The 50160-nt window shown below is 64.4% G+C and carries 43 protein-coding genes and 2 pseudogenes (1 of these 45 running past the window's edge); 27 read left to right on the top strand and 18 right to left on the bottom strand.

The genetic code is table 11. The features are described from left to right. The 5 genes from AC6CH3_RS12975 to AC6CH3_RS12955 form a co-directional block, all read left to right on the top strand. Nucleotides 1–424: FCD domain-containing protein (locus AC6CH3_RS12975; protein WP_498132826.1), on the top strand; the 424-nt coding region annotated here is incomplete at its 5' end. A gap of 353 nt (nucleotides 425–777) precedes the next feature. Next, a complete protein-coding gene (locus tag AC6CH3_RS12970) occupies nucleotides 778–1581 on the top strand; it encodes an amino acid ABC transporter permease (protein WP_498132825.1) in 804 nt (267 codons plus the stop codon). Continuing rightward, nucleotides 1578–2252, top strand: coding sequence for a GntR family transcriptional regulator (locus AC6CH3_RS12965; RefSeq protein WP_498132824.1), 675 nt, complete (start codon nucleotides 1578–1580; stop codon nucleotides 2250–2252). Before AC6CH3_RS12970 ends, AC6CH3_RS12965 begins: the two co-directional genes overlap by 4 nt. Nucleotides 2253–2383: 131 nt before the next feature. Beyond that, on the top strand, nucleotides 2384–3592 hold the full coding sequence (locus AC6CH3_RS12960) for an aminotransferase-like domain-containing protein (protein WP_498132830.1): 1209 nt from the start codon (nucleotides 2384–2386) through the stop codon (nucleotides 3590–3592). Nucleotides 3593–3717: 125 nt separating this feature from the next. Next, on the top strand, nucleotides 3718–5058 hold the full coding sequence (locus tag AC6CH3_RS12955) for an MFS transporter (protein ID WP_498132823.1): 1341 nt from the start codon (nucleotides 3718–3720) through the stop codon (nucleotides 5056–5058). A 348-nt stretch (nucleotides 5059–5406) separates the two neighbouring features. On the opposite strand, the gene AC6CH3_RS12950 is transcribed toward AC6CH3_RS12955, so the two are convergent. Beyond that, the gene (locus tag AC6CH3_RS12950) at nucleotides 5407–6810 is read right to left on the bottom strand and encodes a GntP family permease (RefSeq protein WP_498132822.1); all 1404 of its coding nucleotides are present in this window, start codon (nucleotides 6808–6810) and stop codon (nucleotides 5407–5409) included. Nucleotides 6811–6861: 51 nt separating this feature from the next. Continuing rightward, nucleotides 6862–7419 carry a gluconokinase gene (locus AC6CH3_RS12945; RefSeq protein WP_498132821.1) on the bottom strand — a complete coding sequence of 186 codons (558 nt, stop codon included), beginning with the start codon at nucleotides 7417–7419 and terminating at the stop codon, nucleotides 6862–6864. A gap of 194 nt (nucleotides 7420–7613) precedes the next feature. Here AC6CH3_RS12945 and AC6CH3_RS12940 point away from each other — a divergent pair, with 194 nt between their 5' ends. Continuing rightward, a complete protein-coding gene (locus AC6CH3_RS12940) occupies nucleotides 7614–8345 on the top strand; it encodes a FadR/GntR family transcriptional regulator (protein ID WP_498132820.1) in 732 nt (243 codons plus the stop codon). 15 nt (nucleotides 8346–8360) lie between these two features. Here AC6CH3_RS12940 and AC6CH3_RS12935 read toward each other — a convergent pair whose 3' ends face one another. After that, nucleotides 8361–9452: a DUF6528 family protein gene (locus AC6CH3_RS12935; protein WP_498132819.1), complete on the bottom strand. Its 1092-nt coding sequence runs from the start codon at nucleotides 9450–9452 to the stop codon at nucleotides 8361–8363. Nucleotides 9453–9974: 522 nt separating this feature from the next. Further along, nucleotides 9975–10283 (bottom strand): hypothetical protein, encoded by a 309-nt coding sequence (locus tag AC6CH3_RS12930; protein WP_498132818.1) that lies wholly within the window; start codon nucleotides 10281–10283, stop codon nucleotides 9975–9977. Between the two features lie 255 nt (nucleotides 10284–10538). On the opposite strand from AC6CH3_RS12930, the gene AC6CH3_RS12925 reads away from it, so the two are divergent. Further along, nucleotides 10539–10802 (top strand): DUF3040 domain-containing protein, encoded by a 264-nt coding sequence (locus AC6CH3_RS12925; RefSeq protein WP_498132817.1) that lies wholly within the window; start codon nucleotides 10539–10541, stop codon nucleotides 10800–10802. Between the two features lie 45 nt (nucleotides 10803–10847). Next, nucleotides 10848–11114, top strand: coding sequence for a YegP family protein (locus AC6CH3_RS12920; RefSeq protein WP_498132816.1), 267 nt, complete (start codon nucleotides 10848–10850; stop codon nucleotides 11112–11114). Between the two features lie 90 nt (nucleotides 11115–11204). Here AC6CH3_RS12920 and AC6CH3_RS12915 read toward each other — a convergent pair whose 3' ends face one another. Beyond that, complete coding sequence (locus AC6CH3_RS12915) at nucleotides 11205–11909, bottom strand: SOS response-associated peptidase (RefSeq protein ID WP_498132815.1); 705 nt, start codon at nucleotides 11907–11909, stop codon at nucleotides 11205–11207. A gap of 53 nt (nucleotides 11910–11962) precedes the next feature. After that, nucleotides 11963–13117 carry an MFS transporter gene (locus AC6CH3_RS12910; RefSeq protein WP_498132814.1) on the bottom strand — a complete coding sequence of 385 codons (1155 nt, stop codon included), beginning with the start codon at nucleotides 13115–13117 and terminating at the stop codon, nucleotides 11963–11965. Between the two features lie 358 nt (nucleotides 13118–13475). Here AC6CH3_RS12910 and AC6CH3_RS12905 point away from each other — a divergent pair, with 358 nt between their 5' ends. Genes AC6CH3_RS12905 through AC6CH3_RS12890 form a run of 4 tightly spaced genes read left to right on the top strand, consistent with a single transcriptional unit; the run spans nucleotide 13476 to nucleotide 18490 of the window. Then, on the top strand, nucleotides 13476–14234 hold the full coding sequence (locus AC6CH3_RS12905) for a LamB/YcsF family protein (RefSeq protein WP_498132813.1): 759 nt from the start codon (nucleotides 13476–13478) through the stop codon (nucleotides 14232–14234). After that, complete coding sequence (locus AC6CH3_RS12900; RefSeq protein WP_498132812.1) at nucleotides 14231–15949, top strand: 5-oxoprolinase subunit B/C family protein; 1719 nt, start codon at nucleotides 14231–14233, stop codon at nucleotides 15947–15949. Before AC6CH3_RS12905 ends, AC6CH3_RS12900 begins: the two co-directional genes overlap by 4 nt. After that, nucleotides 15946–17682, top strand: a complete 1737-nt coding sequence (locus AC6CH3_RS12895; RefSeq protein ID WP_498132811.1) for an acetyl/propionyl/methylcrotonyl-CoA carboxylase subunit alpha — start codon at nucleotides 15946–15948, stop codon at nucleotides 17680–17682. The genes AC6CH3_RS12900 and AC6CH3_RS12895 overlap by 4 nt, the downstream gene beginning before the upstream one ends. 49 nt (nucleotides 17683–17731) lie before the next feature. Further along, nucleotides 17732–18490 carry a GntR family transcriptional regulator gene (locus AC6CH3_RS12890; protein WP_498132810.1) on the top strand — a complete coding sequence of 253 codons (759 nt, stop codon included), beginning with the start codon at nucleotides 17732–17734 and terminating at the stop codon, nucleotides 18488–18490. Between the two features lie 60 nt (nucleotides 18491–18550). On the opposite strand, the gene AC6CH3_RS12885 is transcribed toward AC6CH3_RS12890, so the two are convergent. The 4 genes and pseudogenes from AC6CH3_RS12885 to AC6CH3_RS12870 form a co-directional block, all read right to left on the bottom strand. Then, entirely contained in the window at nucleotides 18551–19369 is an 819-nt protein-coding gene (locus AC6CH3_RS12885; RefSeq protein WP_498132829.1) for a putative hydro-lyase, read from the bottom strand. A gap of 15 nt (nucleotides 19370–19384) precedes the next feature. Beyond that, nucleotides 19385–20605, bottom strand: a complete 1221-nt coding sequence (locus tag AC6CH3_RS12880; protein ID WP_498132809.1) for an NRAMP family divalent metal transporter — start codon at nucleotides 20603–20605, stop codon at nucleotides 19385–19387. A gap of 1008 nt (nucleotides 20606–21613) precedes the next feature. After that, a pseudogene (locus AC6CH3_RS12875) lies at nucleotides 21614–21700 on the bottom strand (IS3 family transposase); the annotation flags it as partial. A gap of 127 nt (nucleotides 21701–21827) precedes the next feature. Continuing rightward, nucleotides 21828–22031: a cold-shock protein gene (locus tag AC6CH3_RS12870; RefSeq protein WP_024365339.1), complete on the bottom strand. Its 204-nt coding sequence runs from the start codon at nucleotides 22029–22031 to the stop codon at nucleotides 21828–21830. Between the two features lie 268 nt (nucleotides 22032–22299). On the opposite strand from AC6CH3_RS12870, the gene AC6CH3_RS12865 reads away from it, so the two are divergent. From AC6CH3_RS12865 to AC6CH3_RS12835, 7 genes are all read left to right on the top strand, one after another. Next, nucleotides 22300–22686, top strand: a complete 387-nt coding sequence (locus AC6CH3_RS12865; RefSeq protein ID WP_498132828.1) for a TfoX/Sxy family protein — start codon at nucleotides 22300–22302, stop codon at nucleotides 22684–22686. Nucleotides 22687–22788: 102 nt separating this feature from the next. Next, nucleotides 22789–23316 carry a hypothetical protein gene (locus AC6CH3_RS12860; RefSeq protein WP_498132808.1) on the top strand — a complete coding sequence of 176 codons (528 nt, stop codon included), beginning with the start codon at nucleotides 22789–22791 and terminating at the stop codon, nucleotides 23314–23316. A 31-nt stretch (nucleotides 23317–23347) separates the two neighbouring features. Further along, on the top strand, nucleotides 23348–25192 hold the full coding sequence (locus AC6CH3_RS12855; RefSeq protein WP_498132807.1) for a glycoside hydrolase family 15 protein: 1845 nt from the start codon (nucleotides 23348–23350) through the stop codon (nucleotides 25190–25192). Between the two features lie 94 nt (nucleotides 25193–25286). Further along, nucleotides 25287–26729, top strand: a complete 1443-nt coding sequence (locus AC6CH3_RS12850) for a DUF3375 domain-containing protein (protein WP_498132806.1) — start codon at nucleotides 25287–25289, stop codon at nucleotides 26727–26729. Continuing rightward, nucleotides 26726–27400 (top strand): DUF4194 domain-containing protein, encoded by a 675-nt coding sequence (locus AC6CH3_RS12845; RefSeq protein ID WP_498132805.1) that lies wholly within the window; start codon nucleotides 26726–26728, stop codon nucleotides 27398–27400. Before AC6CH3_RS12850 ends, AC6CH3_RS12845 begins: the two co-directional genes overlap by 4 nt. After that, the gene (locus AC6CH3_RS12840) at nucleotides 27397–30801 is read left to right on the top strand and encodes an ATP-binding protein (RefSeq protein WP_498132804.1); all 3405 of its coding nucleotides are present in this window, start codon (nucleotides 27397–27399) and stop codon (nucleotides 30799–30801) included. The genes AC6CH3_RS12845 and AC6CH3_RS12840 overlap by 4 nt, the downstream gene beginning before the upstream one ends. Next, the gene (locus tag AC6CH3_RS12835; protein WP_498132803.1) at nucleotides 30794–32122 is read left to right on the top strand and encodes a Wadjet anti-phage system protein JetD domain-containing protein; all 1329 of its coding nucleotides are present in this window, start codon (nucleotides 30794–30796) and stop codon (nucleotides 32120–32122) included. The genes AC6CH3_RS12840 and AC6CH3_RS12835 overlap by 8 nt, the downstream gene beginning before the upstream one ends. Nucleotides 32123–32204: 82 nt before the next feature. On the opposite strand, the gene AC6CH3_RS12830 is transcribed toward AC6CH3_RS12835, so the two are convergent. From AC6CH3_RS12830 to AC6CH3_RS12815, 4 genes are all read right to left on the bottom strand, one after another. After that, on the bottom strand, nucleotides 32205–39644 hold the full coding sequence (locus tag AC6CH3_RS12830) for a phytase (protein WP_498132802.1): 7440 nt from the start codon (nucleotides 39642–39644) through the stop codon (nucleotides 32205–32207). 302 nt (nucleotides 39645–39946) lie between these two features. After that, nucleotides 39947–40102: a hypothetical protein gene (locus AC6CH3_RS12825; protein ID WP_498132801.1), complete on the bottom strand. Its 156-nt coding sequence runs from the start codon at nucleotides 40100–40102 to the stop codon at nucleotides 39947–39949. After that, nucleotides 40099–40224: a hypothetical protein gene (locus AC6CH3_RS12820; RefSeq protein ID WP_498132800.1), complete on the bottom strand. Its 126-nt coding sequence runs from the start codon at nucleotides 40222–40224 to the stop codon at nucleotides 40099–40101. The genes AC6CH3_RS12825 and AC6CH3_RS12820 overlap by 4 nt, the downstream gene beginning before the upstream one ends. Nucleotides 40225–40382: 158 nt before the next feature. Next, complete coding sequence (locus AC6CH3_RS12815; protein WP_498132799.1) at nucleotides 40383–40919, bottom strand: hypothetical protein; 537 nt, start codon at nucleotides 40917–40919, stop codon at nucleotides 40383–40385. Between the two features lie 222 nt (nucleotides 40920–41141). Between AC6CH3_RS12815 and AC6CH3_RS12810 the strand changes: the two genes are divergently transcribed. The 6 genes and pseudogenes from AC6CH3_RS12810 (at nucleotide 41142) to AC6CH3_RS12785 (ending at nucleotide 45474) form a co-directional block, all read left to right on the top strand. Beyond that, nucleotides 41142–41516 carry a PH domain-containing protein gene (locus AC6CH3_RS12810; protein ID WP_498132798.1) on the top strand — a complete coding sequence of 125 codons (375 nt, stop codon included), beginning with the start codon at nucleotides 41142–41144 and terminating at the stop codon, nucleotides 41514–41516. A 40-nt stretch (nucleotides 41517–41556) separates the two neighbouring features. Then, nucleotides 41557–41709 (top strand): annotated as a pseudogene (locus AC6CH3_RS12805) (DUF4236 domain-containing protein); the annotation flags it as partial. 165 nt (nucleotides 41710–41874) lie between these two features. After that, nucleotides 41875–42579 carry a tetratricopeptide repeat protein gene (locus AC6CH3_RS12800; RefSeq protein ID WP_498132831.1) on the top strand — a complete coding sequence of 235 codons (705 nt, stop codon included), beginning with the start codon at nucleotides 41875–41877 and terminating at the stop codon, nucleotides 42577–42579. Nucleotides 42580–43121: 542 nt separating this feature from the next. Next, a complete protein-coding gene (locus tag AC6CH3_RS12795; protein ID WP_498132797.1) occupies nucleotides 43122–43580 on the top strand; it encodes a hypothetical protein in 459 nt (152 codons plus the stop codon). Between the two features lie 451 nt (nucleotides 43581–44031). Continuing rightward, nucleotides 44032–44814: a GntR family transcriptional regulator gene (locus tag AC6CH3_RS12790; RefSeq protein ID WP_498132796.1), complete on the top strand. Its 783-nt coding sequence runs from the start codon at nucleotides 44032–44034 to the stop codon at nucleotides 44812–44814. A gap of 252 nt (nucleotides 44815–45066) precedes the next feature. After that, on the top strand, nucleotides 45067–45474 hold the full coding sequence (locus AC6CH3_RS12785) for an ester cyclase (RefSeq protein WP_498132795.1): 408 nt from the start codon (nucleotides 45067–45069) through the stop codon (nucleotides 45472–45474). 134 nt (nucleotides 45475–45608) lie between these two features. Here the strand turns inward: AC6CH3_RS12785 and AC6CH3_RS12780 are convergent, their stop codons facing one another. After that, nucleotides 45609–46643 (bottom strand): Gfo/Idh/MocA family protein, encoded by a 1035-nt coding sequence (locus AC6CH3_RS12780; RefSeq protein ID WP_498132794.1) that lies wholly within the window; start codon nucleotides 46641–46643, stop codon nucleotides 45609–45611. A 35-nt stretch (nucleotides 46644–46678) separates the two neighbouring features. Between AC6CH3_RS12780 and AC6CH3_RS12775 the strand changes: the two genes are divergently transcribed. Then, nucleotides 46679–47299, top strand: coding sequence for a GNAT family N-acetyltransferase (locus tag AC6CH3_RS12775; RefSeq protein ID WP_498132793.1), 621 nt, complete (start codon nucleotides 46679–46681; stop codon nucleotides 47297–47299). 89 nt (nucleotides 47300–47388) lie between these two features. Next, nucleotides 47389–47814 (top strand): YybH family protein, encoded by a 426-nt coding sequence (locus AC6CH3_RS12770; protein ID WP_498132792.1) that lies wholly within the window; start codon nucleotides 47389–47391, stop codon nucleotides 47812–47814. A gap of 179 nt (nucleotides 47815–47993) precedes the next feature. On the opposite strand, the gene AC6CH3_RS12765 is transcribed toward AC6CH3_RS12770, so the two are convergent. The 3 genes from AC6CH3_RS12765 to AC6CH3_RS12755 all read right to left on the bottom strand — a co-directional run. After that, a complete protein-coding gene (locus tag AC6CH3_RS12765; RefSeq protein WP_498132791.1) occupies nucleotides 47994–48578 on the bottom strand; it encodes a hypothetical protein in 585 nt (194 codons plus the stop codon). A 91-nt stretch (nucleotides 48579–48669) separates the two neighbouring features. Next, complete coding sequence (locus AC6CH3_RS12760) at nucleotides 48670–49929, bottom strand: S8 family serine peptidase (RefSeq protein WP_498132790.1); 1260 nt, start codon at nucleotides 49927–49929, stop codon at nucleotides 48670–48672. Between the two features lie 122 nt (nucleotides 49930–50051). Beyond that, nucleotides 50052–50160 carry the end of a nucleoside hydrolase gene (locus AC6CH3_RS12755; RefSeq protein WP_498132789.1) on the bottom strand. Its footprint extends 908 nt past the window's final position, so 109 of the gene's 1017 nt are visible here — the last part of the coding sequence; its start codon lies beyond the right edge, outside the window — the gene reads right to left on this strand; the stop codon is at nucleotides 50052–50054.

Below are 50160 nucleotides of genomic sequence, written 5' to 3'. Positions count from 1 at the left end.
AGTCCGCGAGTCCGTGGAGCTGGCCGCGTCCAACACGTTGATGGATGCCGGACAGGAGCAGATCCAAGACACCTGCCAGGTGCTGAAGGAAGTCATCAGGGACATGGCAAAGCAGGTTGCCGCGTCAAACTGGCAGGAGATTGCACGGCTGGACATGCAATTCCACACCTCCTTCGTCGCAGGAACAGGAAATACCCGGCTGATCCGGATTTACGAGACGCTGGCGGCCGAATCAAGGATGTGCATCCTCAACCTGGAAGTCTCCTACCCCCGCCTGGACGTGCTGGTCCAGGAACACCAGAACCTATTGGACCTGCTCGAAGCAGGCAACAGGACGGGGCTGCAGCAGGCCGTCAAACGGCACCTGCAAAAGGCCGTTGAAGATCTCACGGCAACGAGGGAAGACCGGGAGATCATCGCCTAGCTACGGTGTTCGAGCAGTATCCATAGTGAAGAGGTGGCCAGGTCCTACGGACCTGGCCACCTCTTCCGTTTCTCCCCAGTGCCCCGTCTGGGTCCTGGTCCCATGTGATAAGCCCGTCGTCGATGAAAGCATGGAAAAAATTCCTGTGAATTGTCGATGATCTGCGATCCCGGCGGGTGCATTATTTACATAGGAACGTTAGGGCCAAGCTCAACTAGAGGGACGCCGTGAAGAAACTAATCCATCCAGAAGGGGAATCCGCCGTAAGAGGGATTGACTCCTCGCTCAAGCCAAGGCTCCGGCGGCGGAGCACTTTTGAATACGTCGCGTGGATCGCGTGTGGGCTCTTGGCCTTGGGCATTCTGATCTCAGTATCGACCAACCCGAACTTCAGGTGGGGTGTTGTCGCCCAGTACTTCACGCATGAATCGATCCTCCGTGGCCTGATGCTCACCATCTTCCTCACGCTTGCCAGCATGGCCCTGGGAACGCTCCTGGGCCTGGCCCTGGCAATCATGCGGTCCTCGAGCATCAAACCGGTTGCAGCCACAGCCAACGTCTACATCACCCTGTTCCGCGGCACCCCCGTCCTGGTACAGCTCATCTTCTGGTTCAATATCGCCGCGCTGTACCCGGACCTGTTCATCGGCATCCCGTTCACGGACATCGGCACCGCGATCGACATTAATGCCCTGATGGCACCCATCACCGCGGCCCTGGTTGGCCTGACGCTGAACGAGGCCGCGTACATGGCCGAGATCATCCGCGGCGGGTTCTCCTCGGTCGGCAAGGGCCAGATCGAGGCCGCCGACTCCCTGGGCATGAGCGGTGCGATGAAGATGCGCAAGGTCATCATCCCGCAGGCGATGCCCTCAATCATCCCGGCGACCGGCAACCAGGTCATCGGCATGTTCAAGGAAACCTCCCTGGTCAGCGTGCTAGGCGTCGCCGAGCTGCTCCAAAGCGCCCAGCTCATCTACGCCCGCACCTACGAGACCATCCCGCTGCTGATCGTTGCCAGCCTCTGGTACCTGGTGATGACCCTGCTGCTGAGCTACCCGCAGTCCAAGCTCGAGCAAAAATACTCCCGCGCAACCTCCCGGCTCCCCCGGAAAGCAAAACTTGTGCTGACAGAAGCGGAAGGTACGGCCCGATGAGCACCGTGGAAGGACTGTTTGTCCTGGAGGGAAGGCCCACGGCGCAGCTGATCGCCGATCAGCTGCGGGAACAGATTGTCCAGGGGACCTTCCGTCCGGGACAGCAGATCAATGAATCTGCCGTGGCCAGCCAGCTGCGCACATCCAGGGGCCCGCTCCGGGAAGCATTGCAGCGCCTGTGCCAGGAGGGGCTCCTGGTCAGCCACCGCAACCGTGGCGTCTTCGTCACGGAGCTCTCGACGGATGACGTCAAGGAGATCTACGCCGTCCGCGAGGCCTTGGAATCAGCCGCCGCAAACATATTGATGGACGCCGGGCCGGAGAAGATCACTGCCACCTGCGACGTGCTGAAGGGAATCATCAAGGACATGGCAAAGCCAGTTGCCGACGCAGACTGGCAGGCACTTGCACGATTGGACATGCAATTCCACATCTCCTTCGTGGCGGGCACTGGCAATACCCGCCTGATCCGGATTTACCAGACACTCGCAGCCGAATCCAGAATGTGCATCCTCAACCTGGAAGTCTCCTACCCCCGGGTGGACGTGCTGGTCCAGGAACACCAGATCCTCCTGGATCTACTGGAAGCAAAAGACAGAAAGGGACTCCAGGACGCCATCAAACGGCATCTCGGAACGGCCGTTGAGGATCTCACCGCGCCTACAGCCTGACAAAGCGAGGCGCGCTTGCGTCCTAGCAATTGTCAACAATCGACGATAAGCTCTAGAGGAAATCTTCCATAGATACAGGACGTTGCTCCTCCGGCGCTGAGTCCTGCCGAGAGAGAGAACGCATCGTGTCAATTGCGCCCACCAGTCCCGTAAGCCTCCCGTGGGCAGCCCGCACCAAGGGGCTGGTCGGTTCGATCATCGATTCGAGTACGTCCCTGCTGCAGCGGCAGACACACGATATCGTCAGCTTTGCGATGGGGAGCCCGGCTGCCGAAGCGGTTCCCTCCGATGCTTTCAGCGAAATCTATGGTTCCGTTCTGGCCGACGTCGGGGCCGGAGCTTTCGCATACGGGGCCACCGAGGGCGAAAATGCACTCCGCGATGCCCTCCTTGCATACCTGGAAACCACGCCCGAACGCACGACTCCCGAACGGCTGCTCATCACGAGCGGCGGAATGCAGGGGTTGGACCTCGCGGGCAAGCTGTTTGTTGACCCCGGCGACCTTGTGATTGTCGAGGCACCGACCTACACCAACGGCAGCGCCACGCTTCTGGCTTATGGTGCGGACATCGTTGAGGCACCCATTGACGACGATGGCCTGATTGTTGAGGCATTGCCGGAGCTGGTGCAAAAAGCCGGGCGCCTGCCCAAGGCCATCTACGTTATTCCGAACTTTCAGAACCCTACCGGGACGGCAATGTCCCTGGAGCGCCGGCTGCTTCTGCTGACCCTGGCCAGGGAATGGGGCAGCATCATCATCGATGACGACCCCTATGGCATGTTGCGTTTCGACGGCGAGCACATCCCGGGATTCCGCGAACTGGGCTGCGGGGATCCGCTCGTCTTCTCCGTCCGCACCTTTTCCAAGATCCTCGCCCCCGGGTTGCGTGTCGGCTGGGTGGACGCCGATCCCGCCGTCGTCGCGAAACTCATTGATGCAAAACAGACGATGGACACCTGCACGAACGTGCCCAATCAGCTCCTGTCGGCAGAGTTCCTTCGCCGCGGCGACCTTGAGCCGCATCTGGAGCGGCTCCGCAGCGAATATTGCAGGCGGATGAGGGCAATGCAGGAGTCCCTGGAGCGCCACTTCGGCGGTCAGGCGACCTGGACGGATCCGCAGGGCGGATTCTTCCTGTGGCTCACCTTCGGTGAACACGTCGACACGTCGAAACTCTTTGAGTTGGGCGTCCAATACGGGGTGGCATTCATCCCCGGGCGCGCGTTTTCTGTGACTGGACAGTTCGGCAACGCCCTGCGGCTGTGCTTTGCCTCGCAAACGCCCGAGCGGACCGAGCAGGGCATCTCGCGACTCGCGGAGGCGCTCAAAGCCCTCTAAGTGCAACCCTAGTTATTACGAATGATTCTTGATAGCATTAGATTGTTGGCTATTCAGCCTGCATGGAAAATGCATCAATCACTGCCCGGCGGACGAGCTGGTGGCAGCAGAATCGGGAGCAACACATGAGTACATCGACGGCGGCACGCAAGTCGCGCGCGGAAGCCACCGGTGCCGGTGATGCCCCGGCCAGGGTGGAAGCTTCACCGCGGCTTCTGCTGGCCAGCCAGCTCATCTTCAACATTGGCTTCTTCTCCGTGATTCCGTTCCTGGCAGTGGCCATGCGGGAAGACTTTGGCATGGGCGCCATGGCAATCGGGATCGTCCTTGGCGCACGCACCTTTGCCCAGCAAGGGCTGTTCCTATTCGGCGGGGCCATCGCCGACGTCTGGGGGGCACGCCGGGCGATGATCACCGGATGCCTGGTGCGGATCGCCGGATACCTGCTCCTGGTCCTGGCCGAAGATTTCCCCCTCTTCCTGCTCGGTGCCATTGTCACCGGGGTTGGTGGCGCCCTGTTCTCGCCTGCATTGGAAAGCCTCCTGGCAGCCGCTGCACAGCGCCGCACCACCCGCCCCAAAACCACCCCGAACAGCACCACAAAAAGCAACCAGGGCTCCACCCTCTTTGCCTTGCTGGTGGTCTTTGGGGAAGTAGGCGCAGTTGTCGGCCCGCTGCTGGGTGCCCTTTTGCTCAATACCGGCTTTGACACTGCCTTGCTGATAGGGGCCGGGGTCTTTGCCCTGATGGCCCTGGTCTTCTTGCGCTTCCTGCCTAAAACGCGCCCCGCCAGCTCCAAGGCTCCCGCCGAAAAGTCCGCACCGTCGTCGGGAATTTGGTCCTGCTTCGGCGAGAAAAAGTTCATCTCGTTTGCAGCCTTCTACAGCGTCAATCTCCTGGCCTACAACCAGCTCTACTTCGGGTTGCCGGTCGAACTCCAGCGCAGCGGCGCCGGCATCGGCGCGCTGGCCACGGTATTCGCCTGTGCATCTGTCCTGACCGTCGTCCTGCAGTGGCCGATGGCAAGGCTCATGCGCCGGGCAGGGGCAAAGGTTGCCCTCCCCTTGGGATTTGCCCTGCAAGCCGCAGGTTTCGGTTCCCTTGCCGTCATGGCCGTGTTGTCTCCGCCGGACGGGTTCCCCATCCTGCCGGCCCTTCTGCTCATCACGGGCCTTTCCCTCGGACACATGTGCGTGACGCCGGTTGCCATGGGACTGGTACTCGAGTATTCCGCCGGGCGTCCTACCGGAGCCTTCTATGGCTTACTCGCCAGCGCGGGAGGGGTCGCCGTCCTCCTGGGCAACACGGCCCTGGCCCCGCTCTACGAACTTGCCTACACACCATCCATGACGGCGGCCGCTCCGTGGGTGCTGTTGACCCTGCTGGCCGGCATCTCGGCGGCAGCCATTAACCGCTTCCTGCCGAAAACAAAGGCCCAGCTCGCACAGAAACTTCACACCGCCTGAGTACTTTGCGATCCCAGTGCCGGCCTAGTCCGTCTCCGGCCCCGTGCAGTACCAGCAGTCGTCTTCGCAGGTCAGCCACACAGTGTCGTTCTTCATTATTGTCCCCTTCCATGGCCGCCACGAGGCTGCCCCGCAAGGAAACGCATCCTCGCGCTTCCGGGGCCCTTGTGCCGGCGTGTGCAGTCTAGGAGGACAACGTAGCATGATCGTAAATTGTTGACAATCCCCAATCTGTAAAGGAGCTGACCAGCCCAGCCGGGACGCTGAAAGAACTCCCTAAAGCAGAGAACGACGGCGGGAGGCTGGCAGATCTGCCAGCCTCCCGCCGTCGTACTCAACTAAAGGGCGCTAACCCGCCAGCCCGGCGAGGCCGAAGATGGCGGCCGCGATGGCGAAGCCCATGGTGCCGATCAGGGTTTCCATGACGGTCCAGGTTTTCAATGTGGTCTTGACGTCCATGCCGAAGAAGCGGCCCACGAGCCAGAAGCCGGAGTCGTTGACGTGCGAGACCACCACGGAGCCGGCGGCCACGGCGATGACCAGGGCGGCGATCTGCATGCCGTTCAGTCCGGCCGTCGCAACGGCAGGAGCGATGAGACCCGCGGCGGTGGTCAGGGCGACGGTGGCGGAACCCTGGGCGATGCGCAGAATCGCGGAGATCAGGAAGCCGGCGAGGATGAGCGGGATGCCCAGATTGCCGAGGACGTCGGCCAGGGCATCGCCGATGCCGGAGGTGCGCAGCACTCCACCGAACATGCCGCCGGCGCCGGTGATGAGGATGACGGAGCAGACCGGGCCCAGGGAGGATTCGAGCAGCTTTTCCAGTGCGCCGTTGGTGGTTCCGCGGCGGGCGCCGAGGACGAACATCGCCACCAGGACGGAGATGAGCAGCGCCACCGGCGTTTCACCGATCGTGCGCAGCACCTGGAACCACTGCTCGTCCCGGGCGGTTTCCGGCAGCACCCCGGAGGCGGCGAAGGTGTTGAGGCCCGTGTTGATGAAGATCAGCACCAGCGGCAGGAGCAGCAGGCCGATGATGGTGCGGAACCGCGGCGGGTGGGCTTCGGCTTCGGCGCTGGCGTGGCCGAGCAGTTCCGGAACCGGGAGCTGCAGGCGCTTGCCGGTCCACAGGCCGTACAGGTAGGCGGTGACGTACCAGGTGGGGATGGCGGTGAGCAGGCCGGCGATGGTCACCAGGCCGACGTTCGCCTCAAAGAAAGCCGACGCCGAGACGGGGCCCGGGTGCGGCGGCAGGAAGATGTGCATCACGGAGAACGCGCCGGCTGCCGGAAGGCCGTAGCGCAGCACTCCCCCGCCGAGGCGGTGGGCCACGGCGAAGACCACGGGGAGCATCACCACGAGGCCGGCGTCGAAGAAGATGGGGAAGCCGAAGATCAGGGACGCCAGGCCCAGGGCAAACGGGGCGCGCTTTTCGCCGAACATGCCGATCAGGTAGTCGGCCAGGACCTTCGCGCCGCCGCTGGTTTCGACGATCCGGCCGAGCATGGCGCCCAGGCCAACGAGGAGAGCCACAGTTCCGAGGGTTGTCCCGAAGCCGTTAATCAGCACCGGTACCACCTGGTTAGCGGGAATGCCGGTGGCGAAGGCAGTGGCGAGGCTGACGACGATCAGTGCCAGCAGCGCGTGCATGCGCAGCCTGATGATCAGGAACAGCAGGACGGCGATTGCGGCCGCCGCGATGAGCAGCAGGGGGCCTGCGCCCAGTGTTTGGGTCCATCCTTCGATGGTCATGGTTCTCCTTTGAAACAGGGTCTTGCTAATTGGGTGGTGAAAGCGTGCGGGTCAGCGGGCGGAGCGCGCCGGGTCCGGGTCCGGGTCGTACGGCAGCTTGAGCGCGGCCACGATGGCCGCGATGAGTTCCTCCGGGGAGCGGGAGATGTCCAGCCGCAGGCTTCCATCCGCCAGTTCCTCTGGGCTCAGCGGCTCCAGGGCGGCGAGCTGGCTGGGCAGGAGGGTGGGCGGCATGAAGTGGCCTTCGCGGCCCTGCATCCGCTCGCTGATGAGGGCGGCCTCGCCGTGCAGGTGGATGAAGAGGACGCGGCCTTCCGCCTCGGACAGCAGCTGGCGGTAGCTGCGCTTGAGGGCCGAGCAGGTGAGCACGGTGCTGTGGCCGGCCTTGGCCTGTTCTGTCATCCAGTTCCGGATCTGAAGCAGCCAGGGCCAGCGGTCCTCGTCCTGCAGGGGAATGCCTTGGCTCATTTTGTCGATGTTGGACTGCGGGTGGAACTCATCCGCCTCGGCGCATGCCCAGCCAAGCTGCTTTGACAGGGCCGCGGCGATGGTGGATTTGCCGGAACCGGCAACGCCCATGACCACGAGATGCGTGGCTGGATACTGCATGTTTACCTCCGAAGAAGACGTCTTTGGCTTGTGGAAGAAGCTCAATCGGCAGCCCACTAGAACTGCGCTGCAGATAAGGTATCACCAATTGAGACCAAAGATACTATCTTTACGTGTCACAGGTCATACCTTTGGCGTCACCTTCCGGTACGCTGTGAGAGCGCGCTGCAGCAGCGCAGAGGGAAGGCAGGAAGATGTCGACGGCGACAGCAGACCACGTGGATCACGCGAACGACGGCGGGTCCCCCGCCATGCATGAACGCGTGCTGGACGCTGTTGGCGTGGCTATCGCCGCCGGTGAACTCCCGCCGGGAAGCCGCCTCACCCTCGAGGGGCTGCAGCAGGAATACGGGATATCGCGCACGGTCGCCCGCGACACGATGAAGGTCCTGGAATCAATGAACCTGGTGTATTCGCGGCGCCGCGTGGGCATCGTGGTGCAGCGCCGGGAGCTGTGGAACGTCTTTGATCCGAAGCTGGTGCGGTGGCGCCTCGCATCGGACCACCGGGAGCGGCAGTACAGCAGCCTGACGGAGTTGCGCATCGCCGTCGAACCCATTGCCGCGGCCGGCGCCGCCCGCCGGGCCAGCGCCGCGGAACGCAGCCAGCTCGTGGCGTTGGCCGCGGACCTGAGGCGGCTGGGCGAAGCCGGCGAACTTCAGGGGTTCCTCGAAGCCGACATCGCCTTCCACCGGCTGCTGCTGCAGAGCTGCGGCAACGAGATGTTCACGGCCCTCGAGGGGATGGTGGCGGAGGTGCTCACCAGCAGGACCCGGCAGGGACTGATGCCCTTCAAGCCCCGCGCGGAAGCCCTTGACGCCCACGAGGAGGTCGCCGCAGCCGTGGCCGGCGGGGATGCCACGGCGGCCGAGACCGCCATGCACCACATCCTGGACGAGGTGCGGAACGCGATGGGCCTGCACTAGCCTCCGGACCCCTGGTCACTCGTAGGCGGGGTTGAAGATCCTGGCCTTGTAGAAGCGCGCGTCGGACCAGCCGCGCTCATCGGTCGGCGTCCCCAGGTCCTTGCCGATGCTGACCTGAGTGCCCATCTCGCCGGTGTCGGGTGAACCGACCACCCAGATGTACTCCTTGGTGGCGGGGTGCCGGGCGATGGACTTGACCCGCCCCTTGGCCCAGATCGGCTTGCCGATCACCTTGCTGTTGCTGTTGACGTCGTAGCGGTAGACGCCCTTGCTATCGGTCAGCAGGAGGTGGCCGGGACTGGTGTAGTCGGGCTGGAGGTCGTGGCCCATCCTGGCGCCGGCGTGGTCGATGACCACTTCGCGCCAGACGTCGAGGTCGGTGTGCCGGCCGGAACCCTTGACCTTGTAGCCCACGAGCTTGCCGTCGCCGAGCACCCACAGCACCCCTTGGGAAACCTCGTTCCTGCGGCGCGGATCCCAGACGATGCCATGGGCGCCAGGGAAGCTCCAGGAGTTGACCTTCTCATAGCTGTCGAAGTCGTTGATCTTGTCCGCGTTCTTCGGGGAGTAGAGCTGGAGGTTCTTCCCGCCCTTCGAACTGGCGGTGAGGATCGAGCCGTTGTGCGGGATCCTCTCGATGGAGTGCGGGTTGTCATCCGGGTAGGCCTGCCAGATCAGGTCGTTGTCCGAGTCGGTGTGCTGGCCGCGCTTGATCTGGACGATTCCGGCGGCACCGCCGGAGGCGCAGACCAGCGCGATCCGCCCCCGCGCCTGGGTCTTACGGATCTTGACGTCGGAGAGGTCCGTCCACCACTTCTTGCCGAGCCATGGTTCCTTGCCTTCGAAGGACCAGATCACGGCATCGTCGTTCCACCGCTGCGCGTTGCGGTCGTAGATCCGCACCGTCTTGGAGTTCTGGTCAACCACTGCCAGGTGGTAGCCGGCAGCGGCGTGGGCGGCGCCTCCGGTCAGGGCCGATGCCGGTCCGAGGACGGCTCCCGCGGCCAGGCCCTTGAGCACTGTGCGCCTGCTCGCCGTGGTCCGGCTTTGGGTCGTCTGCTTGTTCAGGTTTCCGAGCGTGCCGGCACCCAGGTCAAAAATGGCCATAGTTTCCCCCAGCAGGAATGTCGGATCTTCCGACGCCGGATGACGCCGGACACCTTATCCACCTTGGGGAACGGAGTGGGATATGTCCAGTCGATGCAGTAAATGAATGCAGGTTTCTGTTTGACTTGCGTTTTGCCGCTCGTTCAGTGACCGGGAATCAGTCAGGGCCGCGCCGCCCAGGAGCGAGCAGCACGGTAGAGAGGCAACACCCCCGTGGCGCCTCAACCTGCCTTGCGTCCCTTTTCCCCTTCTGGCCTCAAAAGCGAACCCCCAGAAAAACCGAACTGGCTTTAAAAAAAATATCGGCTATAAATGAATCAGGATGTTTTTTCCTTCAGTGCACGATTTGAGAGGAAAGATCTCATGTCTTTTATCAGTAACGATCACACCATTCGAAATTTTCCTGAGGGTGGAGGGTCTCCGAAGGGTTCCCCGGCTGGGTCGCCCGTTATCCGCCCCGACCATTGCGGTGAGGCGATGCAGCTAACCATTCATAAGGCTGCCGCTGCGGAAGATTCCTCGTCACTGGGTTTGGCGGATTGCACGTCCGACCTGCGACTCGTTTGGCAATGCCACTGCGGCTTCAGACTGGACCCACAGCCGGACCCCCGGGAAGAGGTCTGGGCCGCTGCCGCCCGGGTTGAAAGCAGCCGGTGGGAAATGGACCACGCCGTCATCCAGCTGCATAGGGCTCTCCATGCCGCGTCGGCCAAGGGAACGCCGGATGACCTGCTTGCGGAATCTGCCCAGCTCTCGCTCCAGGAAATCCAGATAATCCTTGCCCCCGGCAACCGGTAAAAATACCGCAATGCATAAATTCGGTTCATTCAAGCACCGACAGCCCCTTCGTCGGTTAATGCCTGATCGTTGAGAATTGCTAACTGCAACCTTTTTATTTTTAGATGGAGTCAAAATGCCGAACAAAGTTCCTCATAAGGGAAATGCCAAAAAGCAGGGAAAAGCGATAAAGGAGAAACGGGCAGAAAAGAGAGCCCACGGCGCGACGGAAAGTTTTATGCCGAAGACCAGAAAGACCAAGAATACTGCGAGGCCCTTGTAAGGCCGGTATCGATAGGGAGGTTCCCGATGCCGTTATCCGATAAAGAGCGGAAGGTGCTTGAAGAACTGGAGCTGGACCTGGCCGCAGACGATCCGCGTCTGGCCCGAGAACTCTCGTCGGGCCAGGTCGAGAACAGGTTCAGGGCAAGTAGATTCTTCGCTGCCATCGTGTGCCTGCTCGGGGTTGTGGTGCTGATTGCAGGAATCGAAGCTCAACTGACCGTCATCGGCGTCGGTGGCTTCTTGTTAATGGGAACAGGCACCTACTTTCTCCTGGAGAGCGCACGCTGACCCGATTTAGCCCAACAACCCCTCCTATAATGCGCGCCTGAACGGATGGGCGCCCGATCTAAGGATGATGTAACCGTGTCAGGAACATTCGAACTGGTGGTAACCAGCCGGGGTAACTTTGCCTTCAGACTGCTCTCCCACACCGGGAAAGTACTAGCCGTGTCGGGACCGTACACGGACAAGGACTCGTGCGTTGCAGCCATTCGCGATGCACGAGAATGTGCAGCTATGGCGCTCATTAACGACCGCACCCCCCGGCCGCGGCCGCGTCAGCCCTCCGTGCAATCGCCTACCCGATCATGGGGTGGCTAAGGGGGCACCACGAAGCCCTGTTGAGACTTTTCCGTGGCCCTCCACACCCCTCACCGCGGCTTCATCCTCCACCGCAGGTCTCGAACGCGCTCACTCGGCCGGCTCGATCAGTTCGGGCCCGTTGTTCCGGACGCTGTTCACCCGGGGACTGACAACCCTGGGCGTCAGGGTCGGCTCCGGCAGGGAGTCCAGCAAATGTTGAATGTCGTTCTTGTCGGTCAGATCCGGGTCGAGCCATTCAGCGAAGCGGTCCCTGGGGATGATGACTGGTGACCTGTCGTGGACGTGGCCCAGGGCGTCCTGCGTGGTCGTGGTCAGCACCGTGCAGCTGAGCAGCCAGCGCCCCGGGTCATCCTCGGGTAGAGATGGATCAGCCCACCACTCGTACAGGCCGGCAAAGCCCAGCAGCGGCTCCTTCTCCGAGTACAGGTAGTTGGGGATCTTCTTGCCGTCCTCGGTCTTCTGCCACTCGAAATATCCTTCGGCAGGGACCACTGCACGTCGCTTCACCGCGGCTTTCCGGAACGACGGCTTCTCCAGGATCGACTCGCTGCGGGCGTTGATCAGCTTGTTGCCGATCTTGATGTCCTTCGCCCAGGACGGCACCAGGCCCCAACGGGCAATGAGCAGATGCCGTTCAACGCTCCCTTCGTCCAGCCGTTCGGCCACGATGGGCACATCCTGTGTAGGCGCGACGTTCCAGCTCGGCGGGGGCGGAGAGCCCTCCACCTCCTTGGCATCGAAGTAGCTCAGAAGGTCTCCGGTGGCCTTGGACATCACGTATCTGCCGCACATGAGGCCATTCTGCCTGACGCGGCGCCAGTTGGTAGTGGAACTGCCCGGGGCGGCTACTCGACGTCCTGTGCGGCCCTTGGGTAGGCGCCCATTAGCGAGGCCGATATTACCCAGATCAGACCCACAGCGACCACTGCGGCTGTGCCCCCGAACCCTGTCGCTGAGGCGGCCAAAGCTGCACCGGCTGCAGAGGCGCTGGCGCGGAAACCTGCCGTGACTGTGAAAATCTGGGATTTGAGGTGCGGCGGGCTGAATTCATTGCGGAGGTGGAGCATAGCGGCCACACTGGGGGCCGTGAAGACGCCGGACAGGCCAATGGCTATGGCCGTCCAGATTATTCCGATATCGAGCGCTGCGCTGATCGTCAACAACCCTGTGGCAAGGAATCCTGCCATCATGAGGACGTGCGGCCTGCTGCGCGCAGGTCGCACGGTCTGGTAAAAGGCACCAAGGAGGCTGCCGGCGGCAAAGGACGTCACCAGGGCTGCACCTTCACCGGGCGAGCCGATCCTTTCGATCGAAAGTGCAATGGCCGCGATGGCCAGGCCGCCTTGGCCCAGTTGGGTCAGGGTCGAGGCTGCAGTCACAACCGCTAACGGACGGTGCAGGACGATCCGGCGCAGAGCCGCTTTGGCTGCCCGCCATGGCGTTACTTCCGCACGGGTGTGGGGGTGAAGCCGGACTGTGCGGACAGCCACTGAACCGACTGCCGCACTGACTGCCAGCAGCAGGAGAGCAGCCTTGGCTGGCATGAAGGCCACAATTAAGGCGACGGCGGCGGGGCCAGCTACGGCTGAGATGTTGTATGAGAGGGCATCGTAGGCGAAGGCCCGACGACCGCCAGGTATTGAATTGGCGACGAAGCTTGACAGACCCCCCATGTAAAAGGGGGCGGCTGTTCCGGCAGCAACCAGAAATGCCAAGGCAACAGGGACTGGTATCTCGCCGATAAAGGCGGATACCGCCAAAGCGACGGCGGTGATCACCCCGGAGGCTGCGATCCATGCGCCGGGGCGACGGGTTCTGTCCAGGGCAGCCCCCACCAGCGGTGCCGCGAGAACGCTCGGGCCCAGCGACGCTGCCACCAGCACACCGCCTACGGCGACGTCGTTCATCTGTTGCACAGCCAGAACCGGGAGCGCCACTACCGAACCGGCACTCGCCATTCTTGGTGGTACGGAAGCGGCGAGATAACGCAGCGCACTCATATTCTTACTGCCTTCGAAAGGATGTCGCCGCCCCTAGGGAGAAGGCATTGTTCCGAGCCTAATAAGTGCCGGCCCGGGCAGTCCATTCGCCGCATCCGCCACCACGACATGGAGCAGCAAAATGATGCTTGGCGCCACTTTTGAGGCGGCCGGAATACGGGCGCCGGCAGTTAGGCTGCGTTCGTCGCGGCGAAGATTGGCGAGGGCGGGCCCAAACCTGCCGGGCGCGCGCCCGGCAGAAAAGTGCTTCCCAAAGGGTTTCGCGTCGCGAAACGCCTCAGGCCGGATCTTGATTGTTGAACAATCAGTAGAAATCGGGCATGATGGGTAAACCATCCAATCTGAGACGGGGATCACAATGCCTTTCATCGACTTGAACAGTGACGTGGGAGAATCTTTCGGGAATTGGACCTTCGGCGAGGACGCCGCGATATTGGGCCACGTCTCCAGCGCCAACGTTGCCTGCGGCTTCCACGCGGGCGATCCCAGCACGATTGCCAGGACGTGCCGCGAAGCCGTGACCGCCGGAGTGACAATTGGTGCCCATGTTGGTTATCGGGATCTGGCCGGCTTCGGCCGACGCTTCCTCGACTGTTCGGCCAGTGAACTGGCCGATGACGTCCTCTACCAGCTGGGGGCGCTTCAGGCCATGGCCAGCGCAGCCGGCTCGGAGGTCAAATACGTCAAACCCCACGGAGCCCTATATAACGCGATCGTTCATCATGAGGTGCACGCCAAAGCCGTGGTCGACGCCGTGCACGCGTTTGGTCCCGGGCTGCCATTGCTTCTCTTGCCAGGCTCGGTCGCGCTTGCCGAAGCTGAACGGCGCGGGCTCCGTGCCGTGAGGGAGGCATTCGCGGACCGGGCCTACAACCCGGACGGCACATTGGTTTCACGGCGGGAAGCGGGTGCCTTACTGCACGACATTCACGCCATCACCGAGAATATGGTCCTCCTTGCGACCGAAGGAAAGATTGTTGCCCGCGACGGCTCCGTCCTGAGCATGGACGCGGAGAGCATCTGCGTCCACGGCGATACCGCCGGCGCCGTCGCCATGGCAGGCGCCGTCCGCCAAGGCTTGGAAGATGCAGGCGTCAGTATCAGGACATTCGCATGAGCATCGAAGGCATCCGTCAGGCAGGGCCCCGCGCACTCCTGGTTGAACTGACAGACCTCAATTCCGTGCTGGCGCTGCACGCCCGTCTGATCGCTGAACCCTTGCCGGGGCAGCTTGACGCCGTCGCCGCGGCAGCCACGGTGCTGCTCAAATTCGCTACGGCGACCGAAGCCAGGGCCGCGTGGGCCGCCGTCCCGCAGTTGGACCTCGCTTCGGCCGGCCGCGGCAGGGGCCGAGAGGTAACAATCGAAGTGGTGTACGACGGCGAAGACCTGCCAGAGGTGGGTCGGCTAACGGGCCTGGGTGTCGATGGCGTCGTGGCCGCTCACACCGGCCAGTGCTGGACCGCGGCCTTCGGTGGCTTCGCGCCGGGATTCACCTACCTTGCGGGCGAAGACGGCCGGCTGGCTGTGCCCCGGCGCAGTTCTCCCCGCACCGCGGTCCCAGCCGGTTCCGTTGCCCTGGGAGGCGAATTCTCCGCCGTCTATCCCCGCCAGTCGCCGGGCGGCTGGCAGCTGATCGGGCATACGACGGCCGTTATGTGGGACCTTGGCCGTGTATCCCCGGCGCTGGTACGTCCTGGAGACACCGTGCGGTACGTTGCCGTGCGCCAGGCCATCGACCTTTCCGCTCCCGGGGCGCGCAAAATCCTGGATTGCACACAGGCGGCAGAGTCTGACGTGGCAGCAGAGTCCGAGCGCGGAGGCCTCCTGGTGGAGGCCCCGGGCCTGCAGTCACTCATCCAGGATCTCGGCAGACCCGGACTCGGCGATCTGGGCGTGTCGGCGGCAGGATCTGCTGATCAACAGTCGGCACGGCAAGCCAACCGACTGGTGGGCAACCAGGCAACTTCAGCCGTCTTTGAGAACGTTCTTGGAGGCCTGGCACTGCGCGCCATCGGTGACCAAGTACTCGCCGTCACCGGCGCCCCGGCGCCCCTGACTATTTCTGCTGGCGGGGCTCTGGCGCCCGGAGCAGCTGGCTTTTCATCGCCTACCACCACGCGTCACCCTTCCGTGTGTGCCCCGTTCGCCCTTCTCGACGGCGAGGTGCTGAGTCTGGGGGTGCCGAAGACCGGGCTGCGAAGCTATGTCGCTGTTCGGGGTGGAGTGGACGTTCCACCGGTTCTCGGCAGCCGTTCCACTGACTCGATGTCCGGCGTAGGACCCGCTCCGCTAAACGTCGGCACGCGGCTGCCGGTGGGCCCCGTGCCTCCCTTCCAGCTGGTTGGATCGCCCGAATCCTCGACGCTCCGCCTGGACGGAACCCACGCCCGTCTGCGCGTCACGCTCGGACCACGTGACGATTGGTTCGACAACAGCGCCGTGCAAACGCTCACCGGCCAGGACTGGGTTGTCACCGAACAGTCCAATCGCATCGGCCTGCGGCTGGCGCCCCGCAGCGGCACCGGCAACGGGAAGGTCCTGGAACGCAGCCGCGGCGGCGAGCTGCCAAGCGAAGGCGCCGTGGCCGGTTCGCTCCAGGTCCCGCCCAGCGGAGAACCCGTCCTCTTCCTTGCAGACCATCCGGTTACGGGTGGGTATCCGGTGATTGCCGTCGTCATACCTGAGGACCTCCCCACAGCCGCGCAACTGCCGCCGGGCCACCGCGTGCGCTTTACCGTGGTGGACCCCCAGAGCCTTGAACCCCTCGCAGCCCCCACCAGCCCTGACTCCGGCGATGCCGGCCCCGCCCCCGAAGGAAACCCGTCATGAAAAAAGTCCTGATTGCCAACCGCGGCGAGATCGCGGTGCGGATCGCCCGCGCCTGCTCCGACGCCGGGCTGCAGTCCGTGGCCGTGTACTCCGACCCGGACGCTGACGCCCTGCATGTCCGGGTCGCGGACGAGGCCTACGCACTCGGCGGAACATCCGGCGCCGAGACCTATCTCGACATCGCCAAGCTGCTTGGCGTGGCCCGCCGTGCCGGTGCCGACGCCGTCCACCCCGGATACGGATTCCTCTCCGAGAACGCCGACTTTGCCGAGGCGGTCATCGACGCCGGCCTGACGTGGATCGGCCCCTCCGCCCAGTCCATCCGGGATCTCGGCAACAAGGTGACAGCACGGGACATCGCCGTCCGCGCCGGAGCCCCGCTGGTGCCGGGCAGCGACGGTCCGGTGGCCAACGCCGAGGAAGTGCTGGCGTTCGCCCAGGAATACGGCCTGCCGGTGGCCATCAAGGCCGCTTTCGGCGGAGGCGGCCGGGGACTCAAGGTGGCCCGGAGGCTCGAGGACGTGGAAGACGCGTTCGAGTCGGCCGTGCGCGAATCAACCGTCGCGTTCGGCCGCGGTGAGTGCTTCGTTGAGCGATTCCTCGACCAGCCCAGGCACGTCGAGGCCCAGATTATCGCCGACACCCATGGCAACGTGGTGGTTCTCGGCACCCGCGACTGCTCGCTGCAGCGCCGCAACCAAAAGCTCGTCGAGGAAGCACCGGCCCCGTTCCTCACGCCCGAGCAGCGCTCCCTGATCCACGAGTCGGCCAAAGCCATCTGCCGGGAGGCCGACTACCACGGGGCCGGGACCGTCGAATTCCTCGTGGGCAAGGACGGGATCATCTCCTTCCTGGAGGTCAACACCCGTCTGCAGGTGGAGCACCCCGTGACGGAGGAGACGTCCGGCGTGGACCTGGTCCGCGAGCAGTTCCGGATTGCTTCGGGCGAAGTCCTGACGCTGACCTTGGACCCTGAGCCCAAGGGCCATGCCTTCGAGTTCCGGCTCAACGCCGAGGACCCGGCGCGGGGCTTCCTCCCGGGCCCCGGCACCGTTGAGGTCTTTGAAGCCCCCACCGGCCCGGGTATCCGCGTCGACTCCGGCGTCCGTTCCGGTTCCGTGGTCCCGGGCGAGTACGACTCCCTGCTGGCCAAGCTGATCGTCCACGGCGAGGACAGGCCGCAGGCACTCCGCCGTGCCAGGGCCGCGCTGGACGAGATGCGAATCCAGGGGCTGCCCACCGTCCTGCCGTTCCACCGTGCCGTGGTCCGCCACCCGGCGTTCACAGCGGAGGACGGCCTGGGCGTCCACACCACCTGGATTGAGAACGAGTTTGCCGAACCCCTGGCGGCATCGCCGGAAATCGCGCGCAGCGCACCTGGTGCCGCCCGGAACACCATCACGGTGGAGCTGGACGGCAAGGCCGTCCAGCTGGGCCTTCCGGCCCGCCTTTACGAAGCCCTGATGAGCGGCCGGGGAGGTTCCGCCGGTCACCACTCGACTGACGCAGAAGCAGAGGACGACGCCGACCTCGCCTCGCCGATGTCCGGCTCGCTCGTGAAGTGGCTCGCCGAGACCGGCGACACCGTGCAGGCCGGACAGCCCATCGCCGTGCTCGAGGCGATGAAGATGGAAACCGTCGTGCCCGCCCACCGCAGCGGCACCCTGACGCGGGGCCAGCAGGCGCCGGGAACCGCCGTCGGACGTGGAGAAGTCCTGGCCAGCATCGGGTAGGCCCGGCGAGCATCGGGTAGAAGGGCCAATCTTTAGATAGATTGGAACGATGCCGATGAATGCTGCACTTCAGGGATTCGCCGAGGGCGGCCACGCCACCCACGCCCATACGGGCGCCTGGGTTGCCGGAGTGCTGCGTTCGCGCATCTCCGCCGGGCAACTGCCGCCGGGGACCAAGCTGTCCGAGCAGAAGCTGTCGGAGGCGCTTGGTGTCTCCCGGAACACCCTGCGCGAGGCGTTTACGGTCCTTGCGGGCGAGTCCGTGGTGCAGCGCATTCCGAACCGGGGCGTTTATGTTGCAGCGCCGGGGGCCGAGGACGTCCGGGAAATCTACCGGGTGAGGCGGCTGATCGAGCCCGCCGCCGTCCTGTGGGGTGAGGCCTCTGCCGAGGCGCTGGACAGCTTCGATGCCATCATCGCCAGGGCGCGGGAAGCGAAGGCCGCAAATTCCGTGCAGGGCATGGCGGACGCCAACCAGGAGCTGCACAAGGCCCTGGTGGGCCTCTCCGGGAGTGCTTCACTGCAGGAGCTGATGGAAAAGGTCCTGGCCGAAATGCGCCTGGTGTTCCATGCCATGGCCACCACGCCGGACTTCCACAGCCATTATGTGGAGCGGAACGTCGCTCTGGTGGCGCAGATCCGTGCCGGGAAGCGCGAGGAGGCAGCCGCCGAGCTTCGCCGGTACCTTGACGCTGCCGAGCACGAACTTCTGGTACACATCGGCGCCGTTCCCGCCGAGTCCGCTGAGTCCGCCGAGCCGGCCGTTCCCGCCGAGCCCGAAGCCAGCGCGACGCAGGCCACTTCCTAACAAGCCACAAGCCAGCGCCGCGGGTCTCAGGACCCGCGGCGCTGGCTTGTGGCAGGCAGCTTACGGCACCAGGTACGAGCTGTCCTTGGCATCGCTGATGAGCATGTGCCCCGGTGCATGCCCGATGGCCAGCGCGGGCCGGGACTCCATGACGGCGGCCTGTGGAGTGACGCCGCACGCCCAGAACACGGGGATGTTGCCGGCCGGGATGTCGACGGGGTCGCCGAAGTCGGGCCTGGAAAGGTCCGAAATTCCCAGTTCCGCCGGGTTCCCTATATGCACCGGGGCTCCGTGCACGGCCGGGTAACGGGAGGTGACGCGCACGGCGTCGGCCACCTGTGAGGCCGGGATGGGGCGCATGGAGACCACGAGGGGCCCGGCCATGGCGCCGGCCGGTTCGCAGCGGACCGAGGTCCGGTACATCGGCACGTTCACTCCCTGGTCGATGTGCGCCACTCTGATGCCGTTCTCCTGCAGCGCGGCTTCGAACGTGAAGCTGCAGCCCACGATGAATGTCACCAGGTCATCGCGCCAGTGGCCGATGATGTCGGTTGGTTCGTCCACCTTCACGCCGTTTTCGTACACGGCGTACTTGGGCACATCGGTGCGCACGTCACCGCCGGCGAGCAGGGCGCCGCTGGTTTCACCGGCGTCGAGCACTCCGAGGATGGGGCACGGTTTCGGGTTCCGCTGCGCAAACAGCAGGACGTCGAATGCCTGCGCTTTGGGCACGATGATCAGGTTCGCTTGCGCGTAGCCGGCGCTCCACCCGGAGGTTGGCGTCACCAGCCCGGTGCGGAACAGCGCCCGTGCCTCGGCCGGCGGGAGTGTTGCCGGATTATCGGGAAGAACGACGGCGGCAGGGGAGTTTGCGGGGATGGTCACCTTAGCCTCCTACACCCAGAGCTTGGAGAGGCCGGCGAGCGAGTTCCAGCCGAGGAAGAGAGTCAGCAGCCACGCCAGGACACCGATGATCAGGAGTCCCTTCGGGTACGCATAGCCGTGCAGAAGATCCCGGCGGCGCCAGGCCACCCAGAGCAGGACGGCGAAACCGACCGGAAGGATGAGCCCGTTGAACGCGCCCGCGAAGATCAGCAGCTGCTGCGGCGGCTGGCCGATCAGGAGGTAGGCCACGGCGCAGACGGCGATGAACGCCACGGTGATCAGGTTGCGCTTGCGTTCCGGCGTGGTGGATTTGGTCACGAAGGAGACCGAGGTGAAGGCCGCGCCGATCACGGAGGTGATGGAGGCTGCCCAGAGGATGACGCCGAACATGCGCAGGCCGATTTCGCCGGCGGCAGCTTCAAAGGCGGAGGCGGCCAGGTTGTTGTTGGCGAGGGTCACTCCGCCGGCCACCACGCCCAGGATGGCGAGGAAGAGCAGGATGCGCATGACGCAGGTGACGATGATGCCAAGGATGGAACTGCGGGTGATTTCCTTTACATGGCGGACGCCTGTGGCACCGGAGTCCAGCATGCGGTGGGCGCCGGCGTAGGTGATGTAGCCGCCAATAGTGCCGCCGATCAGGGTGGTAATGACCAGGAAGTCGACTTCCTCCGGGAGCACGGTGTTCTTCAGTGCTTCTCCGAGCGGAGGGGCGGAGACGATGGCTACGTACAGCGTCATGAGGATCATGACTGCGCCGAGGATCACGACGATCTTGTCCAGGGCCAGCCCGGCCTTCTTGCTGAGGAAGATGAGGATGGCAATGACTGCGGAGATGGCGCCGCCGAGCTTGGGATCCAGGCCCATCATGGCGTTGGTGCCCAGGCCAGTGCCGGCGATGTTGCCGACGTTGAAGACGAGGCCGCCGGCAAACACGAGCGCGGCGAGGAACCAGCCGACGCCGGGAAGGACGTGGTTGCCCAGCTCTTGGGCGCGCATTCCGGAGACACCGATGACGCGCCAGACGTTGGTCTGCACGGCGATGTCGACGAGGATCGATACGAGGATGGCGAAGGCAAAGGCAGCCCCGAGCTGAACTGTGAAGGCGGCCGTCTGCGTGATGAACCCAGGCCCGATGGCGCTGGTCGCCATGAGGAACATGGCGCCGAGCAAAGCGGAGCGGCGGGCGCTGCTCGTCTTAATCTTGATGTGGGTGTCCGTGGTTTCCATGAGTCCGTCCAGGAGGAGTGGGTGACTGGCGTCACAATGGGTTGTCACCGATCACTCTACCGACTGTTGAACAATCTAAGCAAGATGTTGTTGAACAATTATTGTGGAATTGTCTTAGCGGGCACGAATCCGCCCTCGTTGATGGCGTATGCCTACAAGTGGCAATCCCCGGTTGTCCATAGGTCTTTGGGCATCGGTGAGCCCTGGGAAGTGCCTGACCGCAAATGTCTCAGCACTCATTCGGCTTCCTCAACGAGAACTCGAGGCCGCACATGGAACACGCCTGGACGCGGCCCAGACAGCAGCGCCCGTCCATCGCAATTTTCGGCGCTTGAAGGCGTGCTGACAAGACCCCGCGTTGGCCCATGAAGGATGCCCGCGTAGCTGTGTGTCCACCGCATGTTCTCGCCCGTGCGGCACTGTGAGCCATGGAGACTGGCGCTGGGATCTCGCCCGCAAGGCTTGCGCTGGTACTGCGGCCTGCCAGAATCCGGGCTCCCTGGCCTACGCGGGCAATGCTGGGGACCTGTTCTAAACGAGTGTGAAGAGGCGTGGTGAACGGAAGCATTCGTTCGAGCACTGGCAGTGAGCAGGAAGCACTTTCAGGCCCTTTGGTTGGGCCTAGGCAAGCCGGGGCCCGAATCACCGGGAAAGAGCTCGCTCTCGGACAACGAGATGTATGTTCCCGTTGGGACTTGCCCGGGACCGGGCAATTCCCAATGCATTCCTTTATGCCGTGGTGTAGACGCCTGCCTTGTTCCGCAGGCTCGCTTCTCCGCTACCAGGATCCTCTTCTTCACGGCTTTTCTCCTGACCATTCCGCTTCGGTTCGGCCTTAGTGGAGCAGTGCCAACATCCGGTGCGGGCTGCCTACACGGCCTCAGATTGTTGAACAATCTCTGTTGTTGAACAATCTACGCTTCCTTAAACGCCCCGTCAATAGGGCCTGGCCTGATCTTCCCCTACGCGAATCGCTTCCCACCGCCATCGGGAAGCGTCGGGTCCTTGCTGCCAGTGGTATTGCACCGGACTCAGGCCTTTGAGCTTTGTGGAGATTCTTTCGTTGCTGTACCAGCGGATGTATTCATGGAGCACATCCGCGCTGCTCCTCAGACAACGAACTGCCCTTAAAATACAACTGCTCCCCGTAAGTCAGAACTGAATTTTCAGTCCAACTTTCGGGGAGCAGTTCGAAACCTAACGGTCCCGGATCTCTAGGAAATTAGAGAGCCTGGATGTTGACGGCCTGGGGACCCTTGGGGCCCTGCTCGGTTTCGAAGGAAACCTTCTGGTTCTCTTCGAGGGAGCGGAAGCCGGAGGAAGCGATCGCGGAGTAGTGTGCGAAAACGTCCTGCGAGGAGTCGTCCGGGGAGATGAAGCCGAAGCCCTTTTCAGCGTTAAACCATTTGACGGTGCCAGTAGCCATTATTTTTGTCCTTCGTGAAGGTGGAGGAAAAGTCCCGACTTTCGGGTCCTCCGGCGTGGGGTGTTCAAAACCGCTACTTCAGAAGAACGCGGACTTTCGACCGCGCGTACTGCCTGAACTACCAAATACAAACACAACAACGGTCTCCACACTACACGGCTTTTCGGAAGCGTGTTAATCGCACCCCTCCCCCGTGCCGCAGTAAAGCAATATCGTGAAGCTGCAAGCAGTCGGGCCCCGCGCGGGCCGCGATCCGGAAGAAGAAGCCATGCAGATGCCCAAACCGTCAGAAGCGGACAAGGAGCACTTCCGCTCCGTCATGCCAACGGACCCCGAGGTCGTGGTGAAGCCGATGTTCGGCAACCTTGGCGCCTTCGTCAACGGGAACATGTTCGCCGGGCTCTTTGGCCCCACCATCGGCGTGCGCCTCTCGGAGGCCGACCGGGCCGAGCTGGAGGCGGCCGAGCGGACCGTTCCGTTTGGGCCGGAGGAGCGCCCGATGGGCGGCTATACCGGACTGCCTGAAGTCTGGAACGCCGAAGGCGAGGGCGACGAGGCCCGGGAAAAGGCCTGGGTTGCGAAGGCCTACGCCTATGTTGCGGGGCTGCCGCCCAAGGAGCCGAAGGCGTCCAAGCCGCGTTCGGCGAAGAAGTAGCCGCCCGCCGCCCTGCCGTTCAAGCGGAAAGCAGCCCCCGCCGTCGTCCCTTGATTCCCGAGGGTCCGCTCTCTAAAATTAGAGAATATAGTTTTAGAAGGTGTGCCATGGAAACAGCACGAACGGCCTCCGAGCAAACAGGCGGCGGTTGAGATGGACTGGCAGGGCTGGGCACTGTTCGGCCTGCTCGCCACCGCGGCCCTGACCGTGGTGATGATCGCCGCCCAGATGGCAGGCTGGACGCGGCTGGATCTGCCCCTGGTCCTTGGCACGCTTGTCACCCCTGACCCGGACAAGGCGCGGGTGGCCGGTTTCTTCATCCACCTCGTGGCGGGGCAGGTGTTCGCCCTCGGCTATGCGGCGGTTTTCGCGCTGCTGGGCAGGGCCACGTGGTGGATCGGGGCCCTGCTGGGACTCCTGCACGTTGCCGTGGCGCTGACCGTCATTCTGCCCCTGCTGCCGGGCATCCATCCGAGGATGGCCACCACCCGGGCCGGCCCGTCCAGCCGCGCGGCCCTGGAGCCTCCGGGCCTGCTGGCCCTGAACTACGGCATCCAGACGCCGGCGGTGGCCGTCGCGGCCCACGTGGTCTACGGCTCGCTGCTCGGCCTGCTCCTCACGGTCTACTGATTCGCCGAACTCGGAAGAAGGTGCACGCATAATGGACGCCGCCGCAACGCCCGCCCTGTCCGACTACGGGCTGCTGGGTGACACGCGCACGGCTGCCCTGGTCTCGGCCGACGGGAGCATCGACTGGCTCTGCGCGCCCACCTTCGACGGTGAACCGGTCTTTGGTGCCCTGCTCGGCGGCCCGGAAGCGGGAACCTTCCGGGCCGGTCCCGCACTGCCTTCCCGGCCCCGCATCCGCCGCTACCGCGAGCACACGGCCACCCTCGAGACGGTGTGGGCCACGGTTGGCGGCACGCTCTCGCTGACCGAGGCCATGGTCGCGGAGGTCTCGGGGCGGCTGCTGCCCACCACTCTCCTCATCCGGCGGCTGGCCGCCGAGGGAGCACCGGCGGAGGCCGTCGTCGGGCTTAACCCCCGCCTCGGCGAGGGCCACCGCCGTCCCCGCGTCCGGCCGGGCGGGCACCTGGTCTGTGAATGGGGCCCGCTGGCCCTGTCGCTCGGCTGCAGCGGCGGGCTGAGGATCACGCCGGGTACGACGGCGGCAATCACCGTTGTGCCCGGCCGCCCTGTTGTGCTCGTGCTCGCCCTGGCCTACGCGGAGCCGCTGATCTGGGTGGACCCCGAATCCGCCTGGGACCTGGTGGAAGCCGACGAATCCCGCTGGCGGGACTGGGCGGCAGGCTTCAGCCAGGACATGCCGTTCCGCGAACCGGTCCTGCGGAGCCTGCTGACGCTGAAACTGCTGACGTATTCCCCCTCTGGCGCACCGGTCGCGGCACCCACCACGTCGCTGCCCGAGGACCCCGGCGGCGTACGGAACTGGGACTACAGGTACGCCTGGCCCCGGGATGCCAGCATCGGCATCGGCGCTTTCCTCGGTGTGGGCAAAGACAGCGAGGCCCTGAATTTCCTGAACTGGCTGCTGCATGCCAGCAGGCTGGAGCGGCCCCGGCTTCCGGCCCTGCTGACGTTGACGGGCGGGCATGTCCCCCGCGAGCGCACCATGGAGGACTGGCCCGGCTACCGTGGCAGCACTCCGGTGAGGGTGGGCAACGGGGCCGCGCACCAGCATCAGCTGGACGGCTACGGCTGGGTCCTCGACGCCGCCTGGAACCTTGTGCGGCAGGGGCACCCGCTGAATTCGGAGACGTGGCGCGCGATGCGGGGCTTTGCCGACCTCGTGGCACGGCGCTGGCCGGAGCCGGACGCCGGCATCTGGGAGATCCGCGCCGATGCTGCACAGCACGTGCACTCCAAGGTGATGGGCTGGCTCGCCCTGGACCAGGCTCTCCGCATCGCCCGGACCCACCCGGTCAGCCGGCGTCGGCAGCGGAGGTGGGAAGCAGCGAGGAACCGCCTCGCCGCCGAGGTCAGGACCCGCGGCTTCGATCCTGCCAAGAACACCTACACCCGCTCCTACGGATCCGGGGACCTCGACTCGGCGCTGCTCATCCTCCCCGTGACCGGCTTCGAGGAACCGGGCTCGGCACGTCTGCGGGGAACCGTGGACGCTGTGCGGGCGGAGCTGTCGGCGGGTTACCCCTTCCTCTACCGTTACCCGCCCGGCCAGGACGGGCTGCCCGGGGACGAGGGCGCCTTCCTGCCCTGCTCGTTCTGGCTCGCCCAGGCTCTCGCCCTGACGGGACGTGCATCAGAAGCCGCGGAACTGTTCAAAGCCCTCCTGGACATAGCCGGTCCGCTGGGACTGTTCAGCGAGGAGATCGATCCTGCCACCGGGGCCTTTCTCGGAAACTACCCGCAGGCGCTCACGCACGCCGCGCTGGTTCAGGCGGCCCTGGCCCTGCGCGATGCCGCGGAGGGGCTGGCCGCCGTCGAAGGTGCTGCTGACAGGCGCCGGGGCTTCCGGCCGCAGTAATCGCAAGCTTGTTGAACCCGGGCCACAGAAAAATGTCCTCCACGCCCTTTAGAGTGAACTGACAGGACGAGAGCGGCAACATCACGGGAACCAGATGGACTACTACGCAATCAACGCCCTGCGTGAGAACCATGCAGGCTGGTCCCTGCTGCGAGCCCAAAACGCCCCGCTCGCCGTGTCATTTTTCATGGCGGCCTTCACCGGGCCTAATCAGCGCAACCTCGGGCGGCAGCAGCTCATCGACAGCCTGGACGACGTCCTGTTCGGCCTGCGGGACGCCTATGGGGAAGAGAAGTTCCCGCGGCAGGCGCCGGAATACCTCGATGACTGGGCGGCACCCGAAAGAGCGTGGCTCCGGAAGTACTACGTTCAAGGCCAGGATGAGCCCCGCTACGACCTCACCGCCGCCGCTGAGGACGTGGTCCGCTGGGTGGAGAGCCTGCGCGGGCGGGACTTCGTGGCCACCCAGTCCCGGCTCACCAGCATCTTCGCCGTTCTCAAGCAGCTCGTCCAGCAGTCCGAAACGGATCCCAAGGTACGGCTCAGCGAACTGCAGCGCCAGCGTGACGCCATAGACGCCGAAATGGAGCGCATCCGCGGCGGCAACATCAGGGTCATGACCGCCCCGGAAGCACTTGACCATTTCCAGCAGCTGACAACACTGGCCAAGGACCTCCTCTCGGACTTCCGCGAGGTCGAACAGAACTTCCGCAAGCTGGACCGCCAGGTCCGCGAGCAGATCGCCACCTGGAACGGCACGCAGGGCGAGCTCCTGGAATCAATTTTCGCCAACCAGCAGGACATCAGCAGTTCCCTGCAGGGCCGGACGTTCCAGGGCTTCTGGGATTACCTGATGTCCCCGCAGCTGCGCACCGAACTTCGGGAGCTGCTGGAGCGCGCCACTCAGATCGAAGCCCTCGCCCGGATGGACAACCTTCACGCCGTCACCAACCTCCACCAGGACTGGCTGCCCGCCGTCGAGCAGACCCAGGGAACCGTCCGCCAGCTGTCCCAGCAGATGCGCCGGCTGCTCGACGACAAGGTGTTCCTGGAAAACAAGCGCATCATGCAGCTCATCCGGAGCGTCGAGTCCGGCGCCCTCGCTACCCGGGAGCAGCCTCCGACGGGCGACTTCATGGCCATCGCGGCACCCTCCGTAGATATCGTCCTGCCCTTCGAACGTCCGCTGTACGAGCCAAGCCGAAAGGTCATGGTGGACGACGACGTCGTTACCGCCGACGACGCGGACGTGGATGCCGGTGCCCTGTTCAGCCAGTTCCACGTGGACAAGGAGCGCCTCAAAGCCAACATCGACGCCGTGCTGGCCGAGGCGGAGCAGGCCACCCTGACGGAGGTCACCACCGCCTACCCCCTTTCCCAGGGCCTGGCCGAAATCGTGGCGTACTACCAGCTGGCCACGGAATCAGACTGGGCGAGCATCAACCCGGACGCAACGCAACAGATCTCCTGGCAGCTGCCGGACGGCAGCATCCGCGAAGCAACCATCGAGCAGATCATCTTCGGAAGGCCCGCATGAACCCCGTCGAAGACGCGAACACGACAACGGAGGCCCGGACGCCCGAGGAACTTCCCGGCATCGTCACCCGGCTTTTCAAAGGCGTGCTCTACGCCGAAGGGGATGAGAAGCTCTGGCAGTCGCTGCTGGGCCTGTCCTCCCAGGTCAGGGACTACGTGTCTGTGCTGGGGCTGGACCTGATCCTGGACGAATCCGAAGGCTACGCATTCCTGAAGTCGCGCGAGGACCCGGACGGCACACTCCCCCGGCTGATCCCCCGTCGGCAGCTGACCTTCAACGTCAGCCTGCTGCTGGCCCTCCTGCGCGGCCGGATGCTGGAGTTCGACACCAACAGCAGCGAGCTCCGGCTCATCATGACCGAGCAGGACATCGCCGACATGGTGGCAGTTTTCCTGCCCGAATCAAGCAACGAGGCCAGAATCATGGACCGCCTCGCCACCGACATCAAGAAGGTGGTGGAACTCGGATTCCTGCGAAAACTCCGCGGCCAGCCCGGCACCTATGAAGTGGCCCGCATCCTGAAGGCGTTCGTGGACGCCCAGTGGCTCGAGGAGTTCGACGCGCGGCTGTCGGACTACCGCGCAACGCTTTCGGGAACAGGGCTCGCCGGAACACCGCCCGCCGCGGCTGCTTCCTCCGGCACAGCGGCAAGGGAGGCGGAAAGCAAATGAGCACCGAGCTGCAGGACGCCCTCTTCAGCCTGGAAGAAAAAGCGAACGACGCCGGAACTCCCCCCGGTTTCCGCCTGCACCGTTTGGAGCTGCTGAACTGGGGCACCTTCCACCAGGGCGTGCGGACCTTCCGGCTGGACGGCGCCAACAGCCTCCTCACAGGCGACATCGGCTCTGGAAAATCTACCGTCGTGGACGCCATCACCACGCTGCTGCTGCCCGCCAACCGGATCGAGTACAACAAGGCCGCGGGCGCGCAAAGGAAGGAACGCTCGCTGATGTCCTATGTCCGGGGCTTCCACAAGAGCACACGCAGCACCGGCGGTGAATACTCCAAACCGGTGGCGCTGCGTGGGACCGGCGCCCTTACCGTGGTGCTCGCTGTCTTCCACAACGCCGTGCTGGACAAGTCGGTCACGTTGGCCATCACCCTCTGGGCCACCCAGGAGGCGGGCCAGCCCAGCCGCTTCTACTCGCTGGCCGAGGCGGATCAGTCCATCGCGGCGGACTTCTCGCACTTCGGCCAGGATCCGACAAAGCTGAAGAGGAAACTCCGCGAATCCGGCGCTGCTGTCCATGACACCTTTGAGCCCTACGCCGCGGCCTTCAAGCGGCAGTTCGGCATCAGCGGCAACCAGGCCATGGAGCTCTTCCACCGCACGGTGTCCATGAAGCAGGTGGAGAACATCACCTCCTTCGTAAGGACCAACATGCTGGAGGAGGACAACGTCGGCGAGCGCATCGGCAACCTCATCCACCACTTCGATGACCTGAAAAAGGCCCACGACGCCGTGCTTCGCGCCAAGGACCAGATCGCCCTCCTGACGCCGATCCGGGACGGCGCCGCCCAGCACGCTCGGTTGAGCGGCGAGGACGAGCTGGCCCGCCGGCAGCGGGACCAGCTGCATCCCTGGTTCACGGACCGGAAGCTGCGGCTTAGCCTGGAGCACCAGTCGGAATTGGAACGGACGGGGGCAAGGCTTCAGGAAGACAGCGGCAAACTCCGCACCGAGATCACCGGAATGCGGCACGAGCTGTCCGCCGTCCAAGAGGACATCCGCACCAACGGCGGCGGCCGGCTCGCCGCGATCGACGCCGACGTGGCACGGCTCTCCGTGGAGTCCCGGACCCAGCGGCAGCGCTTCGACACCTATGCTGCCGCTGCAAAGGACTTGGGTCTGCGGCCACCGGAGGACCGCGTTCTCTTCGACGCCAACCGCGCCCGCCTCGGCGAGGTCGAAGCGCAGCTCGGCATCCAGTCCGACGAGCTGCAGGAAGCCCGCACCGGGCTGACCATCACCCGCACTGAGCAGACCGCCCGGCTGACCGAAATCGGCGCCGAACTGCGCAGCCTGCAGTCCCGCCCGAACCTGCTGCCGCTCCCCCAGCTGGAACTCCGCCGTCGGCTGTGCGACGGAACCGGAATCCAGGAGGCCGCGCTGCCCTACGCCGGCGAACTGCTGCGGGTCCGTGACGGCGAGGGGGCGTGGGAGGGCGCCGCGGAACGGACGCTGCACGGATTCGCGCTGTCACTGCTGGTGCCGGCCGAGCACTACGCCGCGGTGAGCAGCTGGGTGGATGCCAACAACCTGCGCGGCCGGCTGGTCTACCTGAAGATCGCGGAATCCCCGGCGCCGCGGGCGGCCGAAGCGGGCACGCTCGCTGCCAAGATCGCCATCAAGCCGGGCACGCCGTTCCGCGACTTCCTGCTGGATGAACTCGCCACCCGGTTCGACCATGTCTGCTGCAACACCCTCGAGGACTTCCGCCGCTATCCCAAGGCACTGACCGTCAACGGGCAGCTCAAGGGCGGCCGCGGCCGGCATGAAAAGGACGATCGGCGGGAGCTGGCGGACCGGCGCAACTATGTGCTCGGCTGGGACAACCACGACAAGATCAGCCGTTTCCTCGCCGAGCAGGACGAGGTCAAGGGCCAGCTCGGAGTCACGCAGGCGCAGCTGAAAAAGGTTGACACGTCCCTTGGGGATCTGGGGAGGCAGAACCAGCAGCTCGGCACCGTGCGGTCCGTGGCGGACTTCGCCGAGATCAGCTGGCAGCTCACCGCCCGTCGGATCGAGGAGCTCAAGGCGGAGAAGCTCGAGCTGGAGACCGCCAGCGACGTGCTGAAACAGCTGACGGCCAAGGAGTCCGCCGTCTCGGCAGAGCTGGACCGGCTGGAGGAAAAGGCCGGGAGACTTCAGCAGCGGATCGGTTCCAACGAGAAGGACGCCAAGGACATCGTGGAAACGATCGCCGAATGCCGCGGCATTCTCACGGAGACTCCACTGACGGACGACGGCGGGGTGCTGGCCGCCGTCGAACAGCTCACCGCCGCTGCGCTCGGTGACAAGGCACTGACGTACAAGAACACCGGCACGGTGGAGAGCTCGGTCCGCTCGGGACTGACTGACACGATCGATGCGCTGTCGAAGCGCATTGCCAGGGCTGCCGAGAGCACCATCCGGCTGATGGCCGACTTCCGCAACAAGTACCCGAACGAGACCACCGATATAGACGCCGCCCTCGAGGCCGCGCCCGACTACAACCGGCTGCTGGAGCAGCTGGTCAGCAACGACCTGCCCCGCTTCGAGGAGCACTTCAAGGAGTCGCTGAACCAGAACACCATCCACGAGGTGGTGGCGTTCAACGCGTTCCTGGACAGCCGGCGGCAGGACATCGTGAACCGGATCGGCGAGATCAACCAGTCGCTGGCAGGGATCGTGTACAACCCGGGCCGGCACATCCAGCTGGAGCACCAGAACACCTCCGACCAGGACGTGCGCGAGTTCGGCGTTGATCTGCGGGCCTGCTCGGAGGGGACCATCGGCGACGAGGACCAGTACTCGGAGCAGAAGTACCTGCAGGTGGAGCGGCTGATCGAGCGCTTCCGCGGCCGCGAGGGCCTGACCACGCTGGATGAGCGGTGGACGGCCAAGGTCACGGATGTGCGGAACTGGTTTACGTTCTCGGCGTCGGAGAAGTGGACCGAGACCGGTGAGGAGTTTGAGCACTTCACGGACTCGGGCGGCAAGTCCGGCGGCCAGAAGGAGAAGCTGGCATACACGATCCTTGCCGCGGCGCTGGCGTTCCAGTTCGGGCTGGCCGGCTCCCCTGGCGCGGGTGCGGGCGCATCCAAAAAGGCGGGCAGCGGCCGGAGTTTCCGGTTCGTGGTGATCGACGAAGCGTTCGGACGCGGGTCCGATGAGTCCGCACGGTACGGCCTGCAGCTGTTCCAGCGCATGAACCTTCAGCTGCTGATCGTCACGCCGCTGCAGAAGATCCATGTGATCGAGCCCTTCGTCTCTCACGTCGGGTTCGTGGCGAACACCACTGGCGACGATTCCCAGCTGCGCAACATGACCATCCAGGAGTACCGGGACGAACGGGACCGGCGTGTCTAAGCAGCGTCCTCAGGGCCCCGAACCGAGCTTGCGGGGCCTGGGAAGGGACCTCCGCGCTGAGGCTCCAGAAAAGTGGACCACGCTTGCCTCACTACGTGCCCAGTCGCTGAAGGTCTGGAGCAGCGGGGCGCTGCTGCGCGAACTGCTGGAACCCACGGACGCCTATCCCCGCCGTCGTGCTTTGAAACGCCCGACGGCGGGCGAACTGTTGAGCGATTACGCGGCGGCCCGCAGCTGGGCCGCTGAGCTGTCCGGCAGTGTTGGGCACTACCGCCTGGAGACGGTCGACGTCGGGCGGAACACCATCGGCTCCAACCGGCTTCCGTCCGCGGCGGTTTTCGAGACGGCGGCGGATGAGCTCGCCTTCGCCGGCAAGGCCAGGGAAGCCGTGCGGTTTCGCGGGCTGGCCGGGGAGATGGCAGGCCTGGACGCATCGGCCGCTGCGGCATTGCGAGGCTGGGCGCTGAAGCGCCCGCTGCTGCTCCTGGAACTGGGAGAAGATGCGCTGACTGCGGCGCAGGTGGCGCTGTGGTTGCGGGACAATCCATCGCCGGGGATCTACCTGAGGCAGCTGGGCCTGCCCGGCGTGCACACGAAATTCATCGAGGCCCACCGGCGGGTCATCGACGAGATGGCGGCGATGCTGCGGCTTGGTTCCGAGGATCCACAGGCGGACCCGGCGGGCGATGCGCCGGTGACGAAGGAGGCTGCGGACACTGCGGATGTGGCCCTGGCTGGTCCGGCTGGGCGCACATCTGCCGCGCGTTTCGCCATGCGCCATGGCTTCTTGCATCCGCCCGAGCTCGTCCGGTTCCGCCTCCTGGACCCCGCAATGCATGCCCTTGGCGGCGCCCGGGACATCATGGTGACAGCCGAGGCGTTCAGCACGCTGCAGCTGCCCGTGCACACCGTGATCGCGACCGAAAACCAGGTCAACTTCCTCGCTCTGCCCGAACGGCCGGGAACGCTCGCCCTCTACGGCGGCGGGTACGGCTTTTCTTCCCTTCGCGACGCCGATTGGCTGCGGGACTGCGAAGTCCTGTACTGGGGCGACCTGGATACCCACGGCTTCCGCATCCTGGACCAGCTTCGGGCCGTGCACCCTCACGTGCTGAGTGTCCTGATGGACGAGGCGACTCTGCTGGCACACCGGGATGTCTGGGGCAGCGAGCCGTCTCCGTCGACGGCTGTGCTGAGCAGGCTGACGGGTCAGGAAGCCGCGCTCTACGCAGCGCTGCGCGACGACAACTTCGGATCGGCCGTCCGTCTCGAACAGGAGCTGATCCGGTGGGACTGGGCGCTGGAACGACTTGCTGGTTGAGCCCGTCCGAAACCAAGCCAGGCAATTAACATTCTTCTCCCTTGATCTGGAACAGTGCCGAGCTTGCCGGAATCGGTGGCGATCACGCTGCGGGTTTGAGGGCGGTGCGCCATGCCGCTACTGCCTTGGCGGAGCTAAAGGTCCAGGTGGCGGTTCCGGTGGCCCCGGCTGTGGCCTGAACACCGCTGGCCTGCTCGGCGATCTGCCCGCCGGCCGTTTCCCACACCTCGGTCCACCCGGTCGGCGGCATGGCTGCCGGGTTCGAGCTGTCGAAGCCGAGGCCGCCGATCAGCATCGCACCGTTGCTCGCCGTAGTGACACTGCCGACGGCGATGCCGGTGGCCAAATAGGTGGCGTTGGCGGCGGTGGCCACGGCGCTGTCCAGCGGTGTAGTGGTGTTTACCCCGGTGTACGCGGTGACGCCGCCACCCCACTTCTGCGCGCTGCTCAACGTCCACGTATAGGTGGAGGGGTCAGAGGAGCCAACTACCCGGTAGTAGGCGAACACCCTGGCGCCGCTGCCGATCGAGACGCCGTTGGTGATCGCGGTCCAGCCCGCCGGGACAGCCACCGTCGGGTTCTTGTCCGCGGTGAAGGACGCCACCAGGACATCCCCGGCCGTCCGGCCCTCCGGAGCAGGAAGGGAAACCGTGGTGGTCGCCGTTTCGGTGGACGCGGTCCTGAAGCTGCGCACGGCTATTCCGGAGCTCGGTGCAGCCGGGTCGGCCGTAATGGTCGTTGTGCTGGACGTGGAGCCGGCGGCGTTGGTGGCCGTCAGCTTCGCCGTGAAGCTCCCCGCCGTGCTGTACGTGTGTGACGGATTCTGCAGCGTGGACGTGTCGCCGTCACCGAACTCCCAGGCCCACGACGTCGGCGAACCGGTGGAGGTGTCCGTGAAGCTCACCGCCAACGGAGCCGTGCCGGAGGTCGGCGTGGCCGTGAAGGACGCAACCGGGGCAGTACCGCCGGCCGCATTGGCCGTAATGGTCGTTGTGCTGGACGTGGAGCCGGCGGCGTTGGTGGCCGTCAGCTTCGCTGTGAAGCTCCCCGCCGTGCTGTACGTGTGTGACGGATTCTGCACCGTGGACGTGTCGCCGTCACCGAACTCCCAGGCCCACGACGTCGGGGAGCCCGTGGAGGTGTCGGTGAAGCTCACCGCCAACGGAGCCGTGCCCGAGGTTGGCGATGCCGTGAATGACGCGACCGGCGCGGTGGGGCCGGGCGGCGGCGCCGTCCCGCCCGGTTTGAGGGCGGTGCGCCATGCTGCTACGGCCTTGGCGGAGCTGAAGGTCCAGGTGGCGGTTCCGGTGGCCCCGGCTGTGGCCTGAACACCGCTGGCCTGCTCGGCGATCTGCCCGCCGGCCGTTTCCCACACCTCGGTCCACCCGGTCGGCGGCATGGCCGCCGGGTTCGAGCTGTCAAAGCCCAGCCCGCCGATCAGCATCGCACCATTGCTCGCCGTAGTGACACCGCCGACCACAATGCTGGTCGCCGAATACGTAGAGTTGGCGGCGGTCGCCACGGCGCTGTCCAGCGGCGTGGTGGTGTTCACCCCGGTGTACGCGGTGATCCCGCCACCCCACTTCACCGCCGTGCTCAGCGTCCAGGTGTAGGTGGCAGGATCGGCCGAACCCACCACACGGTAGTACGCGAAAACGCGCGCGCCGGTGCCGATGTTCACCCCACTGGTGATCGCGGTCCAGCCCGCCGGCACAGCCACCGTCGGGTTCTTGTCCGCGGTGAAGGACGCCACCAGCACATCCCCGGCGGTGCGGCCCTCCGGAGCAGGAAGGGAAACCGTGGTGGTCGCCGTTTCGGTGGACGCGGTCCTGAAGCTGCGCACGGCTATTCCGGAGCTCGGTGGAGCCGGGTCGGCCGTAATGGTCGTTGTGCTGGACGTGGAGCCGGCGGCGTTGGTGGCCGTCAGCTTCACCGTGAAGCTCCCCGCCGTGCTGTACGTGTGTGACGGATTCTGCACCGTGGACGTGACGCCGTCACCGAACTCCCAGGCCCACGACGTCGGCGAACCGGTCGAGGTGTCCGTAAAGCTCACCGCCAGAGGAACGGTGCCCGAGGTCGGCGTGGCCGTGAAGGAAGCAACCGGGGCAGTACCGCTGGCCGCATTGGCCGTAATGGTCGTTGTGCTGGACGTGGAGCCGGCGGCGTTGGTGGCCGTCAGCTTCACCGTGAAGCTCCCCGCCGTGCTGTACGTGTGTGACGGATTCTGCACCGTGGACGTGACGCCGTCACCGAACTCCCAGGCCCACGACGTCGGCGAGCCCGTGGAGGTGTCCGTGAAGCTCACCGCCAGGGGGACAGTGCCGGAGGTCGGCGTGGCCGTGAAGGACGCGACCGGGGCAGTACCGCTGGCCGCATTGGCCGTAATGGTCGTTGTGCTGGACGTCGAGCCGGCGGCGTTGGTGGCCGTCAGCTTCACCGTGAAGCTCCCCGCCGTGCTGTACGTGTGTGACGGATTCTGCACCGTGGACGTGACGCCGTCACCGAACTCCCAGGCCCACGACGTCGGCGAACCGGTCGAGGTGTCCGTGAAGCTCACCGCCAGGGGGACAGTGCCGGAGGTCGGCGTGGCCGTGAAGGACGCAACCGGCGCAGTACCGCCGTCGGGGTTGACCGTGATCGTCGTCGTGTTGGAATTCGAGCCGGCGGCGTTGGTGGCCGTCAGCTTCGCGGTGTAGGTCCCGGCCGTGTCATAGACGTGGGACGGGTTCTGGACCGTGGATGTATCGCCGTCACCGAACTCCCAGGCCCACGACGTCGGCGAACCGGTGGAGGTGTCCGTGAAGCTCACCGTCAGGGGAACGGTGCCGGAGGTCGGCGTGGCCGTGAAGGAGGCAACCGGGGCAGTGTCCCCGGGCGGGGGCGGCGCCGGGGTAAGAACCTGGTTGAGGGGGACATACTTCAGGTTGGATGAAGTTCCTCCGGTGTTGATGTCATCGTGGACCACGAGAAGCCCCTGCTCGAACTGCGGCCCAGCGTTGAGAGGGGTGACGTCGACGCCGTCGGTTCCCGTCACCGCGTCGATGGTCCCGTTGGCGCCAACATTGAACGTCTTGAGGAAGGTGTTGCTGCCGGCGCGGTCGTAGACGGCTATCGTGGAATCGCCTTGGCTGGAGACAAAGAGGCGCCCCGTACCGTTCGGACCGTACTCGATGCTCATCCCTTCGATGTCAGCCACGAGACGGCCGCCACCTGCGGTGTCGACTGAGACGCGGCTCTCGCCGGCAGTGGGTTCGGCTCCGTACTTCCAGATGGCCACGTCCTCCTCACCCACATAGAGGTGGCCTAGTTCGTCATCAGCAACGCATCCCTCGGTGGCACTGCCGATCGGCAGCGTCCTGACAAGGGTTGCATCAACCTGGCCGGCCCCATTGTCGAACAGTTCAAATTGTTGGATGGAACCGGACCCACTTGGCGTCACAAAGCCGAAAAACTTGCCGCTGATCTTGCTGTGATAGAGGCAGAAACCGTAGTTGGGCGCAGAGGTCGCGATGCTGCGGGCAGCCACAGGCGAAAGGGTCCTGGTCACAGTATTCAGTGAGTACAAGGCCAGCGTGTTGTTCGTCCGGTTATTGGCCCCAACCAGGACTATCGATTGCCCTGCGGCGGTGAACCCGGTCCTCAGGTCCACGTTGCCGATCATCCCGTCCTCTCGGAACTGGATCAGATTGCCGTCCATGCCGAAGACTCCTATGCCGCCCCCTGAGGTCGCCTTCTTGTCAGCAATCACCACGCTGCTGGCAGGGTTTACCGGGTCGACCCAGATGGCAGAGTCATCGGACGTGTCCCCCGAACCTGAAAAACCGGTGGTCTCGACTGCCGGGATGACACTACCGGGCGGGGGATTTGACGTAGAAGCCGCTGGCCGCAGTGCGGTGCGCCAGGCCGCGACGGCTCTGGCGGCGCTGAAGGTCCAGGTGGCGGTGCCGGTGGCCCCGGCGGTGGCCTGGGTCCTGTCTGCCTGCTCGGCGATCTGGCCGCCGGTGGTTTCCCAGCGCTCGGTCCAGCCCGTGGGCGGTGTCGCAGCGGGGATGGAGGCGTCGAACCCGAGGCCGCCGATCAGCATCGCGCCGTTGCTGGCGGTGGTGATGCTGCCGACGGCGATGCTGGTGGCAGTATAGGTGGCGTTGGCGGCGGTGGCCACGGTGCTGTCCAGCGGCGTGGTGGTGTTGACGCCGGTGTAGGCGGTGATGCCGCCGCCCCACTTCTGGGCGGTGCTCAGGGTCCACGTGTAGCTCGTCGGGTCAGCGGAGCCCACCACCCGGTAGTACGCGAACACCCGGGCGCCGCTGCCGATCGAGACGCCGCTGGTGATCGCGGTCCAGCCCGCCGGGACAGCAACCGTGGGGACCTTGTCCGCGGTGAAGGATGCCACCAGGACGTCACCTGCCGCCCGGCCCTCCGGAGCAGGAAGGGAAACCGTGGTGGTCGCCGATTCCGTGGACGCGGTCCTGAAGCTGCGCACGGCGATCTCCGCTGAGGTGCCGCCGTCGGGGTTGACCGTGATCGTCGTCGTGCTGGAATTCGAGCCGGCGGCGTTGGTGGCGGTCAGCTTCGCCGTGTAGCTCCCCGCCGTGCTGTACGTGTGTGACGGATTCTGGAGCGTGGAAGTGTCGCCGTCACCGAACTCCCAGGCCCACGACGTCGGCGAACCGGTCGAGGTGTCGGTGAAGTTCACCGCCAGCGGGACCGTGCCCGAGGTCGGCGTCGCGGTGAACGTCGCGACCGGCGCGGTGTCCCCGGGCGGCGGCGCCGTCCCGCCCGGCTTGAGGGCGGTGCGCCAGGCGGCGACGGCTCTGGCGGCGCTGAAGGTCCAGGTGGCGGTTCCGGTGGCACCGGCGGTGGCCTGGGTCCTGTCTGCCTGCTCGGCGATCTGGCCGCCGCTGGTTTCCCAGCGCTCGGTCCAGCCGGTGGGCGGAGTCGCAGCCGGGACGGAGGCGTCGAAGCCGAGGCCGCCGATCAGCATCGCACCGTTGCTGGCCGTGGTGACGCTGCCGACTGAGATGCTGGTGGCCGTATAGGTGGCATTGGCGGCGGTGGCCACGGCGCTGTCCAAGGGCGTGGTGGTGTTCACCCCGGTGTAGGCGGTGATGCCCCCGCCCCACTTCTGCGCGGTACTCAGCGTCCACGTGTAGGTGGAGGGGTCAGCGGAACCCACCACCCGGTAGTACGCGAACACCCGGGCGCCGCTGCCGATGGAGACGCCGTTGGTGATCGCGGTCCAGCCCGCCGGGACAGCAACCGTGGGGACCTTGTCCGCGGTGAAGGACGCCACCAGGACATCCCCGGCCGCCCGGCCCTCCGGGGCAGGAAGGGAAACCGTGGTGGTGGCCGTTTCGGTGGACGCGGTCCTGAAGCTGCGCATGGCGATCGTCGACGTCGGCTCGGGAGCCGGTGGGGTGGATGCGATTTTGATCGTCGAAGCGACGCTGGGCACCCCGTTGCTGTCCATCGCAAAGAGCAGATAATTGCCTGGTACCAGCACGCCGGTATCCGACGGCAGCGCTAGCGAGGCAGTGTTGCCTGACACCGCGGTTGCGGTCAGCGGTATCCGCCGCTGATCGGTGTTCACAGTGTGGGTCACCGTGCTCATCCGCATCAGGGAGAACTGGGTGGTCGGCGACCCGGTGGTCACCGCAATGGTGCTGCCGGGCGCGGCTGTCGTCGGCGCCGTCACAATAGTGGGCCGGACGCGGGGACTGCCGTCGGCGTTCAGCAGGTAGGGCGGCGTGAAAATCTCTCCATCCAGATGGTTGGTGGTGCATTCGCCGTCGCAGAGTCCGCCGCCGCCGACGAAGACCCGGCCGTCTGCGAGCAGCGTGGCAACGCTGTGGTAGGTCCGGGGAATGGCCATCGGGGCCAGCGTGGTCCACAGCCCGGTCTCCGGGTTCCAGATTTCCGGAGCCATCCTGGCACCAGTGTCGGTGAACTGGACGGGGGTCGCCTGGCCCCCGACGACGAGTACCTGGCCGTCGGGCAGCGCGACTCCGTTGGCGAACGACCGGGTGACGGCCATGTCTGCGGTCCGGGCTACGGTGGCTCCGTTATTGATGTCGATCGTGTACGCCCGCGCCGTGGCGGGAGTGTTCTTGTAGGCGGGTGCCCCGCCCACGGTGAGGATCTTGCCGACGTCGTACATCACGGCGTCACCGTTCATAGCGTCCGCGCTGTCGGCCCGGAGTCCGGCCGAACTGATGCTGCCGCTGCCTGTGGTGGAGATCCAGTTCATCTGCCTGCTCGGCCCGGCGTGGAATACCCGGCCGCCGGGTGCGGCAAACAGCCATGCATGATTGTCGGAATGGTGTTCTGCGGCTTCGTCGGTCAGGATGTTGTCGACCAGCACGTCCGGCAGAGTTCGCCAGCCTCCGGCTTCGGACCACAGCTCGCCGTGCTTGTTGCCGATACCCCCCGACCATGACCCGCCGATGCTGAACACCTCACCGGTGGACGTCGTCACGTTGGACTGGTATCCCCGGGCGATCTTCATGGCCGGCCCCGCGGTCCAAGTGTTCGTCGTGGGGTCGTACAGGGTGGTTTTCGAGCTGTTGCTGCCGCCGCTGATCAGGATCCGCCCGTCCGGCAGCATCGAGGTCCCGGGGCAGAACATGTCGTGGCCGGTGTTGGCCACCTCCTTCTGACTCACCGCACCGGTGGTGAGGTCCAGGGTGGATGTCTGGGTGTAGCCATTGGCCCCGCCGAATGTCGTGGCCGAGTACGCGGACCAGGTCAGCAGCTTGTTGCCAGGCAGCAGCGCCGCCGCGGCCGGGACCAGCGGGAAGTTGATCGTGGGACCCCACGATCCCGGGGACCCGGTAGCCACTGCCTGGACCGTCAGGTTTCCGCTGGTTCCGCCGACCAGGTTAATCTCCGAGGCGCTGCTCCACGGCCCGCGGTTGCCGGCTTCGGTGCTGGCCCGCAGCTGGACATAGCGCGCCGTCACCGGAGCAAAGGTCACACTTTTCTCGTCACTGCTGTCCGCCCACGTCCCGTGGGCCACCGGGTCGCCCCATGTGGTTCCGTCGGTGCTCACCAGGATTTCGAAGCTGCCGATCCGCCCGTTCTCGGCGTCAGGACGCGGCAGATAGCGGAACCCCGAGATGCTTTGGTTCACCTTGGTGTCGATGGTGATGGTATGGGGCAAGGGGGCCGCGGGTGGGGTCTTCTTGCTGTGCCAGAATGTGGCGGGATCCCCGTCGAGAACGTTGGCGGCCCGGCCGTCCTCCCCTGAGACTTCTTCGTCGCTGGCCGTTGCCGTCCAGCCGGTCCGCAGCAAAGCCGGCGGAGGCGCCTCCATCGCGGCGGCCGGCAGTGCCGCGTTGTGCACATGTGATCCGTGCGCGCTCGAATGGTCGTGCGGAGCCGCCATCTGAGCATCCGTCGCGCTCTGCGCCGTGGACAGTCCGGGCAGCAGGGACGCCGCCACCGCTGCGGCGACTAGCGCCGCCAGGGCGGGCCTGCCGCTCCTCCTGAAGACGGCGGAGTGGACACGGCTCACAACAGACATAGTCTCTACCCTTCAAACGGCAGGCCAACACCGGAACCCCCAGCCGTGTCTGCCGATCGCAGACGTGGTGGATCGGAGCTTACGGACCGCACGGGACACCGGGCCAGAGTATTAACTACCTGTTTTCGCTCCATCAGCTACTCGCCGATCAGCGTTCAATACCTGCCTTTGTCAGCAACTACTTGCTGGCCGCGGCAGCTGACCAGCTGGAGTTCCATTGCGTGAGGCGGAGCTGAGTGCCCTGTCGCCGGACAAAGCGCCACAGCACCTGAAGCCGGGCTGCTGGTTGAGCTTGTCCAAATTCAGTCGCCGTTGTAGCGGGCAAGTGCTTCTTTGTAGACAGCGGCCGTTTCGTGATCGCCCCTGTCGGTGTATTTGGCGATGATGTTCGCCAGGTCGCGTTGGATGACCCAAAGCGCGTCATGCGGTTCGCGAGGACGGGGAACGTAGTCGTTCATGATTTCGCACCCTCTTGCGCATCTTCACGCTCCAGCAGATACCGCAGAAATGCCGCCTGGTTGTCGATTTCCCGCTGTTTGCGCGGGGAAACCCAATCCAGCAATTCTTGGTTGTCAGCCATGATGTTCACTCCTTCCAGGTTATGGATTGATGCTCGCCCCGCTCAGGCAAGATCCGCGAAAGTTTCAGTCAAGATAGGCGAAGATCTTCGACGGCAGCTTGGTGAAGGTGCACGATTCTCGACTCCCAGTCGAGGGCTGTGCGGCGCGGCTGCGGCAATTACACTCCCTTCGCTCTGGCCTGAACCAGGTTGGCGAAAGGTAACTTTCCGTAGATGCTGATGAATTCCGCGTGGTACGCGGCCTCGGCAGCATTCACCTCGACGGCCGAGAACTCCTTCCATGCGATGACCAGAGATTCGGAGTCGGCGAGCTGCCAAATGAGCCGCCCGCCCCAATGGCCAACCGGCTTCCCAAGGCCGAAGTCAGCGAATTCCTGAATTCGCTTTCGTAGCCCGCGGTTGCCGGTGCTTCCCGGGCCTGCTTTCCCGATGTAGAGGACATCCGCGTCCTCAATCCATTCCGTTTCCAAGTCGGCTTGGAGCAGCGATGGATCCCGCCTCTTGAAGCGGCCTCCCACGCTCTTCGCAAGGAACAACCGTTCGAAGCCCTCGGGTTTGAGCACCGCATAGATTCCGGGCCCCTGCGGAACGCGGTTGATATCCAACTGCTTGAACGGTCGGAACCCGGTGAACCCGTCGTCCTTTAGCGTCTGTTTGTCGATCTTCAATGGGGACTCCTTAGTTCGCGACGTCATGGAGGTAGCGGCAACAGGGCTCAAGTCCCTCGGTTTCCTTCAATGATCCGCCACCCCGTGCCAGGCTGAGAACCACACCCCCAGCGCCGCGGGCTGCTAGCCCTGCCTTACAGTCCCGGCTCGCTGAGGAACCTGTTGCGACACGCCGCCAGCCAAGTCAGAACCGGCGTCGCTTAGCTTGAGACACTGAGGGCTGGACCCGAATCAAGCAAGGGAGCAGCCTTGGAGGCAGCAGCAGTAACCACGTGGATGTTCGTCGATGAATGCCCGATTCCCAATGACGTTGCGGAGCTTATGCTCCCGGGCGAGCAGCCCGTGGCCGCTTACAAGACATTCCGGGACAGTGCCATTTTCACGACCAAGCGGATGATCGTCCGGGATGCCCAGGGGCTGACTGGTAAGAAGGTGGAGGTATACTCGCTGCCCTACTCCGCCATCAACATGTGGTCCTCAGAGAACGCCGGAAAATTCGATCTTGATGCTGAGCTGGAGATGTGGACTCGGGCGGGGCACATCAAGATCAAGGTCGGGAAGAAGGTCGATGTGCGGCGCCTAGACATGTTGATCGCGCATTCGGTCCTCGGCGCGCAGCAGTAGTCTCGGTCGGCGGGGCAAGCGGCCGCACAAAGGGGGAAACATGGGTTTCAGGGTTCGCAAGTCATTCAAGATTGCACCCGGGATACGGATGACGATAACGCCAAAGAGCGTTGGTCTCAGCGCTGGCGTCCGGGGAGCAAGGATCTCTGCAAATTCCTCCGGTCGTGTGACACGCACACTAGGTATTCCCGGCTCAGGGCTCTCACACGTGAAGACCCTTTCCACTGGTTCCACCAGGCGGGGCCCATCCGCTGGCGCTGCCCGCCCCACAGCGACAGGGGAACACGAATCCCAAGCTCCCAAGCCAGCAACTCCAAGACTCTTCGCGCCCAAATGGGAGAAGGAACTTCACCGGGCATTGCTTGCACGCCCCAATGCCACCGAGTTGCCACGGATCGGAACAGAATTCGACAAAGCGCGTCCAATCGCAGCCCTGTTTGAAACGACGCTCGTGGCAATGCCCAATGGCGACCGGCAGCGCGCTCTCGACCTCTTGAACTGGCTTTTCCATAGCGGCTATGAACCGGCATCGGATGAATTCATTCGGAAGTATCTGTCAGCTGCCACCTTCAATCTCCCCATTGCCGAGGGAATTGACGTGATGCTTCCCTTGGACCGCGACTTCATCGGACTCCTGCTGGCTGAAATCCATCAGGACCTGGGAAATCTCGCGTCAGCCGTCGACGTCATTGAGCAACTCGAGCCGAGCACAGTTTCCGCAGTCTCTTTAGCTGAGCTATACACGGCACAAAGCCTATGGGATGAGGTAGTCGATCTGACTGAGGGCCTCCAGAACAATGACGAGGCCTCCACATACCTCCTCATCCAGCGCGGCATCGCTTTCCGAGAGCAGGGCTTCCCGGATGCTTCCCGCGAGGCGTTCAAGGAAGCGTTGCGCGTGCGGTCCCGCCCTGCGGAGCTCCGGCAGCGTGCACTGATCGAGCGGGGCCTAACCTACCTGAGTGAGGGCAAGCGAGCGATGGCACGCAAGGACTTCGAAAAGGTTCTGGCCCAGAACAGTAACTATCCGGGGCTACGCGAGCACCTCGCCAACTTAGCCTGAACCCGGCAAGGCGGCCGGCATGCCCTGGCCTAGCACTCAGGCACAGCTCAACTGCTCCGGCACAAATATCATGACTCGCGTTACACATTTTCACAAAGCTGAAGTTCCACGGCATTGCCAATGACAAGTTTTGTCATGGGGAAAATCTGTTTCTTACTGAATCTTAAATGCTACGCTCGGCAGGCAATTCGCATCAACTTCAGCTTTATGGGGAACAAATGAATATATCTTTTCGTCGCAATGACGCGCGAAATAAGGACCACAGGATGAGTCCGCTGACGAGCGCCGTCCTGAGCCCTCCGCGAACCGCCAATCGGCCAATGAAGAGCGTAACGATAACGTGCGCCGTCATTCTCTCCGTCGCCGCGTGCGCAGGGCCGCCAGTCGCTTCGTTGTCGCAAAGCACGAGTTCAGCGCCGGCGTCTCCGACGGCCACTCCTACTGCTCCGGCGACGACCTCCTGCAATACGGAGAACACGACCGAAGAGTACCCGCCGGCCGTTTTCGTCTGCACGAAAACGGATGCCGGGGAACTGGTTTGGATGGAAGAGTCGGCCTCGAAGGAACTTACTGATGCGCGGGCGGCGGCCGCGGCACTTGCCGCAAAAGCTGCTGCAGACAAGGCCGCCCAGGAAAAGGCTGCTGCAGAGAAGGCAGCGCAGGAAAAAGCTGCTGCAGACAAGGTAGCGCAGGAAGCGGCCGCAAAAGCTGCAGCTGACAAGGCGGCGCAGGAAGCGGCGGCACGAGCCGAACAGGAAAAGGCCGCCGCCGCCGAAGCTGCGCGCCAACAGGCCGCAGCAGCAGCAGTTCCGGCGCCGGCGCCCGCTGCTCCCTCGGGATGCGATCCCAACTATGCCGGAGCATGCGTTCCGATAGCCTCAGACGTGGATTGCTCCGGAGGAAGCGGGAATGGTCCTGCCTACGTTGGGGGACCTGTTTCCGTGATCGGATCTGATATCTATGGCCTTGACCGCGACGGTGATGGCCTCGGATGCGAATAGGTCAAACCGCCTATGCAGCGCATACACGGTCTGCCTCTTGACCTGGTAGACGGCACGCCGGTTACAAACCCGGATCCGGGCTCCATGGAGCCTTGATGTTGTCCAGTGCAACTTCTCTTCCTACCTGCCAGCGCCACCTGAGATCCCGCTGGCCGGTAGGGGAACTCCTTTCAGCATCTGGAAGTGCTGATTTACAGAAACATCCGCCAGCTGGCGGACGAGTCCAGGACCATCAGCACCGCCGTGAGCCTGGGGCGGTGTAACCCCGGCGACCATGACGTGTTGTTGCCACGGCATTAACAGCTTGCGGATCCAGCGGCGCCCGGCAGCGTGAGGATGTGACCCAGGCCGAAGGGGGTCAGCGGTCGGCTGTTGTGCTCTTGCCACTTGTCCAACAAACGCGTAGCACTTGTTAGGCTGGATCAACCACAGATCTAAAGCGAGGCATAACGTGCACGAGGACGCCGCCAGGTTCCTGTCCCAGCCGGTGGAGGCCCAGCCCGGCTCGCCGCTCCGCGTTGCCGTGTACTCCCGGATCGCCGAGGCCATCCGCAACAACCTGCTCACGCCCGGCTCGATGCTTCCCACCGAGACCGACCTCGGCACGGACATGAAGGTCAGCCGCACCGTGGTCCGCGAAGCCCTGATGCTCCTTGAAGAGGACGGCCTCATCCGGGCCCGCCGCGGCGTCGGCCGGTTCGTCTCCGACTCCCTCCCCCGCATCGGCATCGAACGGATCCGCCCCTTCGAGGAAGTCCTCGGCGGCCCCGGCCAGCACCTCGAAATCAAGCGCATCCAGATGGTCCGGCAGCCGGCCTCCGAATTCGCCGCCCCCGGCCTCGGCGTCGAGCCCGGCGCCGACTGCTGGCTCTGGGAATCCGTCCTGATACGCGACGGCGAAGCCATCGCCCACCTGCAGGAAAACATATCGGCCGGACCGGTCAGTATCGGCAAAGCCTCCCCCGCGCCGTTGGAGATCGACGACGACGGCGGCGCCACGCTGCTCGCGGCCCTCAACTCGCGCTTCGGCCGGGTAATGGGGCCCGGCGAATGCCAGATCAGCCTGAGCCAGGTGGGGCCGAGCCGGGCCAAGCTGCTCGACCTGCGGGCTTCCGATCCGGTCCTCGTTCTGACCCAGTACGTCCGGCAGGCGAACCGGCCCTTCTACCTGGCCAAGTGCCTGATCGCGGCACGCGCCGGGCACCTGTCCGTGATGCAGTCCTTCCAGTCCTAGACGAGCCGACCCGCTGTGCAGGGCACGCTAAGGGAATCCTTGATGCTCGCCCTAAGGGGTGCGACGCGACTCGGTCGTGAGCCCTCGCGACCATCCAGCTCTTGCCAAGTCCTATCCGCCAGCATGTCCTTGCACGGCTAGCCCGGGCCCCTTCTATTGGGAGTACGGGTGCGGGACAATCTCCCTACAGCGCCCTCGGAAGGTTAGTGCTGGCATGCCTGAAGGGTCCATTAGGTGAAGGAGTGGAGAAGCATGTCCGAAGAAAACAAGGCCCTCGCGCGTCGTTCTTGGGAAGCCCCGAATAACCCGGACATTGTCGACGAGGTGTACTCCACCGATCTCGTCTGGCACGAGCCCGATCAAGAGATCCGCGGCGCAGAGGAAGCCAAGCAATTTATCGCCACGTACAAATCCGCTTTCCCCGACCTGAACGTCACCGTTGAGGACGCGATAGCCGAAGGGGATAAGGTCTCCACCCGCTGGACGATACGCGGCACCCACCAGGGAGAGATAGAGGAGTTTGGCCCTCCCACCGGGAAGCAAATAGAGCTCAAAGGCATCTCCATCAGCCGCATCGAAGGAGGCAAGATAGTCGAGGAGTGGAATAGCTACGACAATCTGGGTGTGATGCAGCAACTTGGGCTCGTTCCTGAAAAGTAGCTCGAGTCAGGTCCCAGGCTGGGCGCCGCCACCAAGCGTAGAAGTCCACACCGTGATGCGCAGATGATCTACCCGTGCCCGGGGCCGTCGCTGGTGTCGACGGCGGCACGCACCACCGGCGCCGGCGGCACGGTTCAGCCAACGCCCGGGCCAGCGCCAGAATGTGGTCTCGGTTCCGGCGCCCCCTCTTGTTTCTGCGCTGCCCTGTCGAGAGCTTCCAACACCCGCGCGTTGTTTGCCGCGTCCGTGAGGTCGTAGCGGAGCGGCGTACCGTTTAGGACGCTGTCGGCGAAGTGTTCACCCATCCGTACGAAGTGGTTTGCGCCCTTGACCTCGTGATAGATGGTGTCCTTCCCGAAGTGATGCTCCTCCAGGACCGAATCCTCCTCCAAGAGCCCAAAAGGATTGTCGAGGTAGAGCCGGCCCTCGGTGCCCGTGAGTTCCAGAAAGTTGCGGCGCTCGAGGTTAACTCCGGTATCAAAAAGCGCTGTTGCCCCACCGGGAAAGCGCAGCATGCCCGCGATGCTGGCGTCGATCCGACCTCCGTCATTGGCGTCGCGGTAGTTGCCAAAGGCGGCGACTCGAGCCGGCTCCTCCGCCGTGACCATCCGGCTCACGTTGACACAGTAGCCACCCGTATCGAAAAGTGAGCCGCCGCCGAGCCCGGAGTACCAGCGGATGTTGTCATCCCCGCCTGCATCGAACGTGTGGGCGACATGCACAAATGTCAGTTCACCCACCGCACGGGCCGCGAGCAGCTCTTGCAGCTTCTCGAAACGCGGGTGAAAACGGTACATGAAGCCTTCCAAGACCTTGAGCCCGGTCTCGTCGGCCTTGCGCGCAATCGCCTCGCACTCTGCGGCGCTCATCGCCAAAGGTTTTTCACAGAGGACGTGCTTGCCTGCGTCCAAGGATTTCAGAGTCCACTCGAGATGCAGCGCGTTCGGCAACGGAATGTAAACAGCGTCGATGTCGGGGGAAGCGAGCAGCGCCTCATAAGAGCCAAACGCCTGGGGGACGCCGTGCTTGTCGGCGTACTCCCTGGCCTTTTCCTCGACGCGGGAAGCAATACCCACGACCTCACCGTTTTTCGTTGCCTGCAACGCCGGAATTGTCTTGCGGACGATGCGGGCGCTGCCCAGAACGCCCCAACGCACTTTCTCGCTCATTGAACTCTCCTTTTGAACGTATGAGGATGAATCGTATGAATGTACCCCCGCTCTACCAAGGAGATGAGGCTCCCGTGATCGAAGTCCTGCCCGCGACCGCCGATCGCTTTGACGATCTCCACCCCATCCTGGCCCCGAAGAACCCGGACACCCCGGCCTGCTGGTGCCTCAGCTACCGCATCCCGAACTCGGACTACCGAGAGCTCGTCGGCCCGGAGCGACCGGACCGGCTGCGCCGCTTCGCCGAAGAGGGCACCCCTCCCGGGGTTATCGCGTACGTCGACGGCGAGCCCGCAGGCTGGTGCTCGGCGAGCCCCCGATCCAGCCACCACCGCTTGCAACGCTCGCGCACGATCCCGACCGTCGATGACGTACCGGTCTGGAGCATTATCTGCATTTTCATCCGGCCCTCGTTCCGGCGCCAGGGCCTGGCCCGCGAGCTGCTGGCCGGCGCGATCCGGTACGCCCGCGAACGCGGTGCCCCAGCCCTCGAGGCATACCCTCTCGACCCACAGGGCGGCCGAGTCAGTTCGGCGTTCGCCTACGTGGGCACCACCGACCTCTTCGAATCGATGGGCTTCGAGCGCGTCGTAAAGACAAGTTCGAAGTCGGGCTCCATGACGCGCTGGTTGATGCGCCTGCAACTGGGAGAGTAGCGTCTCCCCCGGACGCGTACCACCCACCACCTCATTCATCCATGAATCCATCCCTTGCCTGCCTAGCGACGCTGATGTAGAGGTCAGTCATGGACATTGGTCAGGTCATCGAGCAATACCACTCGGGAATACACGTGTTTGCCGTGGGCGATCCGGAGCCGATCAAGGCAATGTACTCGCGGAGCGAGGACGTGCTTCTAGCGAATCCCTTCGGCGGCTCCTCGCGCGGCTGGGATGCGGTTTCACAGGCGCTCGACTTCGCTTCATCAAACTTCCGCGATGGCATGCCAGTTCGGTTTGAAGAGGTTTCCCGTTACGTTGGTGCAGATCTCGTTACACTGTTCGAGCACGAGCATTGGGAGACCAAGGTCGGCGGTCGCGACGAGCCGTCCCCCTTCGATTTGCGCGTCACGACCACTTTTCGCTTGGAGAGCGACGGATGGCAACTGGTCAGTCGCCACGCCGACCCGCTGACGACACCGCATCCCGACGGACCGATCCGCCCCACGAACTGAGTTCGGCGATCCACGAAGGCGAGGTCGCATGGGATCTGATCGGATTGTTCCCGCCGATGCGGCGCCCGCACATCTTCGACGTCGACATGGATCTTGCGCAGACCTCGTGCGGGTTCGCTGCTCACAGCAGGCGTCCTCCGAGCGAAGATCTTCCCCTTGATAGCGCTCAAGTCGAGCTGCTAATTTTCCGGTCTCAGCATGAGATATAACCTCCATGCGTCACCCCTGATCTGGTCCAGCCTCAACTGGGCATCAAAGTCCTGGAGCTTCCCTCTTGCTTCACAACTGATCGCACTGCTGTTCGTGTACCGCAGCTCGCAGTTGTCCTCGTTGATAACCAGCTTTCCCTGCCACCCGCTGTCACGGATGCTCCGTTCCAGGTCTTCCCGCGTCATGCCCTGGCCTTCACGACCCGACCACTGCCGGTGCAGGGACGGGCAGGGCGCCGTCACAGCCAGGCAGGGAAGGAATGCTGTAGCTTGAACGATCCGCCCCGTCCTTCCCTGCTCACTCCCGGGCTTGAACCCCTCAGGAACGGCAAGGTCGTCTGCTGCACGGAGCATCTCATTGGTTCTTGCGGCCTCCAGAAAGCCGCTGGCAACCACGAACGCGGAAATCAGCAGCACCGTTGCACCGCTCAGGATCAAAGCAAACCGACGCTGCTTCAGGCTATTGAGGACAAGGGCAACAACACCGACAACAACGCTGACCATGACAGACACAAGGATTACGGGGAAGTTCACGGTGAATGTCGGGTATTCCATAGGGTCCGTCCGTGCTTAGGCGGCCCTCCCCCGCATGACCGGCCCGGGCCCCGGCCGGTCATGCGGGCGCAGGCCGGTCATGCGGCGTTGGCTAGCAGATACCAGCGACGGCCTTGCAGGCGTTCACGCGGCCGTGTTCCCAGGAGGTACCAGTGCCGGTGATCCTGTCAGCGGTGGATTGGACTTTTTCGCGGACTTTTGTGTTTGCGGTGCCGACAGGCATGGTGTCCCAGACCAGGGCGGCAACGCCGGCGACAATCGGTGAGGCCATTGAGGTGCCGCTACCAATGTCATAGCCCGTGGACCGGTCGTTCTGCGTCCCCAGGACGAAGGGGTGGTTCGGGAAGGTCGAGTAGACATTGACACCCGGCGCCGCGAGATCCACCCACTTGCCGTAGGTCGAGAACGACGCTTTGACATCCCTGTTGTCGGTCGCAGCCACGGCAATAACGTTGGGATACGCACCCGGGTAGATCTTGGCCTGGGTGCCGGCATTGCCGGCCGCGGCCACTAGCACCACGCCTCGCTTCCACGCGTTGTTGACGGCAGTCTCGAGGGTCCGTGATGAAACGCGCTGTCCGAGGCTCATATTGATGACCTTGGCACCGTTTTCCACCGCCCAGTTGATTCCGTTGGCAATGGTTGAGCTGGAGCCTACCCCGCTGCTGTTGAGCACTTTGGCATCCAGGATGGTGCAGTCCGGGCACACACCGGCAACGCCGATGGAGTTGTTGGTGGCGGCAACAATACCGGCAACGTGGGTGCCGTGGCCGTATTTGTCGTAGTCCTCGGATGTGACGATTTCTGTATCGCTGAAGTTGGCCCGTGCCACGACCTTGTCCGAGATGTCGTCGTGGTCGATTGCCACACCTGAATCGATGATCGCAACCCGGGTGTCGCTTCCTTTCGTGACCTCCCACGCTTCGACGGCGTCCACATCCGCGTCCTTGGTGCCCCCGGCCACAGTCAGCGTCTCGGCGGTGTTGGTAAATGATTGGCCCTCGTTGTGCAGAGCGTACTGGCTTTTGAAGTACTCGTCAGTTGTAGCGGCGGTCACCAGCTCGTCCGGCTCGGCGTACTCAACCGCCGGGTTCCTGCTTAAGGTTTGGATGAGCTGAGATTCCTTACCTGCCGGCACCTTGATGAGGTGAGCCCCGGTGCTGCCGATTCCAGCGCTCTCGCTGAGGCCGTTCTGGCGTAGTACGCCGCCTGCCGCGCCGCTGTCGCGGAACTTCACGATGATTTGCCCCGTGATGGATGACTGCGGGGCCGCGTTGCCCGGGGCTGCCAACGTGATTGCGCCAAGCGCCATGACTGCGGCTGCGCAGCTGGCTATTACAAGTTTTTTCATGGGGTCATCTTGCTTCAATCTGCACCGGCTAGATAGTGCCTGTCGGTAAATTACACGGCGGTTGTCCCCCATGAAGCGATGCGAGATCCGGCACTCAGAACGGCTCCCGTCGCTGGGCGGACTCAGGCCGGTGACGTGGCCGCGGAGGCAAGCGCCGCCGTCGTACTTTCCCCGCCGCCAAGCGAAAGCAGTGTTTTCACCAGGTGCGGGGCAAAGTCGCCGTCGAGCTCC

The sequence above is a fragment of the Arthrobacter sp. GQ119 genome (genome assembly GCF_059759125.1).
Note: the sequence above shows the minus strand (reverse complement) of the source record. Positions and strands in the feature narration are given on the sequence as shown.

Bases quoted from the DNA above. Each gene is read 5' to 3' on its own strand.
- AC6CH3_RS12965 (WP_498132824.1), top strand. From the start codon at position 1,578: ATGAGCACCGTGGAAGGACTGTTTGTCCTGGAGGGAAGGCCCACGGCG.
- AC6CH3_RS12955 (WP_498132823.1), top strand. From the start codon at position 3,718: ATGAGTACATCGACGGCGGCACGCAAGTCGCGCGCGGAAGCCACCGGT.
- AC6CH3_RS12950 (WP_498132822.1), bottom strand. From the start codon at position 6,810: ATGACCATCGAAGGATGGACCCAAACACTGGGCGCAGGCCCCCTGCTG.
- AC6CH3_RS12945 (WP_498132821.1), bottom strand. From the start codon at position 7,419: ATGCAGTATCCAGCCACGCATCTCGTGGTCATGGGCGTTGCCGGTTCC.
- AC6CH3_RS12940 (WP_498132820.1), top strand. From the start codon at position 7,614: ATGTCGACGGCGACAGCAGACCACGTGGATCACGCGAACGACGGCGGG.
- AC6CH3_RS12935 (WP_498132819.1), bottom strand. From the start codon at position 9,452: ATGGCCATTTTTGACCTGGGTGCCGGCACGCTCGGAAACCTGAACAAG.
- AC6CH3_RS12925 (WP_498132817.1), top strand. From the start codon at position 10,539: ATGCCGTTATCCGATAAAGAGCGGAAGGTGCTTGAAGAACTGGAGCTG.
- AC6CH3_RS12920 (WP_498132816.1), top strand. From the start codon at position 10,848: ATGGGCGCCCGATCTAAGGATGATGTAACCGTGTCAGGAACATTCGAA.
- AC6CH3_RS12915 (WP_498132815.1), bottom strand. From the start codon at position 11,909: ATGTGCGGCAGATACGTGATGTCCAAGGCCACCGGAGACCTTCTGAGC.
- AC6CH3_RS12910 (WP_498132814.1), bottom strand. From the start codon at position 13,117: ATGAGTGCGCTGCGTTATCTCGCCGCTTCCGTACCACCAAGAATGGCG.
- AC6CH3_RS12905 (WP_498132813.1), top strand. From the start codon at position 13,476: ATGCCTTTCATCGACTTGAACAGTGACGTGGGAGAATCTTTCGGGAAT.
- AC6CH3_RS12900 (WP_498132812.1), top strand. From the start codon at position 14,231: ATGAGCATCGAAGGCATCCGTCAGGCAGGGCCCCGCGCACTCCTGGTT.
- AC6CH3_RS12895 (WP_498132811.1), top strand. From the start codon at position 15,946: ATGAAAAAAGTCCTGATTGCCAACCGCGGCGAGATCGCGGTGCGGATC.
- AC6CH3_RS12890 (WP_498132810.1), top strand. From the start codon at position 17,732: ATGCCGATGAATGCTGCACTTCAGGGATTCGCCGAGGGCGGCCACGCC.
- AC6CH3_RS12880 (WP_498132809.1), bottom strand. From the start codon at position 20,605: ATGGAAACCACGGACACCCACATCAAGATTAAGACGAGCAGCGCCCGC.
- AC6CH3_RS12870 (WP_024365339.1), bottom strand. From the start codon at position 22,031: ATGGCTACTGGCACCGTCAAATGGTTTAACGCTGAAAAGGGCTTCGGC.
- AC6CH3_RS12865 (WP_498132828.1), top strand. From the start codon at position 22,300: ATGCAGATGCCCAAACCGTCAGAAGCGGACAAGGAGCACTTCCGCTCC.
- AC6CH3_RS12855 (WP_498132807.1), top strand. From the start codon at position 23,348: ATGGACGCCGCCGCAACGCCCGCCCTGTCCGACTACGGGCTGCTGGGT.
- AC6CH3_RS12850 (WP_498132806.1), top strand. From the start codon at position 25,287: ATGGACTACTACGCAATCAACGCCCTGCGTGAGAACCATGCAGGCTGG.
- AC6CH3_RS12845 (WP_498132805.1), top strand. From the start codon at position 26,726: ATGAACCCCGTCGAAGACGCGAACACGACAACGGAGGCCCGGACGCCC.
- AC6CH3_RS12840 (WP_498132804.1), top strand. From the start codon at position 27,397: ATGAGCACCGAGCTGCAGGACGCCCTCTTCAGCCTGGAAGAAAAAGCG.
- AC6CH3_RS12830 (WP_498132802.1), bottom strand. From the start codon at position 39,644: ATGTCTGTTGTGAGCCGTGTCCACTCCGCCGTCTTCAGGAGGAGCGGC.
- AC6CH3_RS12825 (WP_498132801.1), bottom strand. From the start codon at position 40,102: ATGAACGACTACGTTCCCCGTCCTCGCGAACCGCATGACGCGCTTTGG.
- AC6CH3_RS12820 (WP_498132800.1), bottom strand. From the start codon at position 40,224: ATGGCTGACAACCAAGAATTGCTGGATTGGGTTTCCCCGCGCAAACAG.
- AC6CH3_RS12815 (WP_498132799.1), bottom strand. From the start codon at position 40,919: ATGACGTCGCGAACTAAGGAGTCCCCATTGAAGATCGACAAACAGACG.
- AC6CH3_RS12795 (WP_498132797.1), top strand. From the start codon at position 43,122: ATGGAAGAGTCGGCCTCGAAGGAACTTACTGATGCGCGGGCGGCGGCC.
- AC6CH3_RS12785 (WP_498132795.1), top strand. From the start codon at position 45,067: ATGTCCGAAGAAAACAAGGCCCTCGCGCGTCGTTCTTGGGAAGCCCCG.
- AC6CH3_RS12780 (WP_498132794.1), bottom strand. From the start codon at position 46,643: ATGAGCGAGAAAGTGCGTTGGGGCGTTCTGGGCAGCGCCCGCATCGTC.
- AC6CH3_RS12775 (WP_498132793.1), top strand. From the start codon at position 46,679: ATGAATGTACCCCCGCTCTACCAAGGAGATGAGGCTCCCGTGATCGAA.
- AC6CH3_RS12770 (WP_498132792.1), top strand. From the start codon at position 47,389: ATGGACATTGGTCAGGTCATCGAGCAATACCACTCGGGAATACACGTG.
- AC6CH3_RS12765 (WP_498132791.1), bottom strand. From the start codon at position 48,578: ATGGAATACCCGACATTCACCGTGAACTTCCCCGTAATCCTTGTGTCT.
- AC6CH3_RS12760 (WP_498132790.1), bottom strand. From the start codon at position 49,929: ATGAAAAAACTTGTAATAGCCAGCTGCGCAGCCGCAGTCATGGCGCTT.